Source organism: Halovenus halobia (genome assembly GCF_051414135.1).
Classification (GTDB): domain Archaea; phylum Halobacteriota; class Halobacteria; order Halobacteriales; family Haloarculaceae; genus Halovenus; species Halovenus halobia.
The window spans coordinates 391,056-438,842 of sequence record NZ_JBLKOA010000002.1 but is presented as its reverse complement, the minus strand read 5'-3'; the positions used below and the strand labels follow the sequence as shown (position 1 = coordinate 438,842).

The window sequence follows — 47,787 nt, the reverse complement described above, 5'->3', positions numbered from 1 at the left end:
AGTCGGGTGGTTGCGAGTACGAAGCACGTCATGAGCGAAGCGAAATGACGGTGTTTCGGAGTCGGGTGGTTGCGAGTACGAAGCACGTCATGAGCGAAGCGAAATGACGGTGTTTCGGAGTCGGGTGGTTGCGAGTACGAAGCACGTCATGAGCGAAGCGAAATGACGGTGTTTCGGAGCCGGGAGTGAAGCGACTGAGAGGCGTATCGGAGATTTCGACGAGAGGACTCAATACTCGACAAACACCAGCGTATAATAATTAGGACAAGAATATCGGCAGACCCAGTAGGTCCCGATAACCGACAGACGAAACCGCTATTTTGAACGAAATTTGCACGGAGATTCAACGGACTCCGAACCGATTTTATCCCGTTTTTGAAAAATCCCTTTTAGTGGCTTTCTCGTTGATTCGAGTGCATGTCAAACCACAAAACTCGACGACGGTTCCTGATGGGTGCCGGAAGTGTTGCGGCGGTTGCACTCGCCGGTTGTACGAGCAACGACGACAGCAGTGCAGACGACGGAATGGACGACGATGACGGTATGGAAAACGGCGCGATGGAGAACGGAGAAGAAGGGACGATGGAAAACGGCGGGATGGAACCGACAGACCCCGCGGAGGCGTCGCGGGCCTCGATTGACCGGTTCAGTGAGGAGGCTGGAACACTGCTGGTCCGGACTGAGGAGAACGGACTACCAGGGCCGGACGAACCCATCGACTTCGATCAGGGACCGCACATCACGCAGGGATACGGCCCTGACGGGACGACAATCGAGTACTACAACTTCGATGTTCAGCCGACGGCACCGGCACCAATCTACGCGTTCTTTTACGAGAACGGCGATCCAGTCGAGGAGCAACTCAACATCATCGGGGTAAAGCCGGGCGACAGCGGATACAATGATTTCTGGCGAGTCAACACGGTGACCGTGCCCGACGACTACGAGGCCAATACCATCACAAGCGTCGGCGGCCTCACCTCGATGGACTACGACATCCAACAGACGAACATGATCAAAAACTGTCCCGTCGTGCCCGAGGGCTCGACCGCCTCGAAACACTACGGCGACGACCTCGATGAACCACCGCTGGTCGATGGCTGGTACGAGGGAGAAGTCGTTTCGTACTTCCTCTTCCAAGAGGATACCTACGAGACGATGGACGGTAGCGTCCCGCTCTCGCCGATTTACGTCAGCTTCAACACTAATCCGGGAATGGATGGCGGCGGCCCAGCCTCCGGGTTCATGACCGAGGAGATGAGCGCCCAGACCCACAACGTCGTTGCCACGCTGCCGGGCGACGCCGGCTACTCACCGCTGTGGATGGTCAACGTCTACGACAACGCCGACTTCGACAGCGTGTCTGATCTTGACTCGGCGACGGACGCAAACATCCTCGCGGAGGGCGCAGCGATGGTTAACTGTCCAGTCGTCTCGATGGGCGACTCCATGATGTAACGATGTCAGCAACTACCACCGAGGACGCAATTCAAGTGACTCTAACCCCTCAATAAGCTATGATTGAGAGACCCAGCAAACGCGAGACGGTCGTCGCCGCGCTGAGCGCCGTCGCGGCCGTCGCTGGATCCTACGTCGCGACCGGCTGGTCGCCGTCGTTCGTCGTTGCGCCCGTCGACCAGACGATTGTCAACCTCACGCCCGGTGCCATCGTCACCTTCATGATCGAAAACGTCGGCGAGGCTGGCCACTACATCCACATCGCGATGGCACTCGGTACCGTCGTTGCGGTCTTCGGGCTCGTGTCGTTTGCTGGGCTGGGGCTTGGACGGCGACTCGACCAGCCACTCGCCGGTGCTGTGTCCGGTGGTGTCGTCTGGCTGCTCGCTGTTGTCCTCGTCGGCCAGCCAGTCTCGGCACTGGCGGCCGCCGTCCCGATGGCTGTGTTCACCGTCGTCGGCGGGTTCCAGACCGATGCCGGCACAGTTGACCCGGGCCGCCGACAGACGCTCGGCACGCTCGCGGCTGCATTTGGCTTCGTTGGCGGCGCAACGATTGCCGGGCGACTCCTGCACCGCAGCGGACCGCTCGGGGCTGCCCCGAATGCCGAGGGCGCAACCGCTCGTCTCAACGAGGCAGACGCGAACGAACTCCAACTGGCGAGTACAGCGCTTCCGGGTCTCGTCAGCGACATCGACGGGTTCTACAACGTCGACATTGCGGAGTTCGACCCCGAGGTGACCGCCGACGAGTGGTCGCTGACGGTCACTGGCAACGTCGGCGACGAGCGCACGCTCACCTACGACGAACTGGTCGACCAACCCGTCGAGAACCGGTTCGTGACGCTTCGCTGTGTCGGTGAGGACCTCAACGGCAAGAAACTCGACACCGCGGTCTGGACCGGCACGCCACTGCGGCCGTTCCTCGAGGCCGCCGACCCACAGGGCGAGTGTGACTGTGCAATGCTGCACGGCGAGGACGGCTACTCCGTCCAGTTCCCGGTCGATGTGCTCGCCTCCGGCTTTCTCGCCTGGGGGATGAACGGCAAGGAACTCCCGACCGGGCACGGGCATCCGGTCCGGGTGTTGATTCCCGGTCACTGGGGCGAGACCAACGTCAAGTGGCTCGACGAGATTGAACTACTGAACACCGAAGCAGACGGCTACTGGGAGCAACGTGGCTGGGAAGGCACAGGTGAGGTCAAGACTGTCGCGAAACTGTGGGACGAAGGCATCACCAAACTGGACGACGGTCGAATCGAACTCGCTGGCCACGCCTACGCCGGTACCCGTGGCATTAGCCGCGTCGAGGTCTCCACTGACGGCGGCTCCTCCTGGACTGACGCCGACCTCTCCAGACCCCTGCCCGACGAGGATGTCTGGCGACAGTGGCGATACACCTTCGACCCTGACGGCAGCCACGACGTGGTCGTCCGCGCCACCGACGGCGACGGCAATCTCCAAATCGAGGAGGAAACGAGCCCAAGCCCCGATGGCGCGGCCGGGTGGGTCGAACGGACGGTTGGGTGACCACGATGGCAATGGAACCGCCGGCAATGGCTGGCGTCGCGGTAACGGTGCTCAACAGCCTCCTGCTCGCCGCACTGGCCGGCGTCTGGCTCAAAAACTACTGGCGCTTTCGCTCGTCGATGCTGCTGGGACTGGTCACCTTCAGCGCAGTCCTGCTGGTCGAGCACGTCGTTGCGCTCGTGTTCTTTTTCAGCCGGATGGGTCGACTGTACAGTATGGACCCGCTGGCCGGACTGGTCGTCCTCGGGATGCGACTGCTCACGCTCGTCGCTGTGGGCGCACTGGCTGTCGTTACGATGCGGTGACTGTGGTACTTGGTCACATCCCCGCAACAGTAATACGGGTCCGTACCGTATCTGTGGGCGTCTATGGACGTTCAGGTCGAGGGTTCTGGCCCAGTCGAGCCGTTCTACGCTGCACGTGACCTCTTCGAGCGTGAAGCAACTCTCGAACAGACGGTTACCGTTCGGATTGTCGAGGACCCGGACGAGCGAACACGCGTCCAGCACGGTCCGGACGGACACGAACTGACAATCTCACAGCAGGCCGCGACGAGCGCGATGGCCCGTGAACTCGCGCTCCACGAGTTTGCGCACATGCACCACCACGAGCGCGAGCATCCCTCTCACACGCAGTCGATGGAGGAAGTCATCTTTCTCGCGCTGGCTGGCCGCACCGTCGAGCGCCGAAAGCTCACCCACTGCCGACAGATTGCCAACCATATGAAGGATATCTACGCTGATGACCTGTGGCTCTCTGTCGCGCCGGCGGGCAAACTCGTCGATTTCCTCGAATCCAGCGTCGCGGCGGCACTCGCTGACCAGCCAGCCTCCGGTATCTGGGACGGGGGTCCCGAGGCTGCTCGGACAAGTGCTGCCTCAGACCCGGAGATAACAGCCGTCAACGCGGCGTTTGCCCTGGGATTGGTCGAACGACACAAACTCGTCAACCAGGACCACCGACTATACGACCTGGCCCACGCCGCCGCGGCGGATGCGCCGGAAGTGAACTTCGAGCGGTTCAAAGGCTGGTTCCGTTCGCTTGCAGCCGACCCTGACGAGAGTGAGTACCGCAAAACGCTGGTCGACGCCACCCGCGAGTACGCTGGCGGGTCGGGGCCAGCGGCCGACTAACTCAACTCGACGACGCGCTCGTCGAGTCGTCCTCGCTCGACCGTCGAGCGGTTTGTGGTCGTGTCCTTTGTGACTGTCACGAGGTCGTCAGCGGCGTCGATAAGTTCCTCGTCGTGGCTGACGACGAGAATCTGCTCGACGCCGCGCTCACGCATCGACTCGATGAGTTCGACAAGCTGGGTCACGTGGCCCGAGTCGAGAAAGACAGTCGGTTCGTCGAGAATGAGCGGCGGCATCGGCGCGGCACCCTCGATTCCCTCCGCGAGCAGCCGATAGATTGCACAGCGCAGGCTGAGGTTGAACAGGGCGCGCTCGCCGCCGGAGAGCTGGTCTGGGTCGAGTTCTTCGCCGTCTTTCTGGTAGACTGTCAGTCGGTACTCGCCGTCGAGTTCGATCCGGGCGTAGGTGTCGTTCTCGTAGACGAGGTCGAACGTCTCGTTGAGCATCCGCTCCAGGTTGTCGACGTTCTGGCGGCGCAGTTGGGCTCGAAGCGTGCCGTACATCTCCGCGAGTTCGGCGGCCTCGTCGTGCAGTGATTCCAGCTGTTCGACCGTCCCGGTGAGCTCCTCGCGGCGCTCGCGCAGTTCTTCGAGTTGGTCGAGTTCGTTGCCGATTGCGCCAAGTCGTTCCTGCAGCGTCGATTGTTTCGATTCGAGGTCCGAAAGCGCCTCGGTGACTTTCTCTATGTAGTCTTCGGCTTCGGCCTTCTCTTCCCGGGCGGTTTCGATACGGTCCTCGTCGAACTCCTCGCGAAGTTCGTCCCGCCGGTCACGCTTCGCTGACAGCCGCTCGCGTCGCTCGTCGTTCAGTGATTTCTTCTGTTCGCGCTCGTCACGGAGTCGCTCGGCCGTCTCGCTGAGCCGCTCGATCTGGTCGAGTGTTTCCGACAGGGTTTCGAGTCGCTCTCGTCGGTCGGCCAGTTCGGCCTTTTGCTGGTTGTACGACGCGATCTGTTCCTGCTGTTCGGTGGCGCGCTGTTCGGCCTCGGTTGCGGCCTCGCGTTTCTGCTCGGCCTCGGCCTCGGCGTCGTCGGCCTGCTCGCGCAACGTCTCGATTCGCTCGCGTTTCTCTTCGAGTGTCGTCTCGCGCTGGTCGACGAGTTGTTCGAGGTTGTCGCGGTTCGCTTCGAGGTCCTCGATTCGCTCCTCGCGCTCTCGAAGTTGTTCGGCAGCGTCGCGGTTCGATTCGAGGTTCTCGATGCGCTCTTCGAGTTCCTGTAACTCTGTCTCCAGTTCGTCGACGCGCTCACGTCGCTCGCCGATACTGTCGACGTGTGGCGACTGCTCGACTGGCTGGCCACACTCCGGGCACTTGCCAGCCTCGAGCAGTTGTTCGGCCTCGGCGAGTCGTTCCCGCTCGTTTTCGAGCGTGGCTTGGCGCTCCGCTCGGGTTTCCCGGCACTCTCCGAGTTCTTCGGTGACCGATTCGTAGTGCGTCTCAGCCTCGCCGAACTCGACCGGTTCCTCGCTGAAGGACTCTCGAAGCTCCTCGATTTCTTCGGCCATCTCCGAGAGGTCCTCGCGCTTGGTCTCGACGAATGACTCCGTCTCTTCGATTTCTGCGTCGAGCTCTTCAGCCTCCGCTCGCGCCTCGCGTGCGTCGGTGTCGAGTTGCTCGGCCTGCTCGCGGTGGTTCTCGGCGTCACTGTCTGCTTCCTGTTTCTCGACGCTGGCCTCACGAATCTGCTCGGTCAACTCCTCGATTTCGTCGGTGACAGCCGATAGATCTGCGTCGACTCTCTCGCTGTCGAGTGCCTCGGGACTCGTGTCGAGTCCGTCGAGGTGGCCGACGAGGGAATCGCGACGCTCGGTGGCGTCTGTCAGCGAGGTCCGGGTTTCGTCGATTTCACTCGCAAGCTCTTCCCGTGCCCGCTCGGTCGCTTCGATCTCTTCGCGCAACGTCGTCATCTCTTCGTCGAGTTCGTCGAGTTCTGTGCGCTTTTCCTCGTACTCCTCGATGATCGACGCGGCCTGCTCGCGGCTCTGCTCGGCTTTCTGCTTGTTTTCCTCGTAGTTCTCGATGTCAGCCGTGACCGACGAGAGCTCTGTTTCGAGTTCGTTGCGCTGCTCGTGGAGGTTCTTTGCCTCCTTCTGTGCTATCTGGTCGTCGAGTTCTGACAGCGCGCCCTGTTTGTCGTCGCGGACCCGGCCAACACCGAGACGGGCGTCGCTGGCACGTTCGCGGTATTCCTCCAGTTTGCCCAGTTGGAGGAGGTCGTCGATCATATCCTGTCGCGTCGACGGCGAGGCGTTAATCAGTTTGTTGACCTCGCCCTGCCGAACGTAGGCACAGTTGACGAAGGCGTCAGTGTCCATCCGAAGGAGTCCGGCGACACGGTTGCGCACGTCGGTGGCGCCCTCAGTCGTTCCGCTGGGGCCGTCCATCACACACTCGGCCGTCCGGGCGTCGCCGTTGCTGACGCGAATCCGGCGGCGAATCTGGTACTGGCCGCCGTCGTGACTGAATTCGAGTTCGACAACCGTCTCCTCGGCACCGATAGTGACGATTTCGTCCAACGTCTTGTCGAGTGCCTTCGCACCGTAGAGTGCGAAAAAGCAGGCCTCGAGCAACGATGACTTCCCGCTGCCGTTGAGGCCGTGGATGACCGTCACGCCGGCGTCGAGGCGAACGTCTGTCTCCTCGTAACACTTGAAATTCTGCAAGCGAATGCGGTCGAATCTCACAGGTAATCCTCCATCGTAACCTGACTCTCGCCATCGGTCGAATCCTCGGCGCTCTCTGGCGATTCGTCAATTTCTTGCGCGCTCGACTCTGCCGCTGACTCTTCGGCGCTGTCGAACGCTCCCGAGTCGGCGTCTTCGATGAACGTCTCGACCCGGCGCTCGACAGCGTCGGCGACGTTCGAGTCTGCGACTTTGCTCGCACGAATCGTCTCGTCGAGGTCGCGGGCCGCGGGGCTGAGACCAAGGTCGGAGATGCGCTGCTCGACGGCTTCGTCCGGGTCGGCAAACGACACCTCCACGTCGGTTTCGTCGTCGAACTCCCGCTGGTCGTTGACCCGTGTCGCGAGCGCGCCCTGGTCGGCAGCGTACTCCTCGATTCCGGCGGGCATCACCTGCTCGCCGTCGCCGGTGAGTGTGACGATGACGACTGCGTCTGCAACGTCGTGCTGGTCGATTCGCTCGCGGACCTGCTCGCTGCCTTCCTCCGGTCGCAACTCCACGTCGAGAAAGATAAACTCGCGTGTGTCCAGCCCACGCCGGCGGATGTCGACCGTCTCACCGAATGTGACGAGGTTGTAGCCACGCGCTTCACGCTCCGAAGCGCTCGCTCGCTCAGTCGACCCACAGTAGGTGAGCCAGGCCCCGGTCTCGTCGAGTTGTTTCTGTTTGGCTTCGTGGTCGTCGCCGACCAGCATCGCGTCGAAGTCGACAGTCGAGGATTGTGCAATTTCTCGGGCGTCCCAGTCGCCGTGCTCGAATGGCTCGAACAGTCCGTGCGAGACCAGTACAGTGTGCTCGGCGTCGTGCGGTTCGTACTCGTGTTCGAGCGAGTCGCGTTTCGACCGCGGGACGAAATCTAACCCGTAGAAGGCAACGTCGTCGATACGGACTGGCTCCGCGCCCAGTCGTGTGGCCAGTCCCATCGATTCGAAGAGGTCGAGCCACTGCTGTGAGCGTTTCCCCTCGTGGTTGCCCACGACGGCAAGAAACGGAATCCCGGCGTCGTCAAGCTCTCGGAGTACCGACAGCGCGCCCATGATATCCGACAGTCGGGGCGTCCTGTCGTGAAAGAGGTCGCCAGCGTGAACAACAGCGTCGACGTCCTCGGCAATTGCGTCCGCCGCCACCTGCTCGAACGCCTGTTGAAAGTCCTCGCGGCGCTCGGGCAGGTGGTACTGCTGGTAGCCCAGATGAGTGTCGCCCGTATGCAGAATCCGCGTCATGTCACACCCGTACGCCACCGCCGCCTAAAGGCGTTACCAGAGCGGGGTGAAAGTGGCTCAGTCCAGTTCGACGCTGTCGAGGGTGTCGTTGCAGAGCCCGCCGTACAGCGTTTCGAGTTGGTTGATCGTGCGGTCGACGCTGTACTGTTCGATTGCACCCCGAGTATCGCGGTCGGTCCGAATACACTCTTCGACTGCCTCAGCGGCTTCGGTGACGTTGCCCGGCTCGTACCGGCGGCCGTTGTTGACACCGATTGTCCGGTCAAAGGGCGGCGCGTCGGCGGCGACAACCGGCGTGCCACAGGCGTTGGCTTCGAGTGTCGACAGGCCGAGCGTGTCGGCCGTCGAGGCGGTGATGAAACAATCAATCGAAGAGTAAAATGTCGGCAACTGTTCGCGGGGCAAAAAGTCGCGCATCGTGACGTTGTCGGGTTTGTTCGCCGCGAGGTCGGGTTCACGCGGTCCCTCACCAACGACCACGAACTTGTACTGAGGGAGCTGTTCGGCAACCTCGAACACCTCGGCAACGTTTTTTTCCATGCTAAGGCGGCCGCTGTAGCCGATGACTGTCTCGCCCTCGTACCAGCGCTTGGCCGTCGGCTGGAAGAAGTTCATGTTCACGCCAACAGGCAACTGAACGTGGTCGACACTCCGGTCGATTCGGCTGGTCGAGGCTGTCACAACGTCGAACCGTTCCATATACCGACTCTCGATGGCCGGATACCGATTGCTCAGGAACCCTGCGACCGATTTCCACGGCAGTGCCTGGTGGAAATACTCCTCGATGGGCGTGTGGTGGGTGTACACCAGCGGGACGTCGTACTTCTGCGCGTAGCGCAGTCCCAGCCAGCCGACCGGTCCCGGGCCGTGGCAGTGGACGACATCGAGGTCTGGCAGCGTCGACGGCCGGCGGTAGGTCGGCACCTCGTAGCCTGGATAGAACGGATTCGGAAACGAGGGCACTGGGTGTTCGTTCTCCTCGGGCTCGTAGTCGCCGTCGGGGTAGACGATATCTGTCTCGTGACCGCGGGCAGTGAGCCGTTCGCCCCACAACTGCAACGTGTAGGTGACCCCGTCAATTTCCGGGAAGTAACTGTCCGTGAAAAAGCCGATTCGCAACGAGTCGCTCGTGCTCATTGGCCCACCTCCGTGTACAGTTTCTCGTAGCTCGGAGCGACGGAGTCGAGATGGTACGGTTCGGAGCGCTCGCGGGCCTGTTCGCCGATTCGCTCGCGCTCGTCGGCTGCTTCCAGTCGGTGAATCGCTTCGATGAATCCCTCGTCGCTGTCGGATTTGACGGCGTCGTCGCCATCAGTGAGCCACGAGAATGTCTCGATATCCCGGACGACCGGCGGTTTGCCGGCAGCCATCGCCTCCAACAAAGCAATGCCCTCGTTTTCCTCGTAGGTCGGGAAAAAGAAGATATCGCCCGCCGCGAAGGCGCCGCGGATATCGTCGATGAAGCCGGTAAAGGTGCAGTTCGATGGCGAGTTGTCGATAAGTCGCTTCGTCGACCGACCCTTCAGTTCGCGGTCGATTGGGCCGAACCACGCGAAATCTACGTCAGGAAGATTTCGGGCCGTTTCGACGAACGTCTCCAGCCCTTTGCGCTTGATAACGTGGCCGACCAGAAAGACCACCGGCGGCGAGAGGTCGTACCGGTCAAGATACTCCTCGCGCAGGCTCTCGTACCCGTCCAGTTTCTCTGTGTCGACACCGTTGGTGATGACTCGGGTCGGGCGGTCGGTGTAGGAGTCAATCACGCCGCGGTTGTACTCAGACGGACAGACGAGTTCGTCGGCGAGGCCGTAGGCTCGTTTCAGGTACGGCCGCAGTGGCTTCGCGAGCGCGTTCGTAAACCGAAAGCTCTCGCCGAAGTCCTCGGCGGTGACGTGGGTGTGAGCAACAACCGGGCAGTCTGCCTTTCGGGCGTAGTAGGCCGACCGCGGACCCATCACGTTGCAGTGGAGTACGTCGGCGTCCATCCGTGGCTTGGTCGTGTAGGGGATCTCCTGTTTGCGGAGCATCTTGCGCTGGTGGGAGACGGATTCGCTGATGCCGCCGGTGACGTGAGACTCGAACTCGAAGTAGTGACTGACTAACATAAGCCGCTACGCGACGCCGTCGACCTCCAGCCACGGGACCTCCATCAGCGGCGGGATGTACGTCTCGATGTGGTGTTCCCAGACGCCCTCCTCGCCGAAGGCTTCGCCGTGGTCGGCGGTGACGACGATGTCACCGTCCAGTTCCTCGATCAACTCGACGACCTCTTCGAGTGCAATTCGGAGATTCTGTTCGTGGTACTCCAGTCCAGTCTGGCGGGTGCCGCCGCGAACGAGTTCGACCGGGTCCATCTCCAGCCACAGGCCAGCCTTCTGTGCGATTGAACTCCCTTCGAGAGACTGTTCGAGTTTCGGGCGAACCGTATCGCCGAGTTTCGAGATGACGCCGCCCTCGTCGTCGGACTCGGCCTGTCGGTTGATTCCCTCCTTGATCTGGCCAAGCTTTCCTCCCTGGCCGCGGCTGAGATAGGGGGCGTGTGGCTGCATGTAGTGGAAGACGGTGCGGTCCGCCTCCGCAATGTCGGTCTGGTAGTCCTCGAAGGCTGCCGTCATCGCTTCCGGCGGGACTGTCCCGAGGTCGTCGTCCCAGCGTTCCTTCCAAATATCGAGCACGTTCGAGATATGCTCGGTTGCGGTCCAGTCGTAATCACAGCTCGCCCCCCATTTCAGCTCCGAGAGCGGGATACCGAGGCTGTTGATGAACGGATTGCCCGAGAAGTACGCGATGTCGTGGTCGCCGGTGAACGTGCGGTAGGCCCACTCCGGTGTCGAGGAGCCAACACTCTCGCGGCGTTCCAGTGAGCCGTCGAGATACTCGTCGTACACGGACTCGAATACGTCGTACCGACACGAATCGAGCACCAGACAGTAGTCCCACTCGGATTCGAGAAACTGCTGAGAGCGCATTCTATTACTCTATCCAATCACGTCGGTGGTGGTATTTCTAACGGTTCGTGGTTTCTGTGTCAGTTACCCACGCGAGACCGCCGGATACTGCCGAAATTGACGGCTCTTCAGTTTCGACTTACTCGAGGTACCCGAGGTCACGCAGTCGCTCGCGGGTCTGCTCGTCGGCGTCGTCGAGCACCTCGTCGGGGTCCGACGGTCCGTCAGTGCTGCCCTCACCGAGCCACGGCGCGTCGATCTCCTCGCCAAAGCGCTGGAGGGCGTCTTGGGCTTCGGCCACGCGCTCGTCCTCGTCAGGGGCCAGCGACTCGGCTTCTTCGGGGTCGGTGTCGAGCCGATACCCCTCGTCGGGGATGCGGTCGGCACGGATGAACTTCCCCCGCTCGCCACGAGCAGCCTGCAACGTTGCGTAGCCTCGGTGGTCCTCCGGTAGCGTAATCCCTGCCTCCGAGGCTTTCTCTTCGAGGTGGTGCAGTTCGATGAGTGGCTGTGCATATTCGACGAAGGCGTAGTCGTCCTCGGCGTCAGTCAGGGCAACCTGTCCGGGGTCCGTTGGGTCGGCAAACTCCCGGTACTCTGCCGAGAGCAGCGACCGTGTCCTGTCCAGTGGGACTGTCTCGCGCTCTGCACGTGTAGTTTCGACGCCAGCGGCGTCGAGCAACGTGTGATAGAGGTCGAGCAGTTCGACGAGGTCCTCGCGGCGGCCCTCTTCGAGTTCAGGGTGTGAAATCAGCAGTGGGACGTTGATCAACTGCTCGTACAGCGCGAACTCGTGGCCGTAGAGGTCGTGTTCGCCGTGGAGTTCGCCGTGGTCGGCACAGACAACGACGGTCGTCTCCTCGAAGCGGCCCGTCTCGCGCAGCCACGCGAGCAGGCGGCCGAGTTCGGCGTCCATGTGGGCCAGTTCGGCGTCGTACAGTTTGCGGATATCTTCCCACTCCTCGTCGTCGATCGAGCGCCCGCCGGAGTTGAATTCCTTGGAGTTCTGGCAGACCTCGTCGGGGTCCACGTCGGGAGCGAACGCTTCGCGGTACTCCTCGGGCGGGTAGTACGGCAGGTGGGCGTCCATCAGGTTGATGAACGCGAACCAGTCGTCGTCAGCGTCTTCGATAAAGGACTGCGTGCGGTCGATAACAGACGGTGTCTTGGAGTCAGACCCCTCGCCGCTTGCGAGCATCGAGTGTGCCTTCGCTCCGAGGTGGACGAGTCGGTTCGCCATCGACCGGAGCGTGTCGTTGTCGTTGATCGTCTCCCACGCGCTCGCCAGCGGACCGGAGAACACGTCTCCCGGCAGCACCTCGAAAAAGGAATCCTGGTGGTCGAACCCTCGGGTAAGGTGGGTGTAGGGCGTAATCCAGGCGTTCGAGGAGTAACAGGCGGTGTCGTAGTCTGCGGCCCGGAGCACAGACGCGAGCGTTCCGACGTCGTCGAGATAGGGGCTGGTCTGGTCCGCGCCGTGGTCGGTCGGATACCGGCCGGTGAACATCGAGGCGTGGACTGGCAGCGTCCACGGTGCCGGCGCGACGGCGTTCTCGAAGACGGTGGCGTCCTCCGCAAACGCTTCGAGTTCGGGCGTCGTCTCGCGGTCGTAGCCGTACGGCGTCAGGTGGTCCTTGCGGGTGGTATCCAGCACCACGAACAGCACGTTCGACGCGGAGCGCTCGCTCATTCACTCGTGGTTACTTGTAACAGTATATAAAAACCGCGAACTGTTGTGGGCTGACGAACAGACCGAACGGTTGAAGACGTTTACAGGTAGAATGGGGGTATGGACCGGCGTCGGGCACTTGTCATTGGAGCAAGCGGCACGATCGCGATATTCGCCGTCTTGCTCTTTCTGGTCGGCGGGCGAGATGTGCTTGCGGCGCTTCGGACTGCCGACCCCCAGTTGGTCGGCTTCGTCGTGGTGGCTGGGCTGGGCTGGTTGGCCTGCTGGTCGCTCATGTTACGCAGTATTCTTGGAACGCTCGATACTCAGATTACGGTGGTTCGTTCGTTTTTCGTCTACGCCGCTGCGGTGTTCGCCAACAACGTCACGCCGTTTGGACAGGCCGGCGGCGAACCCGTCGCTGCGTTGCTCATCTCGAAGGTGACCGACGAACCCTACGAAACTGGCCTCGCCGGGATTAGCGCCGTCGATGTTCTCAACGTCATCTCATCAGTGACGCTGATTCTCGTCAGCGTGAGCTACTACGCGACGACGACGACTGTCGGCGAGGCTGTCCAGAACGCTGTCGTCTCGGCAATCGGCATCGTTGCCGGTGTGAGCCTCGTGCTCGGTGTGAGTTGGCGATACCGCTGGTCGCTGGTTGAGGTAGCGAGCAAAATTGTCGCGGCGACGGCTGGCCGACTGTTACCGACCTCGACGCTCGATTTCGACTTACAGGACCGTGCCGGTCGGTTCTTCGGCCACGTGGAGACGATTGCGACCAGCCCTGCCCGCCTCGCACTCGTCTTGGGCCTCTCACTCGCTGGCTGGCTGTTGCAGGGGGTCGCGCTGTATCTCGCTTTCAGCGCGCTGGGCTACACAATCCCGGTCGCTGTTGTTCTCTTTGCCATACCACTCGGCAATCTCGCCGGTGCGGCTCCGCTCCCTGGTGGTCTCGGTGGTATCGAGGCGGCGTTTGTCGCCATCCTCGCACCAACGACTGGCATCCCGGCGGCGATAGTGACGGCCGCGGTGCTCATCTACCGGGGTGTCATCTACTGGTTGCCGGTTGGGCTGGGTGGACTTGCCGCGGCGGCGTTCGGGATGGACCTCACGAAGTAAGTCTTATACGCGGTATTCCCAGAGCATACTGGTAGATGGTGCTGCTTCAGGCATCGTACGTCCCCGAGTGGATGGACGCGTGGCTCACCTCCGAGTTCGGACTCGTCATCCTGCTTGGACTCTGTCTGCTCGAAGGGACGATGATGCTGCGGTTCATGCCGAGCGAACTCGTCGTTCCGGCGGCCCTGTTACTTATCGGCACGTCCCCACCGACAGTTGCCGCCGTTGTCCTCATTGCCGTGGTTGGTACGACCATCGGACAGGCGATTCTGTTCGTTCTCGTCCGGCGGGGCGGGCGCGACTACGTTCTCGACAAGGGGTGGCTGCCGATTAGCGAACAGCGACTCGACCGCTTCGACGCCTGGTTCGACCGCTGGGGCCTGCTCGCTGTCCCGCTGAGCAACACGATGCTGTTCGTCCGCGGCCTCTGTACGTTCCCGGCCGGCCTCTCGACGATGCGTCTGCGGACATTTGTCGTCCTCTCGGCGCTTGGCTCGCTGTCCTTCCAGTCAATTCTCGCCGCGCTGTATCTCGCTGGAGAGCAGATAATCGTCTTCTGAGGTATGTGCCCCGGTGGCCGTCCCGATAGTTACTCGCGGTAGACCGGCAGTCGGAACCGGACGCCAGCGTCGCGGAGTTGCCAGCGCAGTTCAGCACCAAGCCAGCCAAGCCCAGCAAACAGGCCCAGTCCTGCCGCGGCGAACTGTGGTGCCCCGAACCAGACGGGCATCACGAAATAAATGCCGTTGACGATGCGGTGTGGCAACAGCCCTTCGAGGAAGTGTCCGATTCCGGTGAGGGGGTCGAATCCACCGCCGCCGTCATCGCTGGTCGCTCCGCGCTCGGTCCGACTCTCCAGACCCAGTCGCTGTGCGCTCTCACCGCCCTGGCTCTCGACGCCGGTGTTGAGACGTTCTGCCTCGTACGGCAGCGTCGAGCCGACTTCCCAGACGACCTCTCCCTCTGGGTTGACCTCTATCACGCGGTTGCCGTGGGTGTCGGTGATGAGGGTGTTGCCGTTGGGCAGGCGGTCGGCGTCACGCGGCCAGCGCATCTCGCTGCTGGTCCACTCCCAGCTTTGCACCCACTCGCCGTCCTCGCGCTGGAACTCCTTGATGCGGTTGTTCTCCGAATCTGCGACGACCACGGCAGGCCCACCCGCAGATTCGGGGATATAGTCGGGGTTGTGCTGCTCGTAGAGGATGTCGTAGTTGTTCTCTTCACCGAGCGTCCAGTCCTCTTGGACGCCAGTCTTGGGGTCGATGAAGACGACGCGGTCGTGGTTTCGGAGACTTGCCATGATTCGGCCGTCGTCCAGCAGTGACACGTCGTTGAGATGGGTCCAGTCACGCATGAACGACCCGCCGGAGTCGGCGGGGTCGAAGTCGGCTTGGGCGTCCCACTCCCACTCGATGATTCCCGTCTCGGTGTTCAGCATGTAGACGCGGTCGTAGAGAATGTCAGCGATGAGAACCCGTGTCTCGTTGACCCGGACGTGGTCGTGCCACTCACCGGCGGTCTCTTGATGGTTGTACCGCTCGACGATGACCTCTGTCTCGCCAGTCGTGAGATTCGTTCGCTCGATGACGTTGCGGGCACACGGCGGCGAATCGCAGTAGGGACCGCTCGTGTGTAGCGTATCCGTCGCGACGTACTCGACGGTTGCAGTTGTGCCCTCGACTTGGTCGACATCGAAGTACTTGGTCCGCTCGTCGGCGTAGTACAGAATCGAGCCGTCGGGGTTGTACGCAATCAACGTCCCGGCCCGGCCAGATTCAGTGATGACGGTGATGTTGTCGGCTTGCGGGGCCTCGGGTGCGTCTGCCGCCGACGCTGTCGAGAGGCCGTCGCCAGTCGCGCCGACGGCGATGACGCCGGACGCGAACAGAATGACAATCAACAGTCCGATTCGGATTCGGTTCCGCGTGAGTGCCTCGCCAACCTGACCGAGTCCATCTCTGGCTCGCTCGAGTGGCGGACGGTCGGGCGGCGAATCTGCGTCGGGACTCATTGGTCTTTCTTCAATTATGTATCGGTTTAGGAATATCGCTTTCTAGCCGTGCTGGCTCGACCCACGGGGCCAGCACCGCCACGTGGTTTTATGCTCTCACCGCTCGGTATGCGTGATGATGACAGAGATAACCGCGACACGCGCCGCCGAACCGGACCCACAGGTCAAGCAGTTTCTCCAGCTCTACGAATCGATGGACGTGCCCCAGTTGCACGAACTCACGCCACCAGAGGCCCGGGAGGTCCAAGAACAACTCTCGCAGGCCGAGCCAGATATCGACCTCCCGACTATCGAAGACCGGACCATTGAGGGGCCAGCCGGCGAGATTCCGATTCGGCTGTACGACCCTCGGACTGACGACGAGGAGACACCACTAATCGTCTACTTCCACGGCGGCGGCTTCGTCGTCGGCAGCCTCGACACCCACGATGGCCCGTGCCGGAAACTCGCAGCCGAGAGCGGCTATCCCGTCATTAGCGTCGACTATCGCCTCGCGCCGGAACACCCGTTCCCTGCCGGACTCAAAGACTGCTACGCCGCTGTCGAGTGGGCCAGCGGGGCCGGCGACGAGCTGAATATCAACCCGGATCAGCTTGTCGTTGCCGGTGACAGCGCCGGCGCGAACTTCGCCGCGGGCGTCTCACTGCTCTCGCGTGACCGCGACGGTCCAGCTATTGCGGCCCAGATTCTCGTCTACCCCGTTGCCGGTGACGCAACCGAAACTGAGGCCTACGACCAGAACGGCGAGGGCTACTTCCTGACTACCGAGACGATGGAGTGGTTCCACGACCAGTACGTCGAGGAGGATATCGACGAGGGGAACATCTACGCCAGCCCCGCACTCGCGGCTGACCTCTCGGGCCTCCCGCCGGCAACAGTCGTTACCGCTGGCTTCGACCCGCTCCGAGATGACGGGGCTGCTTACGCACAGAAACTGGCCGACGCCGGCAACGAGGTCTCCCACCACAATTTCGACGGGATGATTCACGGCTTTTTCAATATGATCGCCGACCCGGTCGATATCGACGCCGCTCACGAGGCATACGACGCCGTGCTCGGTGACCTCGACGCCATGCTCGGCGACGACTGAGTATCAGGCTTCGACGCAACCGCCAGCCCGAATTAATCGTGTGAGGACACTCGACCCCGCCGTGGCAAGGCTGGCGGTCCGTTTCGGCGACTCGCAGGTTGCCGTCCAGCGTGACACGTAGCTTGTTGTCCCAAAACTGTCTCGTAGTGGCCGAGGGCGACAGTGGATATTTACTCGCTGGCCCCCTACGGACTGGTAGCTGTTGACAGATGTCGTTAATTCCACCACAGACTGAGGAAATCGAGCAGGCACTCACAGAGGGAAATCGTCGATTGCTGCACTGTCTCAACTGCGGCGGCCAGATTGTCGCGATCCGACACGGTGGGTCCTGTCTGCGCTGTAGTTCCGAGGCGGTAATCGTCGAATCATATGACTAAGCTGCATGCATCCGACACAATCTCGCACGTACTTCTGGCGGAGGCTATTTACTGGACTCCTGTAGACGACTAGCCTGGGTGACCCCAAGCGATGTCGTTCATTCCGACACAGACGGCGGCAATTCAAGAGGCGCTCGAACAACCGAACCAGCGACTGCTCCACTGTCTCAACTGCGGCGGACAGGTTGTTGCACCCCGACACGACGGCTGTCGAATCTGTGGCTCACGAGCCGTGTTGATCGAACAGAGTGAGTGAAACATACAATATTCTGGCGTCCAATACACGCCTATGGCATTCGACCGCAATGTTGGTGGAACTGACCGTATCGTCCGCGCAGTACTGGCCGTTGCCCTCACCGCAGTCGCCCTGCTCGCGTTCCGGGCCGGGCGGCGCTCGGTTGCAACGCTGGCCACAGTCGGCGCCGTAGCCCTCGGCTTCAACTCCATCACCTGTTTCTGCGGGCTGAACAAGGCACTGGGTATCGACACTACAGAGAACGCTTAATACGAGCAGTACACGCCGAGAGAACCAGTGAGGTCACTGCTAGGGGCTCACTCCCCGTATCGCTTGTGAGCTTCATCAATGTCCATGAGTTCAAGCACCCGAACTTCCTGCAAGTCTTCGCGGATGATGTAGAACGCTGTGTGTGTCCGTCCAATGTGTAACCGGTACATCTCTTCGCCCTCGATAGTGAGTTGCTCACGATCCCCTTGCCCAGCACCGGGCTTTGGGTATGGTTCTTCTGCAAGCTTCGAGAGATTGTCTTTGACGATTCGCTGGCTCTTGTCGTCTAACGATACCAGATACTCGCGTGCTGACTCGTCCAGCAGAATATTATAGCTCATCGAGAGGCGTCAATTCCTCCGTCTCGGCTTCTCGCACCTCTTGGGCACGGTCGGCAAGTTGACGCCGATTGCGTTCCTTGATGAGTCCTTCGAGCAACTCGTCGTAGGTCTGCCCGGCTTCTTTTAATTCGTTCAGTTCTTTCCATCGTTCTTCTGTGACTGGTATTCTCTTGTTAGCCTTTGACACGGTTTGCGTTTTTATGGCGTCTGTCACGGTCGTTCGCACCCATTTGCCCTGACTCGTTGCCACTTCAGCGGTGAGGGTTTCTCATGCTGAAGCCTCCTGTCGGCGGTTTCCAAGTCGCCTTTCGGAGTTGGTCGCGTATTTGCTGCACTACTCGTGTGCAATCCTTACAATCTTGTACATATATTTCTTCTGCCGGCGTTCTCCGCTATCGAAATAGAGACCAGAGGGAACCCTCAGTTGGAATACTTACTGTGAGTTGTCGGATATGCTGGTCTATGTCGAAACGAGGCACAGCTTGGTCGCCGCCCCCAAGACTCGCACCACAAGAAAATTACCCCCTGACCTCGCACTCGCGGTATGGAGTTCGGTGTCGACGAGGCTGGCAAGGGCCCAGTTCTCGGGTCGATGTTCGTCGCGGCCGTGCTGGCCGACCCCGCCGAGTTACCGGCGGATGTCGGCGACTCGAAGGGAATCGACCCCGAGCGCCGCGGTGAACTCGCGACTGAGATTCGAGCGGTTGCGACGGCCGAGGTTGTCGAAATTTCTGTCGAGCGCATCGACGACCCAGACACCGATATGAATTTGCTGACCGTCGCCGGCCACGGCGAAGCACTCTCCGGCGTCGCCGAGGCGGGCGCTTCGGGCTACGCCGACGCCGGTGACACAAACGCTGTTCGGTTCGAGCGCCGCGTGGCCAAAGAAGTCGACTGTGCAGTGGACCTCCGGGCCGAACACGGTGCCGACGAGCAGTATGACATCGTCGGCGCGGCAAGTATTCTCGCAAAAGAGGCCCGCGAGGACCACATTGAGGACCTCGCAGCAGAATACGGTGCTATCGGCAGCGGCTACCCGAGCGACCCGACAACACGAGAGTTTCTGGAGTTGTACGTCCGTGACCACGGCGAGTTACCTGACTGCGCGCGGGCGAGCTGGCAGACCAGCCAGGACGCCCTGCAGGCACTGGACCAGGCCTCGCTGTCGGATTTCTGAGTGTGGCTGTGGAGCCACGAGTTGGGCTGACGTTACTGCCGTCATTTATATTACTCGAACTGAAATATGTGACAACGATGCAAGCGGGGGGTCAGCCGGAGCGATGATTGTTTACTTGGGGGAGCCACCGGAGCAGTTACTCACACGGTCGGAACTGGCGGTTACCACGGAGTTCCCCGAACGAAACGACCGAGTACCGGACTGTGTCGTGGTCGACCTGTCGGCGAACCCGCTCCGGACTGTCGAGGAACTCGCGGATGACTGGCCCAACACAGCGATAATCGCGCTCCTCGACGAGACGACCACACCCGAAGATGCGCTCGACCGGGGCGCTTCGGATTACTTCCGGAAATCGATGGTTCCGGACCACACGGAGCTGTTTTGCCGTCGACTCACTGCATACGACGACCAGGGAGCGAGCACACCGAGCGAGTACGAGCGGCTGACAGCGTACGACGACATCGAGAGCTTCGAACTCACCGAGAGCGGTGAACTGACGACGATTTCCGACTCGCTCGCTCGACTGCTCGGGTCGACGCCCGACGAGTTGACTGGGACACGATTGTCCGACCACCTGGCCGCCGCCGAGGTAGACCACCAACCAGAGAGTGACAGCGCTCTCGGTGACAGCAGTGACCTGCACTCCGACGGCCCGTCGGAACTCAGTCTGGAAGCACCGAATGGCGAGACGAAACGACTCCAGCTATACACCGTCCCGAAAGACGAAACCAAGACGATCGGGCTCGTTCACGACGTCACCAGTTATTACGAACGGCTCGAAGAACTGCGACTGTACGAGAAAATAGCCGAAGCGGTCCCGGACCCGCTGTACTACGTCGACGAAGACGGGATTATTCGGGAGGTCAACCCGGCGATGACCGACGTCTACGACTTCTCCTATGAGGAGATGGTCGGAAGCTACTTCGGCGAGGCAACGACCGAGGAGGGCGAACAGAAACTGTACGAGGCTGTCCGGACGATGCTCTCGGACAAAAACGATATCGAGACACGGATAGTCGAGTACGAAGCGCTCTCGGGGACCGGAGAGACGTTCCCGGTTGCCCACCACATCTCGGTGGTGGACTCCGGCGGCGGGTTCGACGGAACCGTGGGGATGGTCCGGGATATTACGGAGCGAACGGAGCGCCAGCAGCGACTCCAGGTCATCAACCGACTTCTCAGACACAACGTCCGCAACCAGTTCACGCTCATTATCGGGGAAGCGGACAGCCTCGCTGGGAACGTCGCGCCGGAGCAGGAGAGAGCAGTACAGACGATTCTCGACCACTCCTGGAAGACACTCGACATGATAGAGAAGATGAAAACAGCGGGTGACCTGCTCAACGAGCGACCGCACAGCCAACCGCTTTCGGTCACAGAGGCAATCGACAGTGTGGTCGACCGATTTGCCGGTACGGACGCGGAGCTAACCGTTTCGGCCCCCGAGAATCTGGAGGTGTACGCAATCCCGGGACTCATTTTCGCGGTGGAAAACCTCATCGAGAACGGCATCGAACACAACCCGTCGGACGAACCCGTCGTCGAGGTGACCGTCACCAGTGACGACGACTGGGTGACCATCGAAGTCGCGGACAACGGCGACGGGATTCCGGCCTCCGAACGGAAGGTCATCGAATCCGGGACCGAGAATCCCCTTGAGCACGGCAGCGGTATCGGTCTCTGGGTCGTCAACTGGATCGTCCAGCGCTCCCGGGGGGACGTGGAGTTTGGCCGTAGCGACCTCGGCGGTGCGGCGGTCCGGTTGATTCTGCGAAAATACCGCTAGCCTGCGGGCGGTCCCGTTCCGAGTTCGAGCCACGCTGGTCGTCTCACCGGTAGCGGGCGGACAGGGGACGCGGCCGTGGTGGTTACCGTGGCGCGAGCAGTTCGATTGGATGGGGCACGGGCCGGTCGTAGAGATAATCCAGCTGTGCCTGACAGGAGGTACCGCTGGCGGCGATTCGCTCGCCGTCCACGTCACCCAACTCGTCCTGTAGATGCTCGCCAACGGCCCGAGACACGTCTGCGTACTCTTCTTTGTAGCCGAAACTTCCCGCCATGCCACAGCACTCCACGTCGGCGGTCCGCACGTCGTAGCCGGCCCGGTCCAGCAGTTCCGTGGTATAGGCTTCCAGATCCAGCGTTCGCTGCTGGCAGTGGCTGTGATACGCCAGCGAGACATCCTCGGTCGTCGAGAGCGCGTCGATGTCGTGGCCGTTCTCCAGCAGTCCGTAGACGAACTCGCAGATTTCGTAGCTGTTGTCGGCGACTCGCTGTGCAGAACGCTCGGGCAGCAGTTTCTCGTAATCGTTGCGGAACATCGCCGCGTCGCTCGGTTCGATAACGACCACATCTCGCCCTTGGTCGATGTGCGTGACCAGTGCGCTGTGGACAGATTCGGCCTGCCCACGGGCGGTTTCGATCATCCCCTGTGAGAGCGGCGCGCGGCCACTCTCGGCAACCTCCGGGATGTGGACGCGCACGTCGAGGGCTTCCAGCGTACGGACGGCGGCTTTCCCGCGGTCAGGGTCGAAATAGTCGGTGTACAGGTCAGGATACAGCACGACGTCTCGCCCGGGGTCCTCGACCTGCGGGCCGCGTTCGCCGTACCAGTCCCGCAGCGTTTCTCCTGCGAGCGCGGGCAATTCTCGGTCCTGGTCGACGCCGAACACTGACGACAGCACGCGCTTGCCCAAGCCAGAGCCGGTGACAGCATTGGCAAGTCGCGGTGCCGTGCTCCCGACTTTCGCGAGCGTCTCGATGTTGCCGAACAACCGTTTTTGTCGGTCGAGACTGCCAGTCTCCTCGTCTGGTTGCAGTCCTTCGACGAGATACTCGAGGGTTTCGGGGTCAGCCTCGCGGTTCAGTCGGTCGCGGACGACCGTGTTAATCCATGAAATGTCGATGTCGACCGGACACTTCGGCTCACAGCGCGTACAGCCCGTACAGAGGTCGTTCATGTCGCTGGCGCTGTCGAGTCCGTGGACGCCAGCCTCCCAGCCAGTGCCGATGCCGCCGGTGTAGGTCTCACCGCCGAAGCCGTGGCCGCCGACCTCTTGGAAGTTCGAGCAGGCGTTCGAGCAGGCCCCGCAGCGAATGCAGTACAGCGTTTCTTTGAGTTGTTCGTCTTCGCGCATCCCCATCCGGCCGTTATCGAGTAGAATCAGGTGGAAGTCCCGTTCGTCGCTGTCCCGGAACTCGTCAGCCTCGAAGTCCGGAATCGGGCTGTCGACCGGCGGCGTCAACAGCGAGACGTAGGAGGTAATATCCTGTCCCGTGCCCGTCCGGGCAATCAGTTCGGTAAAGGGCTGGAAGTCCACGAGCGATGGCACGAGTTTTTCGACGCCTGCGACGGCGATGTGGGTATCCGGCGTCACTGCCGTCTTGCGAGCGTTGCCCTCGTTGGTGACGAGCATCATCGTCCCTGTCTCTGCGGCGATGAAGTTCGCACCCGTCATCCCAACGTCGGCCGCGCGAATCTTCTCGCCGACCTTCTCCCGGGCGAACTCCGTCAACTCCTGGGGATTCTCGGTCAGCGCGTCCTCGCCCGAAAGGTCGAACTCCCGGTTGAACAGCGCGGCAATCTCCTCGGGGGATTTGTGCATCGCCGGGCCGATGAGATGTGAGGGTGACTCCTTTGCGAGCTGGATGACGTACTCCCCGAGGTCAGTCTCGATAACGTCGTAGCCCTCGGCTTCGAGGTGTTCGTTGACATCGATTTCCTCGGTTGTCATCGACTTGCTCTTGGCGAGTTTCTGGGCGTCGCGCTCGGCCATAATGCCCTCGACGATTTCGTTCGCGTCCTCGGCAGTCTGGGCGATGTGGACCTCGCCGCCGTTTGCTTCGACTGCTTGCTCGACCTCATCGATTAGTTCGGGCAGGTTCTCGATGGCGTTTTCTTTGATTTCCCGGGCTGCCTCCCGCAGTTGCTCGTAGCTGTCGAACTGTTCGAGTGCGTAATCGGAGAGCTGGTTGACGGTTCGCGTGTTCTTGGCGATAGCCTCGCCTTCGGTCTCCATGAGTCGACGGAAGGCGGTGGCCGTCCGCTCGCGTTCGGCGTGTTTGCTCATCGGTCCTCCAGCACGATGATGTGGACCTCGTGCGGTCCGTGCACGCCCTGAATCAGCGTTCCCATATCTGCGGTGGCGCTTGGCCCCGTCGCGAGTACCTGCGTGTCTGCCCCCGCAGCGAAGTCCTCGCTCAGGCGCTCGTAGGCGGCTTTCATATCTGGCTCGATTGCGCTCTCTGCCAAGACAGCGACGTGCGTTGGCGTGTAGAGACTGACGAGTTCGGTGCCAGCGTCGTCGCTTGGCAGTGTGACAGTCCCGTACTCACCGATGCCGACCCGAGCCGGCGTGACGCCAGTGGCAGCCCACTGCAGGTCAGAGGGTGTGAACTCGGTTTCGACGGCTGTCTCCGACAGCGATACCCCCTCGAACGGCAGCGGTGTCCCAACCGCTGGCGTCTCGATTGCTGACTCCAGTGTGTCGGCAAACTCCGCGGCCGTCGTCTCGTGGACGGTGGCCGCTCCCGCGGCTGATTCCGTGAATGTGGAACTCATGTTCCCTGCTAATCACCGCCAGACCCCTAACTGTTTCCCGGGTTACTCCTCGCTCTGCTCGCGGGCGACGGTCACGGAAACCGGCGAGCGGCGCACTACTGTCTCGGCAACGCTCCCGAGCAAAATGCGTGAGACGCCCTGTCGGCCGTGGCTTCCCATCACGATGTGGTCGATGTCTTCTTCTGTTGCAGTTTCGACAATGGTCGCTGCAGGTTTGCCCGTCTCGACGAGGTGTTCAGCCTCCAGTCCGGCGTCCTCAGCCATTGCATCGAGCGCTGCGAACTGTTTTTCGGCCCGTTTCTGGCGCGTCTCGTACCAGTCTTCAGGGATGTTCGGCACTGATGTCTCGGCGCTGAAACTCGCGTCTGCGGGGTCGATCACATGTAACAGAACGATTGTTCCGCTCTCGAAGAGGTCGGCGGCGAGGTTGTAGGCGGTTTCGGCGTGGTCAGACCGGTCGACCGGGAGGAGAATTCGGGTGGCCATATCTGTGCGTGCGGACGAATTCAGTTGAATATTGTGGCGATTCCCGGGACGCAAACAGTACAGTTTCGACACACTAATACCCGAAACGTCGATAGTATGATTGATGACAGACGTAGCTCGACTGCGTGACAGCACGCAGATTCTGCTACCGAGTGGCTCACTGTCGGGCCTCCGGGGGGAACTGGAAGAGCGGTTCACCGTTACGGTGCGGACTGAGGAAGGGGAAGTCCGTATCATCGGGAGTCCCGTCGAAATCAAAAGCGTCAGCGACTACCTGGCGCGTAACGGGATTACCATCGCCTGAGCCAGTCACTGGGGGGTGACGGGCCGGGCGCACCCGCGGAGCGCTCAGCACAAAAAGGAATTCTTAAACCCACGCCGACAGAGCATCGTGTATGGCCGAAACTATCGAAGTCCTTGTTCCCGGGGGACAGGTTGACCCCGGACCGCCGCTCGGACCCGAACTTGGTCCGACACCCGTGGACGTGCAGGCAGTCGTACAGGAGATCAACGACCAGACAGCAGCCTTCGACGGCACCGAAGTGCCCGTCACCGTCGAGTACGAGGAGGACGGCTCCTTCGAGATCGAAGTCGGTGTTCCGCCGACGGCCGAACTCATCAAAGACGAGGCTGGCTTCGAGACTGGCAGCGGTGAACCCCAAGAGAACTTCGTCGCTGACCTCTCAGTCGACCAGATCAAACAGATCGCAGAGCAGAAACACCCTGACCTGCTTTCGTACGACCTGAAAAACGCCGCCAAAGAGGTCGTCGGAACCTGCGTGACGCTTGGCGTCACCATCGAGGGCAACGACCCACGCGAATTCAAAGAGCGCATCGACGAAGGCGAATACGACGACAGTTTCGGCGAAGAAGCGACGGCTTAGTCGCTTCGAGCCGACACCTCGTCGGACAGTGGTCGTCCGACGGTGAGTTCGCTGACGAAGCAGCAGCGTAATCGCTTCGAGCCAATCCCTCGCCGACTTTTCTGCTGACCACTCCGCCAGCGACCGCGCTCTCAATCCGGTGTATTTTGAAAGCTGAGTCCGAACAGCAGGCAATGACCGAGTTTCTGTCTCACGAGCAACTGCTCGATGCGGTCGCAGACGCGGAGTTCGACCGCCCACCGGCGCTGGTTGCGAACGCACACATCACCGGCCTCGGCGTTGCCCGTGCGCTGTCGGGCGACAGCGTTCCGGTGATCGCAATCGACCGGACTGGCGACGGGGCCGCCCCACCGTCGGACGCCGTCGACTTCGCGGGTGCTGTCACCTACCCACTCGACGACCAGCAACAGTTCGCCGACGACGTGGAAGCTATCGCGACTGCCGCCGGCACAGACCTCGTCGCCTTCGGTTGTATGGACGAGTGGGTTCACGCCTTCGCAGATACCGACCCCGAGGGTGTTCGCCTGCCCTTCTCCGACCGGACGGTCATCGACGACGTGCTCAACAAGTCCTCGCTGTACCGAATCGCCGACGAATTAGGAGTTCCGTATCCCAAAACGGTCCCCCTCGACGGCGACAGCGACGCCGCTGTCGAGCGCGCCCTCTCCCAACTGGACCTGCCGCTGGTCGTCAAGCCCGCCCGCAAACGCGAGTTCGAGGAAGCAATCGGAACGAACGTCATCGAAGTCGATACCGAAGCACAACTGCGTGATGTGCTCGCCCGCTCGCGCGAGGCGGGCATCGAGGTGATGGCCCAGCGAAAAGTCGAGTCTGTTCGCGGCGAGGACCACTCGCTTGCCTCCTACGTTGGTCCCGACGGCGACGTGCTCTCGATTGTCGGCAACGCCCGCGTTCGGAATCCGCCGGAGTTCGGTACATCCTGTCTCGTCGAGCGCGCCGACAAGCCAGCAATCGAGCAGCGAGCGCTCTCTGTCCTGCGCGAGACTGGCTACTACGGCATCAGTGAGTCTGAGTTCGTCTACTGCCCCGACCGCGAGGAGTACCTGCTGCTGGATATCAACACCCGGCCGTGGAAGTGGATTGGACTGCCCGTCGCGGCCGGCGCGAACCTCCCGCTGGCCGCCTACGCTAGCGTCACCGAGACGAGCTATCAGCCGGACGAATCCACGGACGCTCGGTGGGTCTATCTGCCCGATTATCTCGAACTGCTGGCAACGAATCAGGGTGTTCGAGACAGGCTCGGGCCGGACGATTGGCAGGCTCTGTTGAGCGGTGACTTCGAAACTGAGCCTGGACTGACGACCGGCGTGTACCGGCCATCTGACCCTGCGCCGGCGTATCAGGTGTTGCAGACGACACTCGGCGTCACAGAGTACTACTGCGCCTGCTGACCCGGTAGTGTTTATTTTAGCAGGATCTGGTGGTATTTTGACCTGAAAAAACCTGAAAGCCCCCGCCCGTTCGAGTCGGGGGGCTCGCTGCGCTCCGGTCGGTGCTTGCGTCGCCCGCCTTCCTCGAACGGGCGGCCCCTTTCAGCCCCACCCTGTAGCTTGTGACACAGGCACAGCGGGTGGGGCTGAAAGGGGCCGTTGGCTTGGTCTGTCCCGGGCGACATAAGCACCGCAACGTAGTGAGGAGCGCAACGAGTCCCGGACAGCCAAGCCAACGGGGGCTTTCTGGTTCTTCGAGTCCATCCTCACCTACCTAAATACCACCGCCGAGGCTATCGCACGCTATTTGTCCGTGGCGTCCCGCGTTGGGGTATGAGCGACCGGTTGCACCTGAATCTCTTTACGATGAACGCCGTCGAACACGTCACCGTCGGCTCGTGGCGGTATCCGGGCGACCAATCGCACCGCTACCGCGACCGCGAGTACTGGACCGAGGTCGCCCGGACGGCCGAGCGCGGCGGGTTCGATGCCATCTTCTTCGCGGACGTTCGGGGGATTTACGACGTCTACGACGACTCCCGCGAGCCAGCAATCGAGCGCGCCGTCCAGACGCCCTCGAACGACCCGGCCTATCTCGTCCCAGCGATGGCCGAGGTGACTGACGAACTCGGCTTCGCCATCACGAAATCGACCTCCTACAACCACCCGTACCAACTCGCCCGTGAGTTCTCGACGCTTGACCACCTCACTGACGGCCGAATCGCGTTCAATATCGTCACCTCCTATCTCGAATCGGCCGCGGCCAACCTCGGCCTCGACGACCGAATCGACCACGACGAGCGCTACGACCGTGCTGACGAGTTCATGGACGTCTGTTATGCGCTGTGGGAAGAGTCCTGGGAGGACGACGCCGTCGAGCGTGACCGCGAACGCGGCCGATTCTCCGACCCCGAGAAGGTCCACGCCATCGACCACGAAGGCGAGTACTTCGACGTGCCCGGCCCCCACGGCTGTGAGCCCTCGCCACAGCGCACACCCGTGTTGTATCAGGCTGGCTCCTCGGACCGTGGCCGCGAGTTCGCCGCCCGCCACGCCGAAGCCGTCTTCGTGAGCCAACCGACCGCCGAGGCAGTCGAATCCTACATCGACGACCTCCAGTCTCGGCTCCGTGACCACGGCCGCGACCCCGACAGCGTCTCGTTCTTCCCCGGACTCGTGCCAATTGTCGGCGAAACTGCCGAACTCGCCGAAGAAAAATACCAGAGCTATCTCGACGCCATCGACGTCGAGGGTGTGCTCTCGCTGTTGTCAGGCTTCGTCGACATGGACCTCTCCGAACTGGAACCTGATCAGCAACTCGAACACATCGAGACCGAGGCGATTCAGGGCGTCATCAACGCATTCACGACGAACGACGACCGCGACTGGACAGTCCGCGAAGTTGCGGAGTTCGCCGGACTCGGCACCACCTCACCAGTCGTCGTCGGCACGCCCGAGGAGGTTGCCGACGAGTTCGAGTACTGGTACCGCGATGTCGGCGTCGACGGAATCAACGTCAAGGAGGTCATCCGACCCGACACGCTCACTGATTTCGTTGACCTCGTGGTGCCCGAACTCCGCGAGCGCGGCGTCCTCGCCGACCCAGAGGGTGACACCCTCCGAGAGCGCACAACCGGCCACGGCACGCTTCCGGAGGGTCACCCGGGCCGGTGATGCTCATCACGCCCGGCTACCCGGCCGACGACTAACCCAGCAGTCGCTCGACGTGTGACCGAAAGCGGTCCGGAACCTGTCGTTCGAGCGCGTCTGTTGCAGTTTCACCGTCGACATTGACGAGATACGCTCGACCAGGGACATCACCGTAGATGCCCTGAAAATCGTACACGAATCCGAACAGCGAAACGTCGGCTGGAATATCGGTCTGGCTCTGCAGAAAGTCGATCTGTGCGTCCACGTTGTACTCGACAAGTTGGTTCACCAGCGACACCTCGCGGTCTGGGTCGACGCGGGCATCTGCCAGCCCACTCTCGATGACGGGCGCCAGCAGGTCGACCCATTTTCCGACACCCGCCGGCGTCTCCGCGTCACTCTCCTGCAGCGCGTCCAGCGCGGCGCTGATCGCACCACACCCAGTATGACCGACAATCAGCATCACCTTTGTTCCGGTGTACTCGATTGGGTAGAGCACACTTCCGTCGACAACTCGCTCGCCGTCGTGGGAATCCCAGACCTGATTGCCAATCGTGCTTGGCGTGAACAGCCAGCCCGGTTCCTGTACGTCCCACATTGCCTCCTGAGAGACCCGCGAATCCGCACAACAGACCGAGACTGCCGCTGGCTCCTGTCGCTGCTCGACAGCCTCGAAGAAACTGGCAGGCAGCGAGTCCGCGTGCCGAGCGTTGCGTTCGAGCACGTCGGCCAGACTCGTCGTTGGCATACCTTCACACTATTTCGATGGGCTGTAAACGCTGTGGCTCCGCGGGCAGTCACTCTCCGCGCATCACTTGCCTGCGCTTGAGGACATACGCAAAAAAGACGAACGTATTGATGAACCAGAACACTGAGCCGATGGTCCAGGCGATGTGTGGCGACCACTCGCTGTTTGCCGCAACGTGTTCGGTATCGCGGTAGATCAGGAACGGAAAGGCAACTGGCGAGATGAGCAGTAAGAGGCCGGTTACGGCCGTTGGTAGAATATGGAAACCAGTCGTAAGCCCGAACAAGACCAGCGTCCAGAGACCACCGACACCGAGTACGCCGTAGTAGTAATCCGGGTTCGTCTCCGGCTCTTTCGTGGTTTGCTCGACGTTTCGAGTGCGTGTCTGTGTACTCGACTCGGTGTCGAGTTTGCTGGCGCTGACAACTCGGGTGCCAGTCTCGTCGCGAACAACCGCGGCAGTCCCGTCGTTCATCACGACTTCCGGGCCATCACTGCCCGCCTCGCCGTCGGGAATCGTCGGCACCTCGCCGCTGCCGGTGGCCGGGTGTGGTCGTGCTGATTCCGCCGCAACCTTGGGCACCCACTGCCCGTCGATGACGAACAGCGCGCTCCGAAAAACCCGGTTTTCGTTACGGCTCGTGGCCCATCGTCACGTCGCCGAGACCGCTATGACACTCCGCACAGCGGTAACTTCGCACCAATCCGTCCGCAAGTTCTTCGACCGCGTCGCCGCCACAATCGCAGTCGTTGACCTGCGATGGGGCCTGTGATCGCTTCCACTCCATACCTCTACGGAGTTCCCGAGACACTAAACACTGTTGTGTCCTGTGTTGACAGGACTTCCATTGGTAGTTTAAACTGGCTGAAAACCGTCCACCGATAATAACTGCGCGCTCAGATGGAAACCTTTTCACGCGCACCCGGGAGAGTACAGACAATGGGCTACTGGTCGTCGGCGCGGGGGCGTCGCTGGATACTCTGGGGGCTGCTGGCAGCCTCCTACCTGCTCGTAAACACCTACCGGCTGTCGACGGCTGTCGTCGCCGAGGAGTTGATGACTGCCTTCGAGATTGCCGGCGCACAACTGGGGACGCTGCACGCCAGTTTCTTTTTCGTTTACGCGCTGATGCAGATTCCGACCGGCGTGCTCGTCGACTCGGTTGGGCCGCGACGAACGGCCGCTGTCGGTGGAATTGGAACGAACATCGGGGCGGTGGTGTTCGCGCTGGCTGGGAGCTACCCGGTGGCCTTCGCGGGCCGGTTTCTGATCGGACTCAGCGGCAGCGTCATCTTCGTCGCAATTTTGCGCTTCTGTGCGAGTTGGTACACCGCCGACGAGTTCGGAACGATGAACGGCGTGAGCTTCGCTGTCGCGGGCGCTGGCGGAATTGTTGCGACGACGCCGTTCGCGCTGCTTGTCGGTGCGGCCGGGTGGCGGACCTCTGTGCTCTTGCTCGCTATTGCCGGCTTCGGACTGGCAATTTCGGTGTACGTCTTCGTCCGAGATTCGCCCGAACGGGCAGGGCTGGAGGCAATCGAGGGCGTGCCCGAACCACCTCGCCCCTCCGCGAGCGAGAGCTGGGACTTTCTGAAAGCCGTGGTTCGTGACCGGCTGACGTGGGTGGTCTTTGTTATCCTCTTCTGTACCGGCGGGGTGAACCTCACGCTGTTTGGTCTGTGGGGGATCCCCTACGTCCGGCAGGTCTACGGAACGAGTGTCACTGTCGCCTCCCTGTTCACGCTCGTCGGCGGCGTCGGCGCGGTAATCGGTCCGCCGTTTTTCGGCTGGCTGTCGGACCGCACCGGCCTCCGGACCGAGATTGTCGTCGGCGGCGGCGTCGTCTACACGGCTGTCCTCGCACTTATCGCCGTTCTCGGCGACCCGCCGCTGCCGGTTATTGCCATCGCCTTCTTCCTGACTGGCGGGTTGTTGGGCGCGTTCGTCCTCACCTACCCGCTCATCAAGGAGCGCAACCCCGACCGGGCCAGCGGTATCGCCCTCGGGACAATCAACGGTGCGTCGTTCCTCGGCGCAGCGGTGTTCCCCTCTGCAATGGGACTCATTCTCGATTCGTACTGGACCGGTGAACTCGCCGGCGGTGCCCGCGTCTACACCACGACGGGCTACCGTGTGGCGTTTGGCTTGGCCGCTGTGGCGGGGGGACTCGCGTTGTGTTGTGCGCTCTGGCTGCACGTTGTCGATGACGGACAGGTTGCCTGAGCAATTCCAAACTATATTCCCGGCCCCGAGTGAATGGAGGGTATGGCTGAGACACACCACGTCTACAAGCTGGCAGACCGTCCGCGAGGCACACCGACCGAAGACGCCTTCGAGTATGCCGAAGAAGAGATTCCAGAACCGGGTCCCGGCGAGGCACTCGTCCGCACTATCTACATGTCCGTCGACCCCTACATGCGCGACCGGATGCGCGACACCGAGTCCTACGCCGAACCGTGGGATGTCGGCGAACCGCTGCACTGCGCTGTCGTCGGTGAAGTCGTCGAGAGCAACGGCGCTGGCTTCGAGGCCGGCGATGTCGTTACCGGCGAACTCGACTGGGCCGAGTACGCCACCGCACCCGCGGCCGAACTCACCCAGATTGACCCGAACCGCGGCCCACTGTCGGCCTACCTGGGCGTGCTCGGCATGCCCGGCAACACCGCTTACTTCGGCGTCAACGACGTTGCCCAGCCACAGGCTGGCGATACCTTCGTCGTCACCGGCGCGGCCGGCGCTGTCGGCTCCGTCGCAGGCCAGATTGCCAAGCTCAACGGCGCTCGCGTCGTCGGATTCGCAGGCTCCGACCAGAAGGTCCAGTTCCTCGAAGATGATCTTGGCTTCGACGTCGGAATCAACTACAAGGAAGTCGATGATTACGGCGCAGCACTCCGAGACGCAGCACCACACGGCGTCGACTCCTACTTCGACAACGTTGGCGGCCCGATTACCGACGCTGTGTTCAACCACCTCAACGTCGACGCCAGCGTCGCAATCTGTGGGCAGATTTCGCTGTACAACGCGACCGAACTCCCGACCGGTCCGCGGAAACTGATGAACCTCATTCAGACCCGCGCGACTGTCGAGGGCTTCCTCGTCAGCGACTTCAGCGAACGGTTCGACCAGTCTGCCAAACAGCTCGGGCAGTGGGTTGCAAACGACACAATCCAGTACCGAGAGACGGTCACTGAGGGGCTCGAAAACGCGCCCGACGCCTTCCTCGGTCTGTTCGAGGGCGACAACATCGGCAAGCAACTCGTTCAGGTCTCCGAGTACGAGGGGTAATCGCCAGCGTCCGGGCTCGGTCGTTCGGCTGGCTGCTGGCCCGTAGCCGCCGGCTCGCGTCCGAGCGGTCTGTCCCAACAATCGTTCCAGCGAGCAGTTCGCTGGGTTGCTGTTTCTGTGGGGTGAACAGGATTGTGAGCAGCGTCAGCGGCGCAACTCCGTAATCCCGCGGCCGTAGCAGGTACTTCACCGCCAGTGACCTTTTCTGTGTCGTCAGCGTGAACTGCGTCGAACACGCCCAGCGACAACCACCGGTCCATGCACCGCAGCCAAAAATACTGTCTTATCTGTCTGTCTCCGCCAGCGCCCGGCGCAACGCCTCGCGGTGGAATTCGACAGCAGCCTCGCGGTCGACGGGCGGATACTTCGGATTTGTCACCTGCCCGCGAGAGTCGACAGCGGTGCTGGCAATGGCGGTCACTCTGTGTGCAGCCGCGGGCGCTGGAACGTCCCGAACCGTCTCGTAGCCCCGCCGGAATGCAGTTCGGAGTCTCTCAGCACGCTCACGCGGCACGTACCAGTCTGCGATCAGGTACTCGGCTTTGGCGTAGGACAGCGCGGGGTCGGCTGCGAGCGGTCCCTCCCAGTCGAGCACTGCGGCCAGTTCGGCCTCGTTGACGAGCGCGTTGCCCGGCCGGAAGTCCCACGGAAAGAGCCGCGGCGTCGGTCGGTCTGTCGGTGGATGCGCAACGAGAGACCGGAGCTGCGGTTTGAGGCCGTCGAACTCCTCGGGCAGTCGGGTAACAGCGGCCTCGCCGAGCCGGGTAAACCACCCCTGGGGACCCTGGGTTGAACTGCCCGCCACGAGTTCGAGTCCGCCGCCAACCTGGCTTGTGTCGGGAACGACGCTCAACTCCCCATCGATGACTGACAGTGAACCAGACTGGTCGAAGACGAAAGCCTCGTGCAGTTGAGCTAAGCCGTTACCGAACTGCTTGGCCAGCGAGTCCTGCTGCGCTGTGGAGTGGTCGACGAACCCGACGTGCAGGTCCTCGCCCGGTATGTACGGCGTGACCAGCCAGCCGTTGTTGCTCGACAGCGGCCGAGCAACGGGGATCGTGGTGCGGTCGGCAATCTCGCCAAGCAGCCGTGCTTCTGTCTGAATCGTCTTGCTGTCGGCCGCGCGCTGGACAACAACGGGGTCAGCGTCCGCGAAGCGAACGACGGTCGTCTCTTTGCGATTGCCGCGGTCGAGCGCTGTCGTGCCCGTCACTGTTGCCGCCGGGCGCACGTCGCCGAGAATGCTGTCGAGGTTCTGGTCGTTCATTCGTCGAGAATAGCACCAAGTTCATCGAGCGAGTTGATGGTGTACTCTGGACGGTACCTGCCGGCGTCCTCGTCGCCGCAAAGCCACGCGACCGGGAGGCCAGCATTTTGTGCGCCGGCAACGTCGTAGGCCAGCGAATCGCCAACGTACAGCGTCTGGTCTGGGCGCACACCGAGTGCGTCGAGCATTTGCTCGAACGGGTCGACGTGGGGTTTCCGCCGGTCAAGATCACCGGCGTAGACGATTGTTTCGACTGTTTCATCGAGGGCGAGCGCCAAAATCTTCGACTCCTGACGGCTTTGGGGGCCGTTCGTGAGAATCCCAACCGCGCCGTTTGCCTGTGCCCGTTCGAGCGCCTGCGCCGCGCCTGGCAACAGTTCGACGTTGGTGTGGTCGATGACATCGCTGAGCGCGGCGGCGAGTGCGAGCGGGTCGACCTCCGAGCGGCCGTACTGCGCTGCAACGCGGGCGAACCCAGCACCGAGATAGCCGAGTCGGTCGTCAGGGTCCGGCGGCCCCTCGAGCACTGCCCAGAGTTCGTCAGGCTGGCCGAAGGGCTCGACGCCGACCTGCTCGAAGGCAGCTTCGTATAGTGCCGTCGTGTCGTGGGTGTTCCGACAGAGTGTGTTGTCGAGGTCGAAGACGACGGCATCGAACCGTGACACGACCATAGCTTGGCCGGGACAGCAAAAGCAGTTGTGCCTGTCTCACTCTTGGTCTCCCTCGAAGGCAGCGCCAGTGCTGGACTCTGGGAGCGATACCTCGGCCACCCTTTAGTTGATTCATAACGCCTGCGGTCGGTAGCGATAGCTACATCATTCCGGCCCCGTAGTGTAGCACACGTGACACCGGCGCTCGACGTTAGCGCACTCGACCGGACGAGCGACCGCTACGAGCGCTTCGTCGAGCAGGCCCGCGAACAACTGGATACTGACGACCAACTCCGCGCCGCCCGCGACCGCTGGCGACGGTATCTCACTGAGAGCCACGGCGACCTGTCCGGTGACGGCAGCGAACATTTCCTCGACTCGCTGTACGTCGAGTACGTCGTTGCCGGACTCATCGATAGCGTCGAGCAAGCGTACGACGTGACTGTTACGAACCGTGACCCGCAAACGAACAGCGGTCGCAAGCCCGTCGCGCCCCCAGCGTGTCGCCAACAGATTGCCGACGACGCTGGAATTGCCCTTCCCAACTTGTCTGCCGAAACACTCCAGAGCCTCGACGTTGGCGCGCTCAGGACGCTGTACGAACGAATTATCACCCGAGAGATGCGGCTGGCGCTGGGTGAGTACTACACACCGCGTGGCCTCGCCGAACTCGCCGTCGAGTCGTTGTCTGCTGACGAGTCAGAAGCCTCGTACCTCGACCCGGGCTGTGGCTCCGGGGTCTTTCTGTGGGTCTGTCTCGAACGGAAACGGAGAGCGCTGGCTGACCGCTCGCCCGCAGCTGTCGTCGAGCACGCCACCGAGTCTGTCCTTGGAATCGACACCAATCCCGTCGCAGTCCTGACCAGCAAGCTGAGTTATCTGCTCGCCCTCGGTGACTGCCTGCAGGCCGTCGACCAGATTGAACTCCCGGTGTTCTGTACCGACGCGCTTGGCCTCTCCCGCGACAGGCCGCTCAGCTACCGCGGCCAACCATTCCAGCCAACAGTGGACAATCTCGTTGGGAATCCGCCGTGGCTTACGTGGGACCGACTGGACGAGGAACTCAAACACTCCCTGCGTGAGCGTGATGTCGAGCGACTGGGACTGTTGCCACACGACGGCGCGTCTTCGCGGCTCGGACACAGCAACGACGACCTGTCCGTGCCATTTGTCTGGGTCTGTCTCGACCGCTATCTCGACACCAACGGCGCGGCGAGTGTCGTCCTGAAGCGAGACCTCCTCACCGGGCCGGCGGGCGCTGTCCTCCGACGACTCAGCGCTGGTGACCGCTCGCTCGCCGTCGAGCAGATCCACGACTTCGCAGGGCTGGCTCCGTTTGGGGGACAGGTCGGTGCTGACGCCGCAGTCTATACACTTCGCGCGGACAGCGACTCATCGTTTCCCGTCGAGACGACCATCTGGACTGAGGATGGCAACCCAGCGTTCGATAGCCTCTCGGCGATGACGGATACGCTCGCCCGGACGACCACCAGCGTCGCCCCACTGGACCCGGAAGACCAGGCCGCAGCGTGGGTTCGCACCGACGGCGACCACGGTGCAGTCGGCCAGTGCGCTCACGAAATTCGCCACGGCGTCAAAGACGACGCCGAGGCGGTATTTGGACTCGACCGCGACCAACTCGACCACCTGGAGCCTGACCGCGTGTTTCCATACCTCAAATCTCGTCATATCGTCAAGTACGGCCTGTTCGGTCACGACCTCAGGCTGGTCCCCGTGGAGAAAGCTGACGAGGACAACGAGGCCCACCTGCGCGAGCACACTCCCGCCACCTACGAGTATCTCGACAACCACCGCGAGCAACTGGCTGACCGCGCCTCGTCGTGGCTCGACAGCGGCCGATTCTACAATATCTTCGGCGTCGGCGAGTACACGTGGGCACCGTACAAGGTGGTCTGGTGCCGCCTCGGATTCAAGCCACACTTTGCCGTCGTCTCCACGGTTTCGGACCCCGTGCTCGGCGAGAAACTCGTCGTCCCCGGCGACCACTGTATGTTCATTAGCCTCGACAACGAGCGGGACGCACACGCACTCTGTGCACTGTTGAACTCCGCGGTCTACCAGCGCTCGTTGCGTGAGATTGCCGGTGACGGGAAATCCAGTCTCTCGAAAGCGGTGGTTTCAGAACTCGAACTCCCCCTTATCGACGACATTCCTGACGCCGACCGCCTCGCAGCCCTCTCGAAGCGTGCTCACGAGGTCGTCCCGAACTACACCGACCGGAGCAAGCGGGCGTACAACAAACTCAGTATCGAGGAACTGGCACCGATTCAGGCCGAAATCGACCGCCTCGCGGAAGCGATGGTCGCCGAACGGTAACAACGGTTTCGACGGGTACACAACCGACCAGCGCATAGCGCCGCGTATGAACGTCGATGTCGAGCCAGTCGAGGATGTTCCCGTCGATGACGCCGCCGTCCCGACCGGTATCGATGCCGCCGAGTACATTCTCTACGGTGGGAAAGGCGGCGTCGGAAAGACGACGATGGCTGCCGCGACTGCGCTCGCGAGCGCCCGCGACGACACTCCGACGCTGGTAGTTTCAACCGACCCGGCCCACTCGCTGTCGGACACGCTGGCGGTCGATGTCCCGAGCGAACCGGCACAGGTCCGTGACGATATGCCACTCTATGCTGCCGAAATCGACCCCGAGGCTGCCCTGCAAGATGGCCCCTTCGGCGGCGAGGCGAACCCACTCGCGGGGATGCTCGGCGACGGCCCGGACCCACTCGGCGGGTCGATGCCGGGGTCCGACGAAGCCGCAGCCATTCGACTCCTCTTGGAGTATCTCGATGACCCACGATTCGAGCGCGTCGTCGTCGACACCGCGCCGACCGGACACACGCTGCGCCTGCTGGAACTGCCGGAGATGCTCGACTCGATGGCCGGCAAAATACTCACGATGCGCGAGAAGATGAGCGGGCTAGTTGGGGGGCTGTTCGGCGATGACGACGAGGACGCCGAGGCGAGCCTTCGGGAGTTCTCCGAACAGATCGAGCGCCTTCGTGACCTGCTTCGGGACCCGGCACGCACGGACTTCCGCGTCGTGATGGTGCCCGAGGAACTGAGCGTTCAGGAGTCGAAACGACTGCTCGACCGTCTCGACGGCTTCGGTATCCCCGTCGGCACAGTCGTCGTCAACCGAGTGATGCAGGACCCGACGGAAGTTGCCGACATCGACCCTGAATGGGTCGTTGCGCCGAATCACACCGACTGTGACTTCTGTGCCCGCCGCTGGGAGGTCCAGCAGGAGGCACTCGCTGCCTCCCAAGAACTCTTCCGGGGCCACACGGTCCGGCGTGTTCCGCTGTTCGCCGAGGAGGTCCACGGCGAGCGCCTTCTTCGGGTGGTTGCAGCCTGTCTCGCCGAGTGACTGGTCGGCAAGACAGTTCCCAAATCTGGTGAAACAAAGACAGTCTGCTGATATTACTGCCAGTTACTGTACAAGATGTTGAGGCTGAGTTCAATATGTGGCTCCCTGCGGTGAGATACTCTCGCCAGTACTACTCGTCTCGTTTCGTCGTGCGGTCAGCGGGCTGAGTTATACTCTCACTCCACGACTGGTCAATATGCGCCCTCTATTCAGGAATGTTGGAATCACCCGGCCTGTTGCTGTCACATGCAGAATGCTGAATAGAGACACTTAATTCGTCATTCTGAGCTCTGCTCGTCACCAAGCCGACGCTTCAACATGTATAGCGATCCACCGATACCAGCAAGCCCACTTCCGATTCCAAATCCTGGCCCAGATTCGTCAGTTGTGTTGCTGTCGGACCCATCACCGCTAGTCTGTTCTTCGTCCGATTCGTCAGTTCCACCAGCCTGCACAGTGATTTGGTTTCGAGTTTCACTGCTCAAATCATCGCTATCAACGACAGTGAGTGTGACCCAAAACTCGCCCGAGGAGTCATACGTATAGGTTACCTCCTGTCCCGTCGTTTCTACGGAACCGTCCCCCGTGAGGTCCCATTCGTACGTCGAAATCGACCCGTCAGGGTCTGAGGAGCCACCAGCAGAGAAGGTAACTTCTTGGCCGACTTCCGGCTCAGACGGTGAGACTGACATCCGTGCTTCCGGTGGCTCGCTCATCTCCGTGACTGTCACAGTACGAGTAATGTCATCAGTTACACCCTCATCGTCTGTGACAGTCAGCGAAACCGTGTATTCCCCGGAATTAGTGTACAGATAAGACGCAGTTTCTCCTGTTTCATCAACTGACCCGTCTCCCGAGAGATACCATTCGTACGTCGAGATCGACCCGTCGGGGTCCGAGGAGCCACCAGCAGAGAAGGTGACCTCTTGGCCGACTTCCGGCTCAGACGGAGAGATTGATATCTGTGCTTCTGGTGGCTCGTTCATTTCAGTGACTGTCACAGTTTGGGTAGCACTATCAGTAGCACCATCGTCGTCTGTGACAGTGAGAGAAACCGTGTATTCTCCCGGGGTGTTGTAGTTGTAGGACGCAGTCTCCCCTGTTTCATCGACTGAACCGTCTTCCGTGAAGTCCCACTCGTACGACTGGACGCGTCCATCAGGGTCACTCGATGTCGATGCATCGAATGACACTGTGTCTCCGGCCTCTGGATTATTCTGAGAGACCGAGAACGATGCAGAGGGAGTGTCGTTGGGTACCGACTTGTCTATACTCGTTTGATACAGTGTCCCATCTCCCAAAAGCCACAGGCGGTTGTCAAGATACCCATAATCATAGATTGTCTGGGCGTTCGGGTAATCGTAAGTCGCTACCGTAGTTCTAGTTGATGTATCATATTGCTGTATCTGACCCGAGTCCGTATGACCAATCCATAAGTAATCACCATCGTATGCTAAAGCGAATACTGAACCGCTAACACTAATCGAACTTTCAATACCGAGGGTATCGGGGTCAACCTCCCAAATTCTGCCCTCTTCACCACCGACCCACACGACAGTATTATCTTCGTCAGTGGCGACAGATTGGATTATCTGTGGCATGTCTCGTTCAGTCGGTTCTTTGTCAGAGCCGAATTCTGCTTTTCTTAAATCATAATTCGAACTCCAGTACACGTGTGTACTGTTTATCCCGATTCCATTGATCGTCGGAGGATATGTCCCGTCTTCGTACTGAAGCGGGCCGTCACTTGAACCGTCCAGATACACATAGTATACTTCGCCATCTGGAAAACTAGCAGCAAAAGCTGACGAACCGTCAACTACTGTTGCTCCTAGCCCTCTGGCACCATCCTGCGGAAGGGTTATCTCAGAGATAACATCTGTGTCCGCCCGTCCGGAGGTGCTAGCTTGATGTACTATTACTGGTACTGCTGATGACATGATTCCGGCTTTTATCAAGCTTCTTCGGCGCATACACACCATAAGTTGACATACGTAATTAATGGCACCGACTACTAGTGTTTACAATAGTGAATTTCCTCATACCGAACACGGATCTGGGTTCGCATATAAACGCTAGAGATGGTCTCTACTGATTCTTTTTTATCAGCACCAGAAACCGCAGCGACCGACACGTGCCTTCCATCTTCCACGGCACATTCTGACAAAATCACGAGGGAACTGTTTCGGTAGCTCCGACACGGGCCAAGGCTCACCGTTCGGGATTGGTTGACCCGTCGAATCCACCCCGGACCAGCGGTTTGGCGATGTGCCGGCGCGCGACCGGCGGCACCTCGTACCAGCCCAGTTCGATGTCGCGCTCGAGTGCTCGCTTGACTTTCTCCGGCGCACTCGTTGCACAGTCTCGACAGCGATAGCCCGCGTTCGCGCCTGCTGACTTCATCGACCGGCCGCAGTCGGGGCAGTCCGGCGTGACGCGCTCCGACTCGACGCGCTCACGCAGTGCGAACTTCTCCAGTTTCAGCGTGCCGTCCGAGACTTCGCCGCAGGCGGTGATTCTGTCGCCCGGACGGAGCGCTCGCACGCGGTCACGGAAGCGTTTCGTCGGCTCGAACGCCGCGGCTTGGAGTCGCTCGTCGTCTTCGAGTTCGAGAAAGACGTGGCCGCCCTCGCGTGTTTCCGGCGCTGATGCGACGGTCGCAGTCAGGCGGTAGCTGTGGCCGTCCTGTACGTTCGCGACCCGTCCGGCCTGAAGATGCGCGTCGGTGCCCTGGTTGGTGACGAACAGGTGCCGGGACGCAACGGCTTCGCTCTCGATTTGCTCGGCCACCGAGCGGACAGCGTCGGGGTCGTCGCCCCTGATACCGTGCAAGATCGGACACGGCGTTCGGGGGACGCAGACCGCCGTCTCCTCGACGCGGTCGACCGTGTCCCAGACGGCCGGATACCCATTCTCGGCGGCCGCAAACACCGAGTCGTGACCGACCGCTCGCTCGCTCCCCCATCGCTCGCGCTCTCGGTAGGAGATACACTCGTAGGTCCACTCCTCGAAGGCTGTCCACGCCCCAACGGCCGCGAGCGCGCCGATTCGGCCTCGGCCACCCGCTCGTGTCGCCGAACGATATCCGGACTCCGCAATCAGTGTTCGCGCGTCGGCGAGGTCGTGACGCGTCTGGACGGCATCGACGGCGAATTCGGCAACTGACTTGGGGACAGCATCGGGCGAACAGTCGGCCACGACGGCCCCCGGACTCGTCTGGTCGTCTTCCGTCGCCGCGCGGTCGAGCACCTCGTCGACAATTTCGTGTGCGCTAGCTGGGTCGATGTCGCAGTGGACGGCGACGGCAGCGTTCCCTCGGGTCTTGTGTTCGACGGCAGGATTCAGGCGGACGAGCAGCGTGCGCTCGACAGTCGCGCCAGCGTCTCGGAGCAGTCCCGCGAGTTCAGCGCCGAGATAGGTCGTACACATCCCGAGTGTTCGGGAGTCGGTGTCGTCGATGCCGACGATGGTCACGGGCAGCGTTACTTCGGCCGCAATAAAACGGCTTTCGGAGAAACCGCCCGAATTGGCCCCGATAGCGCCACAACTCATATAAGGTGTGGCTAGCTAACCTCGGATAGAACTATGTCCCGGTCAGCACTGGTCGGAAACGTCACGGCGATGCTCGAAGACGCTGGCTTCCTGGTCAGCGACCGCTGTGCTATCCGACCGAAAAGTTTCGACGTTGCGGCACGCCGGGGCGAAGACGTACTGTTGGTCAAGATTCTCGGCAACATCGACGCCTTCGACGCCCGGACCGGCGCGGAGATGCGCCGACTGGGCACCTACCTGAACGCGACGCCGATTGTCATCGGCCTGCGCACCCGTGACGAGGAACTCGACCCCGGTGTTGTCTACTTCCGTAACGGCGTGCCGGTGTTCTCGCCGGACACTGCGATGGACCTGTTCGTCGAGGAAGTCCCGCCGCTCATTTACGCCGCGCCCGGCGGACTCTACGTCAACATCGATAGCGAAGTGCTGCAGGACGTTCGCCAGAACCGCGACTGGTCGCTGGGCCGACTGGCGAAAGAACTCGGCGTCTCTCGGCGCACCGTCTCGAAGTACGAGGACGGCATGGACGCCAGCGTCGAGGTGGCGGCCGAACTCGAAGACCTCTTCGACGCGCCGCTGACCTCGCCGGTGTCGGTGCTCGAAGACGGCGGCGAGTCAGTTCGCGACACGGAGGAGCCACCAGATGGCCCGGACGTGGCTGAGGAAGACGAGGCGATTGTCACGGTTCTCACCCGGGTCGGCTACGAGGTCCATCCGACCGACCGCGCGCCGTTCAAGACTGTCAGCGAAGACGAGGGCGAACAGGAACAGATGCTCACCGGCCACTCCGAGTTCACCAAGACGGCCGAGAAACGCGCGAAAATCATGTCCTCGGTCGGCCGCGTCACTCGAACCCAGTCAGTCTACGTCGTCGACCGTGCCCGCCGCGAGGCAGTCGACGGGACGGCAATCATCGAAAAAGAGGAGATGGAAAACATCGAAGACCGCTCGGAACTTCGCAATCTCATCGTCGACCGGATCGAAGAAGAGCCGGCGTGACCCACGCTGTTGCGGAACAGCAACCCGCGACAGAAACGCCTATACTTGCTGACCCCCGTCACCCGATGTGACTCACAGTGCCGACGCCGAGACGGGAATCGCCGTCTCGGATGTCCTGCCGGACTTCGCTGGGGCGTTTCCCTTCGAGCGGTTCAACCGCATGCAATCGGAGACGCTGCCGGCGCTGCTGGACACTGAGGACAACGTCGTCGTCAGCGCCCCCACCGCCAGCGGCAAGACTGCCGTCGCGGAGGTGGCCATCTGTCGAACACTCGACGCCGGCGGGACGGCACTGTTTCTCGCCCCCTTGCGCGCGCTGACCAACGAGAAAGAACGCGAGTGGGAACGGTTCGAGGACCTCGGCTACTCGGTGTACGTCGTCACGGGCGAACGTGACTTGAACTCCCGGAAAGCTGAGCGCGCGGACGTACTCGTGATGACGCCCGAAAAAGCCGATTCTGCGACGCGAAAACACGACTCTCGGCGGTACTCCTTCGTGACGGACATCGACTGCTGCATCATCGACGAGGTACATCTGCTGGATTCTGAACAGCGCGGGAGTGTCCTCGAAGTAACCATCTCTCGACTCCGGCGACTCTGTGACCCCCGTGTCGTTGCGCTGTCGGCGACGATGCCAAACGTCGAGGACGTGGCGGCGTGGCTCGATGCCCCTGACGAGACGACGTTTTCCTTCGGCGACGAGTACCGCCCAGTCCCCTTGGAAGCCGACGTGACGACCTATACTCACGGCGAGAACGCATTCGCCGACAAGTACCGCCGCCTCTACCGGGCGCTCGACCGCGCCGAACCACACATCCGCGAGGATGGACAGGCGCTCGTATTCGTCGCCTCGCGACAGGATACCGTGCAGGCCGCGAAGAAATCCCGCGACGAGATTGCCGAGCGTGATATTCCGATGGGCGCTCGCGGGGACTACGATTTCCACACTGACGCCGAGCAGTTGAGCAACGACACGCTCCGAAAGTCCGTCCTCGACGGCGTCGGCTTCCACCACGCCGGGCTTGCTCGCGAGGACAAAAATCTCGTCGAGCAGTGGTTTCGTGAGGGCAAGATTCAGTTGCTCTTTTCGACGTCGACGCTGGCGTGGGGTGTCAACCTCCCCGCTCGGTGCGTCGTCATCCGCGATACGAAACACCACGACCCACTGAAGGGAGAAGTTGAGATGAGTCCGCTGGACGTCCTCCAGATGCTCGGGCGTGCGGGCCGGCCGGGCTACGACGAACGGGGCTACGCGTGGGTTGTCTGTGATGGTGACTCGGTGAGTCGATACCGGGAGTTGCTCTCTGAGGGCAAACGAATCGAATCTCGGCTGGCTGACCGCAGCACCAATCAGGACGAGGGCGGCCCGCCAGCGAGTGACCTGGCAGTGCATCTCAACGCCGAAATTGCGCTGGGCACGGTCACAGATATCGACGACGCGATGGACTGGCTGGAGACGACGTTCTACTTCGTGCGCGCAAACCGTGGCTCGGAGTACGTTGCCGGCGACGAACTCCGCAGCCGGGTTAGTGAGACCTTAGAGTGGCTCGTCAAAAACGAGTTCGTCGAGATGGATGGCCTCGCCGTCGAACCGACGCCGCTGGGTCGTCTCACCTCGAAGTTCTACCTCGAACTCTCGACGGCGCGGCGGTTCGGCACGCTCGCCGACCGGACTGACCTGACGGAACTGGAAGTGCTGACTGCCGTCGCGACGGCCGCGGAGTTCGACAGCGTCAGCGCCCGGTCGGACGAAGAGGACGCTATCGAGGCAGTGCTCGGCGAGCAGGCTGCCGACCTCGAATCTGGCAGCCGGAAGGTGCTGGCTATCCTGAAGTCGGCGATGAACAACACCACGCCGGCCGCGTTGCGCAGTGACGCGTGGGTGATTCGACAGAACTCGCTCCGACTCCTCGCGTCACTGCGAGCCATCGTCGACCGGTTTGGGACCGCAACACAGGCCAACTTGGTCTGCCGAGTCGAGGCCCGTGTCGAGACGGGGGTCAGCGCGGACGCGGTCGGGCTGACGGCTATCGATGGCGTCGGGTCGACGCGGGCGGGCACACTCGCCGCTGCGGGCTACGACTCGCCAGCCAAGGTGGCAGCAGCAACACCCACGAAACTCGCAGCGGCTGGGCTCTCCGAAGGTGTTGCCGAACAACTTGTCGAGAGCGCGGCCGAGTTACCGGCTGTCGCGGTCGAGTGGAGCGGGTTTCCCGAGACCATCCCGGCGGGCGAGCGTGACCTGCAGGAGGTAACTGTCCGTTCGACGGCCGGCAGCGCCCGGGCCACTCTCACTGCCACGGTCAACGGCGTCGAAATGACTACGAAGAGCACCTACCTTGGCGAAGCAACACTCCCGGTTGGTGTCTTCGGCGGCGACACCGACGAACTCGACTTCGAGATTCGCGTCGTGTTTCCAGAACTGCCACTCGACCCGATTTGCCGTCGCAAAACGGTCCGCGTCGAGCGCTGACGGCGATATCGCCTGATTTCGTGAGACGTCGTTAGTGGTGCCGATAAAACTTCTAAATATCTCTCAACGAGTATTAAAACGAATTAGAGAGTTGTAAACTGCGTAATTTATCGTGGAGCGAGCGAAAACGGAGCGAAATCTCACTAACCATCTCCCCTTTATATGATGGGATAGCTCGAATGGGTGAATACAGAGCGAACCCATGTCAAGTGCATTCCCCTCCGACCCGACCGCAGGTTCCGAGCACAGTCACAGTACCCTCCGCGCGGCCGTAGAGTACCCGCTCCGGGCGCTCGGCTTCTGGGCTGCAATCGTCCTCCCCTTCGTACTGCTCGGCCTCATCGTGGCTGGCATCGCACAGTCCTCCCCGGTGCTGATGACCGGCCTCGTCGGCGCAAACATTGCTGGCTTGCTCCTCGGTAAGGAGTACAACAAATAACGCCCCCACGGTCGACATGGGTTCTCTCTGTTGGTTCCCTGCTGACGCGACCACGCACCCTCCGCACGCTCCCACACTGACGCGACGTCTGTTCCTCAGTTCTCCCAAACCCAATAGCCATGCCTGAGTTGTGGCCTGCTCCAGTGCCGCCCGCGCTTGCCGGCACGCTTTTTCGGACTCAGCCCGTTTTTGATCTATGAGCACACCGTTCACACTCACAGACGAACAGAAATTAATCCGCGAGACGGTCCGAGACTTCGGCGAGAACGAGATTCGCCCCGTCGCCGCCGAGTACGAGGCCGAGCAGCGCTACCCCGCAGAGCTGCTCGCTGCGGCCGGTGACCTGGACCTCGTCGCACCGAACGTGCCCGAGGAGTACGGCGGCGCGGGAATGGACCACCTCGCGGAACTGCTTATCACTGAGGAGCTGTGGCGCGCTGACCCGGGCATTGGGGGGTCGATTGCTGCCGCCCGGTTCGGGACTGAGATGCTCCTGAAGTACGGCGAGGAGTGGATGTGCGAGCAGTGGCTGCCGAAAATCACGGCCGGCGAGACACCCATTGCGACGGGGATTAGCGAGGCGGCTCACGGCTCGAATGTCGCGGGAATGGAGACACGCGCCGAGAAGGAGGATGACGAGTACGTCATCAACGGCGACAAAATGTGGATCACCAACGGCACCGTCGCCGACGTGGCGATTATCATGGCGAAAACGACACCCGAGGCGGGCCACGAGGGCATCACGGCCTTCCTCACGCCGACCGATGTCGACGGGTACGACGCGACGCGCATCACGAACAAACTCGGTATTCACGCACAGGATACCGCCGAGATTGTCATCGATGACCTGCGCGTGCCTGCCGAGAATGTCATCGGCGAGGTTGACCGCGGCTTCTACCAGTTGATGGAGTTTTTCGGACCGGCACGCGCTGATGTTGCCGCCCAGTCGACCGGTGTTGCCCAGGCAGCGCTGGACGCCGCTGTCGAGTATGCCAACGAACGCGAGCAAGGTGGACAGAAAATCCGCGAGTACCAGGCTATCCGGCACAAACTCGCCGAGATGGCGACGGCCGTCGAGACGGGGCGGTCGCTGACCTACCGCGCCGCTGCGGCACTGGAATCTGGCGACCCCTCGCGCGCGACTCGGTTCGCGAGCATGGCGAAACTGTTCGCCAGCGAGCACGCTGTCGACGTGACTGACGAGGCGCTTCAGGTTCACGGCGGCGCTGGCTACGTCTCAGACCACGATGTCGAGCGGTTCTACCGCGACGCTCGCATCACGAAAATCTACGACGGAACCAGCGAGATTCAGAAAAATATCATTGCCGGCGAGTTGCTTTAGAACGTGATAATCTCGTAGTTGTCGTCGACCAGCGAGCGAATACTCGGGTGGCCGTCGTGGTCATCAAGCGCAACGACGCCAGCGTTGGCGACAGCCGCTTCGACGCCAAACGCCCCGGCACAGTAGTCACAGGCGGCGGCGTTGTCACGAACTGCGGTGTAGAGGTCGTGATAGTCGCTGTCTTCGTCTTCGAGTTCAGGAATCCACTGCGTCCCTGCGCCGTCAAAAATCAGCTTGACGTCGTCGCCGTCGGTTTCGGCGAACTCGCGTGCCGTTTCGAGGCCGTTGACGAGTCGGCCGAGATTCTCGTGACCCTCTGTCCCTGCCAGAATAACAACTGCTGCGTTTGCCATTGCACTCCTCGATAGGTACGGAGCGTATACTACCGTTGGGCGAGTCTGCGGACCAACTGCGCTCGCGAGGAACGCTTATCCGGTCCACTGCTGGTGATATTTTATCCCGTCGCCCTCGGAAACGACTGTCAGCAACGGTGGACAATCGCTCGATACGTTACAGTTCGAGTTCGGTTGCGTCAGCGACGTCGTACTGCATTATCTCGGGTTCGCCGGCGAGTATCTCTGGCAACATCGCCGCGAACTCTGTGAAGTGGTCTGTCTGGGTGTGTGCGCCAAGCGCTTGCTCGTCCTCGTAGCGCTCCGTGAACCGGAGGAGATTCGGGTCTTCGACGTCCGTGGACGCAGTGTACTCGATGACGCCGGGTTCCTCGCGGGTGTGTTCTTGGAGTTCATCGATACGGTCGAGCACGCGCTCGCGCTCGTCTGGGTCGATCGGAAAGGTTGCGTGAACAACGATCATTGCGTCCGTGATGTCGACCGCGACCGGGATATAGCTGTGGTGCCTGCCTCCTACGTAGCCGCGACGATTTCGACACCTGCGCCGGTATCGTTATTGTGCTCACGACGGAACCGGAGGGCATGCGTGCTGCAGCATTCACTGAACTGGTCGGTCCCGAGGGTCTCTCAATTGTCGAGCGGCCAACACACGAACCGGGCCCCGGCGAGGCAGTTGTCGACGTTCGCGCGTGCTCGATAAACCGCCACGACCTCTGGATTCTCGACGGGGATTCGGCAATGGTCAGCGGCGACAACCTCCCGTTCGTCAGCGGACTCGACGTCGCCGGCGAGGTTCGAGCGGTCGGCGATGGCGTCTCGACCGTCGAAGAGGGTGACCGTGTCGTCCTCTGCCCGAACGAAACCTGTGGCCACTGCCGCTTCTGTCGGGAGGGACCAGAGAACCTGTGCGAATCGTTCTCGCTGTTCCATGGTGGCCTCGCAGAGCAAGCCACCGTTCCAGCCGACCGACTGGTTGCACTGCCCGACT

Annotated in this window: 47 protein-coding genes (1 of these 47 cut by a window edge); 25 read left to right on the top strand and 22 right to left on the bottom strand. The window is 61.6% G+C overall.

Annotated elements, in window-relative coordinates:
• Positions 1-417 precede the first annotated feature (417 nt).
• The 4 genes from ACMGFM_RS09175 (at position 418) to ACMGFM_RS09160 (ending at position 4,120) form a co-directional block, all read left to right on the top strand.
• Positions 418-1,458: a hypothetical protein gene (locus ACMGFM_RS09175; protein ID WP_436902207.1), complete on the top strand. Its 1,041-nt coding sequence runs from the start codon at positions 418-420 to the stop codon at positions 1,456-1,458.
• Positions 1,459-1,517: 59 nt separating this feature from the next.
• Positions 1,518-2,987: a molybdopterin-dependent oxidoreductase gene (locus ACMGFM_RS09170; RefSeq protein ID WP_436902206.1), complete on the top strand. Its 1,470-nt coding sequence runs from the start codon at positions 1,518-1,520 to the stop codon at positions 2,985-2,987.
• Between the two features lie 5 nt (positions 2,988-2,992).
• Positions 2,993-3,292 (top strand): DUF8036 family membrane protein, encoded by a 300-nt coding sequence (locus tag ACMGFM_RS09165; RefSeq protein WP_436902204.1) that lies wholly within the window; start codon positions 2,993-2,995, stop codon positions 3,290-3,292.
• 63 nt (positions 3,293-3,355) lie between these two features.
• On the top strand, positions 3,356-4,120 hold the full coding sequence (locus ACMGFM_RS09160) for a DUF5781 family protein (protein ID WP_436902203.1): 765 nt from the start codon (positions 3,356-3,358) through the stop codon (positions 4,118-4,120).
• Here the strand turns inward: ACMGFM_RS09160 and rad50 are convergent.
• From rad50 to ACMGFM_RS09130, 6 genes are all read right to left on the bottom strand, one after another.
• A complete protein-coding gene (rad50, locus tag ACMGFM_RS09155) occupies positions 4,117-6,804 on the bottom strand; it encodes a DNA double-strand break repair ATPase Rad50 (protein ID WP_436902202.1) in 2,688 nt (895 codons plus the stop codon). The two genes, ACMGFM_RS09160 and rad50, sit on opposite strands and share 4 nt — an antisense overlap.
• Complete coding sequence (mre11, locus tag ACMGFM_RS09150) at positions 6,801-8,027, bottom strand: DNA double-strand break repair protein Mre11 (protein WP_436902201.1); 1,227 nt, start codon at positions 8,025-8,027, stop codon at positions 6,801-6,803. Before mre11 ends, rad50 begins: the two co-directional genes overlap by 4 nt.
• Positions 8,028-8,084: 57 nt before the next feature.
• On the bottom strand, positions 8,085-9,146 hold the full coding sequence (locus ACMGFM_RS09145) for a glycosyltransferase (RefSeq protein ID WP_436902220.1): 1,062 nt from the start codon (positions 9,144-9,146) through the stop codon (positions 8,085-8,087).
• A 14-nt stretch (positions 9,147-9,160) separates the two neighbouring features.
• Positions 9,161-10,132: a glycosyltransferase family 4 protein gene (locus ACMGFM_RS09140; protein ID WP_436902200.1), complete on the bottom strand. Its 972-nt coding sequence runs from the start codon at positions 10,130-10,132 to the stop codon at positions 9,161-9,163.
• Positions 10,133-10,138: 6 nt separating this feature from the next.
• Positions 10,139-10,996: a hypothetical protein gene (locus ACMGFM_RS09135; protein WP_436902199.1), complete on the bottom strand. Its 858-nt coding sequence runs from the start codon at positions 10,994-10,996 to the stop codon at positions 10,139-10,141.
• 118 nt (positions 10,997-11,114) lie between these two features.
• Entirely contained in the window at positions 11,115-12,665 is a 1,551-nt protein-coding gene (locus tag ACMGFM_RS09130; protein ID WP_436902198.1) for a sulfatase, read from the bottom strand.
• 99 nt (positions 12,666-12,764) lie between these two features.
• On the opposite strand from ACMGFM_RS09130, the gene ACMGFM_RS09125 reads away from it, so the two are divergent.
• Both ACMGFM_RS09125 and ACMGFM_RS09120 read left to right on the top strand, forming a co-directional pair.
• A complete protein-coding gene (locus ACMGFM_RS09125) occupies positions 12,765-13,766 on the top strand; it encodes a lysylphosphatidylglycerol synthase transmembrane domain-containing protein (protein WP_436902196.1) in 1,002 nt (333 codons plus the stop codon).
• Between the two features lie 35 nt (positions 13,767-13,801).
• Entirely contained in the window at positions 13,802-14,326 is a 525-nt protein-coding gene (locus ACMGFM_RS09120) for a DedA family protein (RefSeq protein ID WP_436902195.1), read from the top strand.
• Positions 14,327-14,355: 29 nt separating this feature from the next.
• On the opposite strand, the gene ACMGFM_RS09115 is transcribed toward ACMGFM_RS09120, so the two are convergent.
• On the bottom strand, positions 14,356-15,777 hold the full coding sequence (locus ACMGFM_RS09115; protein ID WP_436902193.1) for an aryl-sulfate sulfotransferase: 1,422 nt from the start codon (positions 15,775-15,777) through the stop codon (positions 14,356-14,358).
• Positions 15,778-15,904: 127 nt separating this feature from the next.
• On the opposite strand from ACMGFM_RS09115, the gene lipP1 reads away from it, so the two are divergent.
• The 4 genes from lipP1 to ACMGFM_RS09095 all read left to right on the top strand — a co-directional run bounded on the left by lipP1 (position 15,905) and on the right by ACMGFM_RS09095 (position 17,749).
• Entirely contained in the window at positions 15,905-16,867 is a 963-nt protein-coding gene (gene lipP1, locus ACMGFM_RS09110; RefSeq protein ID WP_436902219.1) for a LipP1 family hormone-sensitive lipase, read from the top strand.
• A gap of 209 nt (positions 16,868-17,076) precedes the next feature.
• Positions 17,077-17,244, top strand: coding sequence for a hypothetical protein (locus tag ACMGFM_RS09105; protein WP_436902192.1), 168 nt, complete (start codon positions 17,077-17,079; stop codon positions 17,242-17,244).
• Between the two features lie 91 nt (positions 17,245-17,335).
• The gene (locus ACMGFM_RS09100) at positions 17,336-17,500 is read left to right on the top strand and encodes a hypothetical protein (protein WP_436902190.1); all 165 of its coding nucleotides are present in this window, start codon (positions 17,336-17,338) and stop codon (positions 17,498-17,500) included.
• A 33-nt stretch (positions 17,501-17,533) separates the two neighbouring features.
• Entirely contained in the window at positions 17,534-17,749 is a 216-nt protein-coding gene (locus ACMGFM_RS09095) for a YgaP family membrane protein (protein ID WP_436902189.1), read from the top strand.
• Positions 17,750-17,796: 47 nt separating this feature from the next.
• Here the strand turns inward: ACMGFM_RS09095 and ACMGFM_RS09090 are convergent, their stop codons facing one another.
• Both ACMGFM_RS09090 and ACMGFM_RS09085 read right to left on the bottom strand, forming a co-directional pair.
• Positions 17,797-18,090, bottom strand: a complete 294-nt coding sequence (locus ACMGFM_RS09090) for a type II toxin-antitoxin system RelE family toxin (protein ID WP_436902188.1) — start codon at positions 18,088-18,090, stop codon at positions 17,797-17,799.
• Positions 18,080-18,277, bottom strand: coding sequence for a hypothetical protein (locus ACMGFM_RS09085; RefSeq protein WP_436902187.1), 198 nt, complete (start codon positions 18,275-18,277; stop codon positions 18,080-18,082). The genes ACMGFM_RS09090 and ACMGFM_RS09085 overlap by 11 nt, the downstream gene beginning before the upstream one ends.
• A 357-nt stretch (positions 18,278-18,634) precedes the next feature.
• Between ACMGFM_RS09085 and rnhB the strand changes: the two genes are divergently transcribed.
• Positions 18,635-19,267, top strand: a complete 633-nt coding sequence (gene rnhB, locus ACMGFM_RS09080) for a ribonuclease HII (protein ID WP_436902185.1) — start codon at positions 18,635-18,637, stop codon at positions 19,265-19,267.
• Between the two features lie 103 nt (positions 19,268-19,370).
• Positions 19,371-21,053 carry a PAS domain S-box protein gene (locus tag ACMGFM_RS09075; protein ID WP_436902184.1) on the top strand — a complete coding sequence of 561 codons (1,683 nt, stop codon included), beginning with the start codon at positions 19,371-19,373 and terminating at the stop codon, positions 21,051-21,053.
• An 82-nt stretch (positions 21,054-21,135) separates the two neighbouring features.
• Here the strand turns inward: ACMGFM_RS09075 and ACMGFM_RS09070 are convergent, their stop codons facing one another.
• Genes ACMGFM_RS09070 through ACMGFM_RS09060 form a run of 3 tightly spaced genes read right to left on the bottom strand, consistent with a single transcriptional unit; the run spans position 21,136 to position 24,314 of the window.
• Positions 21,136-23,337: an LUD domain-containing protein gene (locus ACMGFM_RS09070; protein ID WP_436902183.1), complete on the bottom strand. Its 2,202-nt coding sequence runs from the start codon at positions 23,335-23,337 to the stop codon at positions 21,136-21,138.
• Positions 23,334-23,828 carry an LUD domain-containing protein gene (locus ACMGFM_RS09065; protein WP_436902182.1) on the bottom strand — a complete coding sequence of 165 codons (495 nt, stop codon included), beginning with the start codon at positions 23,826-23,828 and terminating at the stop codon, positions 23,334-23,336. Before ACMGFM_RS09065 ends, ACMGFM_RS09070 begins: the two co-directional genes overlap by 4 nt.
• Before the next feature lie 42 nt (positions 23,829-23,870).
• The gene (locus tag ACMGFM_RS09060; RefSeq protein ID WP_436902180.1) at positions 23,871-24,314 is read right to left on the bottom strand and encodes a universal stress protein; all 444 of its coding nucleotides are present in this window, start codon (positions 24,312-24,314) and stop codon (positions 23,871-23,873) included.
• 103 nt (positions 24,315-24,417) lie between these two features.
• Here ACMGFM_RS09060 and ACMGFM_RS09055 point away from each other — a divergent pair, with 103 nt between their 5' ends.
• The 4 genes from ACMGFM_RS09055 to ACMGFM_RS09040 all read left to right on the top strand — a co-directional run bounded on the left by ACMGFM_RS09055 (position 24,418) and on the right by ACMGFM_RS09040 (position 28,323).
• Positions 24,418-24,618 (top strand): VNG_1110C family protein, encoded by a 201-nt coding sequence (locus ACMGFM_RS09055; protein ID WP_299279343.1) that lies wholly within the window; start codon positions 24,418-24,420, stop codon positions 24,616-24,618.
• 91 nt (positions 24,619-24,709) lie between these two features.
• Complete coding sequence (locus ACMGFM_RS09050) at positions 24,710-25,198, top strand: 50S ribosomal protein L11 (RefSeq protein WP_436902178.1); 489 nt, start codon at positions 24,710-24,712, stop codon at positions 25,196-25,198.
• A 173-nt stretch (positions 25,199-25,371) separates the two neighbouring features.
• Positions 25,372-26,610 (top strand): carboxylate--amine ligase, encoded by a 1,239-nt coding sequence (locus ACMGFM_RS09045; protein WP_436902177.1) that lies wholly within the window; start codon positions 25,372-25,374, stop codon positions 26,608-26,610.
• Positions 26,611-26,982: 372 nt separating this feature from the next.
• Positions 26,983-28,323, top strand: coding sequence for an LLM class flavin-dependent oxidoreductase (locus tag ACMGFM_RS09040; protein WP_436902175.1), 1,341 nt, complete (start codon positions 26,983-26,985; stop codon positions 28,321-28,323).
• A gap of 31 nt (positions 28,324-28,354) precedes the next feature.
• On the opposite strand, the gene ACMGFM_RS09035 is transcribed toward ACMGFM_RS09040, so the two are convergent.
• The 3 genes from ACMGFM_RS09035 to ACMGFM_RS09025 are packed head-to-tail and all read right to left on the bottom strand — an operon-like array spanning position 28,355 to position 29,835.
• The gene (locus ACMGFM_RS09035) at positions 28,355-29,047 is read right to left on the bottom strand and encodes a carbonic anhydrase (RefSeq protein WP_436902174.1); all 693 of its coding nucleotides are present in this window, start codon (positions 29,045-29,047) and stop codon (positions 28,355-28,357) included.
• A gap of 49 nt (positions 29,048-29,096) precedes the next feature.
• The gene (locus ACMGFM_RS09030; protein WP_436902173.1) at positions 29,097-29,630 is read right to left on the bottom strand and encodes a hypothetical protein; all 534 of its coding nucleotides are present in this window, start codon (positions 29,628-29,630) and stop codon (positions 29,097-29,099) included.
• A 49-nt stretch (positions 29,631-29,679) separates the two neighbouring features.
• Positions 29,680-29,835 (bottom strand): hypothetical protein, encoded by a 156-nt coding sequence (locus tag ACMGFM_RS09025; protein ID WP_436902172.1) that lies wholly within the window; start codon positions 29,833-29,835, stop codon positions 29,680-29,682.
• A 152-nt stretch (positions 29,836-29,987) separates the two neighbouring features.
• On the opposite strand from ACMGFM_RS09025, the gene ACMGFM_RS09020 reads away from it, so the two are divergent.
• Positions 29,988-31,271, top strand: a complete 1,284-nt coding sequence (locus ACMGFM_RS09020) for an MFS transporter (RefSeq protein WP_436902171.1) — start codon at positions 29,988-29,990, stop codon at positions 31,269-31,271.
• 42 nt (positions 31,272-31,313) lie between these two features.
• Positions 31,314-32,333, top strand: a complete 1,020-nt coding sequence (locus ACMGFM_RS09015; RefSeq protein WP_436902170.1) for an NADP-dependent oxidoreductase — start codon at positions 31,314-31,316, stop codon at positions 32,331-32,333.
• Here the strand turns inward: ACMGFM_RS09015 and ACMGFM_RS09010 are convergent.
• From ACMGFM_RS09010 to ACMGFM_RS09000, 3 genes are read right to left on the bottom strand one after another with little or no spacing between them, the layout of a single operon-like run.
• Positions 32,309-32,593: a hypothetical protein gene (locus ACMGFM_RS09010; protein WP_436902169.1), complete on the bottom strand. Its 285-nt coding sequence runs from the start codon at positions 32,591-32,593 to the stop codon at positions 32,309-32,311. The two genes, ACMGFM_RS09015 and ACMGFM_RS09010, sit on opposite strands and share 25 nt — an antisense overlap.
• A gap of 23 nt (positions 32,594-32,616) precedes the next feature.
• Positions 32,617-33,600: a phosphotransferase family protein gene (locus ACMGFM_RS09005; RefSeq protein ID WP_436902168.1), complete on the bottom strand. Its 984-nt coding sequence runs from the start codon at positions 33,598-33,600 to the stop codon at positions 32,617-32,619.
• Positions 33,597-34,271, bottom strand: coding sequence for an HAD family hydrolase (locus tag ACMGFM_RS09000; protein WP_436902167.1), 675 nt, complete (start codon positions 34,269-34,271; stop codon positions 33,597-33,599). Before ACMGFM_RS09000 ends, ACMGFM_RS09005 begins: the two co-directional genes overlap by 4 nt.
• A gap of 171 nt (positions 34,272-34,442) precedes the next feature.
• Here ACMGFM_RS09000 and ACMGFM_RS08995 point away from each other — a divergent pair, with 171 nt between their 5' ends.
• On the top strand, positions 34,443-36,587 hold the full coding sequence (locus tag ACMGFM_RS08995; RefSeq protein ID WP_436902166.1) for an N-6 DNA methylase: 2,145 nt from the start codon (positions 34,443-34,445) through the stop codon (positions 36,585-36,587).
• A gap of 46 nt (positions 36,588-36,633) precedes the next feature.
• Positions 36,634-37,641, top strand: coding sequence for an ArsA family ATPase (locus ACMGFM_RS08990; protein WP_436902165.1), 1,008 nt, complete (start codon positions 36,634-36,636; stop codon positions 37,639-37,641).
• Between the two features lie 278 nt (positions 37,642-37,919).
• On the opposite strand, the gene ACMGFM_RS08985 is transcribed toward ACMGFM_RS08990, so the two are convergent.
• Positions 37,920-39,614, bottom strand: coding sequence for a PKD domain-containing protein (locus ACMGFM_RS08985; protein WP_436902164.1), 1,695 nt, complete (start codon positions 39,612-39,614; stop codon positions 37,920-37,922).
• A gap of 238 nt (positions 39,615-39,852) precedes the next feature.
• Positions 39,853-41,115, bottom strand: a complete 1,263-nt coding sequence (locus ACMGFM_RS08980) for a TiaS agmantine-binding domain-containing protein (RefSeq protein WP_436902218.1) — start codon at positions 41,113-41,115, stop codon at positions 39,853-39,855.
• 111 nt (positions 41,116-41,226) lie between these two features.
• Here ACMGFM_RS08980 and ACMGFM_RS08975 point away from each other — a divergent pair, with 111 nt between their 5' ends.
• The 4 genes from ACMGFM_RS08975 to ACMGFM_RS08960 all read left to right on the top strand — a co-directional run bounded on the left by ACMGFM_RS08975 (position 41,227) and on the right by ACMGFM_RS08960 (position 46,446).
• Positions 41,227-42,192 carry a transcriptional regulator gene (locus ACMGFM_RS08975; protein WP_436902163.1) on the top strand — a complete coding sequence of 322 codons (966 nt, stop codon included), beginning with the start codon at positions 41,227-41,229 and terminating at the stop codon, positions 42,190-42,192.
• 97 nt (positions 42,193-42,289) lie between these two features.
• Positions 42,290-44,665 carry a DEAD/DEAH box helicase gene (locus ACMGFM_RS08970; protein WP_436902216.1) on the top strand — a complete coding sequence of 792 codons (2,376 nt, stop codon included), beginning with the start codon at positions 42,290-42,292 and terminating at the stop codon, positions 44,663-44,665.
• Between the two features lie 202 nt (positions 44,666-44,867).
• Positions 44,868-45,104 (top strand): DUF8028 family protein, encoded by a 237-nt coding sequence (locus tag ACMGFM_RS08965; protein ID WP_436902162.1) that lies wholly within the window; start codon positions 44,868-44,870, stop codon positions 45,102-45,104.
• A gap of 196 nt (positions 45,105-45,300) precedes the next feature.
• Positions 45,301-46,446, top strand: a complete 1,146-nt coding sequence (locus ACMGFM_RS08960) for an acyl-CoA dehydrogenase family protein (protein ID WP_436902161.1) — start codon at positions 45,301-45,303, stop codon at positions 46,444-46,446.
• Here ACMGFM_RS08960 and ACMGFM_RS08955 read toward each other — a convergent pair.
• The gene (locus tag ACMGFM_RS08955) at positions 46,443-46,799 is read right to left on the bottom strand and encodes a DsrE family protein (protein WP_436902160.1); all 357 of its coding nucleotides are present in this window, start codon (positions 46,797-46,799) and stop codon (positions 46,443-46,445) included. The genes ACMGFM_RS08960 and ACMGFM_RS08955 overlap by 4 nt on opposite strands.
• A gap of 157 nt (positions 46,800-46,956) precedes the next feature.
• A complete protein-coding gene (locus ACMGFM_RS08950; protein WP_436902159.1) occupies positions 46,957-47,262 on the bottom strand; it encodes a putative quinol monooxygenase in 306 nt (101 codons plus the stop codon).
• Positions 47,263-47,381: 119 nt separating this feature from the next.
• Here ACMGFM_RS08950 and ACMGFM_RS08945 point away from each other — a divergent pair, with 119 nt between their 5' ends.
• Positions 47,382-47,787, top strand: partial view of an alcohol dehydrogenase catalytic domain-containing protein gene (locus tag ACMGFM_RS08945; RefSeq protein WP_436902157.1) — the start only. Its footprint extends 608 nt past the window's final position; only the first 406 of its 1,014 coding nucleotides appear in the window; the start codon lies at positions 47,382-47,384; the stop codon falls past the right edge of the window.

What these genes read in the sequence shown, in the direction of transcription:
- ACMGFM_RS09175 (WP_436902207.1), top strand. Translation starts at nt 418, where the DNA reads ATGTCAAACCACAAAACTCGACGACGGTTCCTGATGGGTGCCGGAAGT.
- ACMGFM_RS09170 (WP_436902206.1), top strand. Translation starts at nt 1,518, where the DNA reads ATGATTGAGAGACCCAGCAAACGCGAGACGGTCGTCGCCGCGCTGAGC.
- ACMGFM_RS09165 (WP_436902204.1), top strand. Translation starts at nt 2,993, where the DNA reads ATGGCAATGGAACCGCCGGCAATGGCTGGCGTCGCGGTAACGGTGCTC.
- ACMGFM_RS09160 (WP_436902203.1), top strand. Translation starts at nt 3,356, where the DNA reads ATGGACGTTCAGGTCGAGGGTTCTGGCCCAGTCGAGCCGTTCTACGCT.
- mre11 (WP_436902201.1), bottom strand. Translation starts at nt 8,027, where the DNA reads ATGACGCGGATTCTGCATACGGGCGACACTCATCTGGGCTACCAGCAG.
- ACMGFM_RS09140 (WP_436902200.1), bottom strand. Translation starts at nt 10,132, where the DNA reads ATGTTAGTCAGTCACTACTTCGAGTTCGAGTCTCACGTCACCGGCGGC.
- ACMGFM_RS09135 (WP_436902199.1), bottom strand. Translation starts at nt 10,996, where the DNA reads ATGCGCTCTCAGCAGTTTCTCGAATCCGAGTGGGACTACTGTCTGGTG.
- ACMGFM_RS09130 (WP_436902198.1), bottom strand. Translation starts at nt 12,665, where the DNA reads ATGAGCGAGCGCTCCGCGTCGAACGTGCTGTTCGTGGTGCTGGATACC.
- ACMGFM_RS09125 (WP_436902196.1), top strand. Translation starts at nt 12,765, where the DNA reads ATGGACCGGCGTCGGGCACTTGTCATTGGAGCAAGCGGCACGATCGCG.
- ACMGFM_RS09120 (WP_436902195.1), top strand. Translation starts at nt 13,802, where the DNA reads ATGGTGCTGCTTCAGGCATCGTACGTCCCCGAGTGGATGGACGCGTGG.
- ACMGFM_RS09115 (WP_436902193.1), bottom strand. Translation starts at nt 15,777, where the DNA reads ATGAGTCCCGACGCAGATTCGCCGCCCGACCGTCCGCCACTCGAGCGA.
- ACMGFM_RS09105 (WP_436902192.1), top strand. Translation starts at nt 17,077, where the DNA reads ATGTCGTTAATTCCACCACAGACTGAGGAAATCGAGCAGGCACTCACA.
- ACMGFM_RS09100 (WP_436902190.1), top strand. Translation starts at nt 17,336, where the DNA reads ATGTCGTTCATTCCGACACAGACGGCGGCAATTCAAGAGGCGCTCGAA.
- ACMGFM_RS09095 (WP_436902189.1), top strand. Translation starts at nt 17,534, where the DNA reads ATGGCATTCGACCGCAATGTTGGTGGAACTGACCGTATCGTCCGCGCA.
- ACMGFM_RS09090 (WP_436902188.1), bottom strand. Translation starts at nt 18,090, where the DNA reads ATGAGCTATAATATTCTGCTGGACGAGTCAGCACGCGAGTATCTGGTA.
- rnhB (WP_436902185.1), top strand. Translation starts at nt 18,635, where the DNA reads ATGGAGTTCGGTGTCGACGAGGCTGGCAAGGGCCCAGTTCTCGGGTCG.
- ACMGFM_RS09075 (WP_436902184.1), top strand. Translation starts at nt 19,371, where the DNA reads ATGATTGTTTACTTGGGGGAGCCACCGGAGCAGTTACTCACACGGTCG.
- ACMGFM_RS09070 (WP_436902183.1), bottom strand. Translation starts at nt 23,337, where the DNA reads ATGAGCAAACACGCCGAACGCGAGCGGACGGCCACCGCCTTCCGTCGA.
- ACMGFM_RS09065 (WP_436902182.1), bottom strand. Translation starts at nt 23,828, where the DNA reads ATGAGTTCCACATTCACGGAATCAGCCGCGGGAGCGGCCACCGTCCAC.
- ACMGFM_RS09060 (WP_436902180.1), bottom strand. Translation starts at nt 24,314, where the DNA reads ATGGCCACCCGAATTCTCCTCCCGGTCGACCGGTCTGACCACGCCGAA.
- ACMGFM_RS09055 (WP_299279343.1), top strand. Translation starts at nt 24,418, where the DNA reads ATGACAGACGTAGCTCGACTGCGTGACAGCACGCAGATTCTGCTACCG.
- ACMGFM_RS09050 (WP_436902178.1), top strand. Translation starts at nt 24,710, where the DNA reads ATGGCCGAAACTATCGAAGTCCTTGTTCCCGGGGGACAGGTTGACCCC.
- ACMGFM_RS09045 (WP_436902177.1), top strand. Translation starts at nt 25,372, where the DNA reads ATGACCGAGTTTCTGTCTCACGAGCAACTGCTCGATGCGGTCGCAGAC.
- ACMGFM_RS09040 (WP_436902175.1), top strand. Translation starts at nt 26,983, where the DNA reads ATGAGCGACCGGTTGCACCTGAATCTCTTTACGATGAACGCCGTCGAA.
- ACMGFM_RS09035 (WP_436902174.1), bottom strand. Translation starts at nt 29,047, where the DNA reads ATGCCAACGACGAGTCTGGCCGACGTGCTCGAACGCAACGCTCGGCAC.
- ACMGFM_RS09025 (WP_436902172.1), bottom strand. Translation starts at nt 29,835, where the DNA reads ATGGAGTGGAAGCGATCACAGGCCCCATCGCAGGTCAACGACTGCGAT.
- ACMGFM_RS09020 (WP_436902171.1), top strand. Translation starts at nt 29,988, where the DNA reads ATGGGCTACTGGTCGTCGGCGCGGGGGCGTCGCTGGATACTCTGGGGG.
- ACMGFM_RS09015 (WP_436902170.1), top strand. Translation starts at nt 31,314, where the DNA reads ATGGCTGAGACACACCACGTCTACAAGCTGGCAGACCGTCCGCGAGGC.
- ACMGFM_RS09010 (WP_436902169.1), bottom strand. Translation starts at nt 32,593, where the DNA reads ATGGACCGGTGGTTGTCGCTGGGCGTGTTCGACGCAGTTCACGCTGAC.
- ACMGFM_RS09005 (WP_436902168.1), bottom strand. Translation starts at nt 33,600, where the DNA reads ATGAACGACCAGAACCTCGACAGCATTCTCGGCGACGTGCGCCCGGCG.
- ACMGFM_RS09000 (WP_436902167.1), bottom strand. Translation starts at nt 34,271, where the DNA reads ATGGTCGTGTCACGGTTCGATGCCGTCGTCTTCGACCTCGACAACACA.
- ACMGFM_RS08990 (WP_436902165.1), top strand. Translation starts at nt 36,634, where the DNA reads ATGAACGTCGATGTCGAGCCAGTCGAGGATGTTCCCGTCGATGACGCC.
- ACMGFM_RS08985 (WP_436902164.1), bottom strand. Translation starts at nt 39,614, where the DNA reads ATGCGCCGAAGAAGCTTGATAAAAGCCGGAATCATGTCATCAGCAGTA.
- ACMGFM_RS08975 (WP_436902163.1), top strand. Translation starts at nt 41,227, where the DNA reads ATGTCCCGGTCAGCACTGGTCGGAAACGTCACGGCGATGCTCGAAGAC.
- ACMGFM_RS08965 (WP_436902162.1), top strand. Translation starts at nt 44,868, where the DNA reads ATGTCAAGTGCATTCCCCTCCGACCCGACCGCAGGTTCCGAGCACAGT.
- ACMGFM_RS08960 (WP_436902161.1), top strand. Translation starts at nt 45,301, where the DNA reads ATGAGCACACCGTTCACACTCACAGACGAACAGAAATTAATCCGCGAG.
- ACMGFM_RS08955 (WP_436902160.1), bottom strand. Translation starts at nt 46,799, where the DNA reads ATGGCAAACGCAGCAGTTGTTATTCTGGCAGGGACAGAGGGTCACGAG.
- ACMGFM_RS08950 (WP_436902159.1), bottom strand. Translation starts at nt 47,262, where the DNA reads ATGATCGTTGTTCACGCAACCTTTCCGATCGACCCAGACGAGCGCGAG.